The organism is Parabacteroides sp. ASF519 (assembly GCF_000364265.2).
GTDB lineage: Bacteria > Bacteroidota > Bacteroidia > Bacteroidales > Tannerellaceae > Parabacteroides > Parabacteroides goldsteinii.
In genome coordinates, this window is the sequence record NZ_AQFV02000006.1 from 4,786,734 (window position 1) to 4,844,252 (window position 57,519).

At 44.4% G+C, this 57,519-nt stretch carries 60 protein-coding genes and 1 pseudogene (2 of these 61 running past the window's edge); 25 read left to right on the forward strand and 36 right to left on the reverse strand.

Going from position 1 to position 57,519, the window contains the following annotated elements:
- The 6 genes from C825_RS19110 to C825_RS19135 form a co-directional block, all read right to left on the reverse strand.
- Nucleotides 1-727 carry the beginning of a GLUG motif-containing protein gene (locus C825_RS19110; RefSeq protein WP_010803706.1) on the reverse strand. 1,310 nt of this gene lie to the left of the window's left edge, so the window shows 727 of its 2,037 coding nt (coding positions 1-727); the start codon lies at nucleotides 725-727; its stop codon lies off the left edge, out of view.
- A gap of 109 nt (nucleotides 728-836) precedes the next feature.
- Entirely contained in the window at nucleotides 837-2,240 is a 1,404-nt protein-coding gene (locus tag C825_RS19115) for a metallophosphoesterase (protein WP_010803707.1), read from the reverse strand.
- A 100-nt stretch (nucleotides 2,241-2,340) separates the two neighbouring features.
- Nucleotides 2,341-4,896 carry an InlB B-repeat-containing protein gene (locus C825_RS19120; protein WP_010803708.1) on the reverse strand — a complete coding sequence of 852 codons (2,556 nt, stop codon included), beginning with the start codon at nucleotides 4,894-4,896 and terminating at the stop codon, nucleotides 2,341-2,343.
- Between the two features lie 102 nt (nucleotides 4,897-4,998).
- Complete coding sequence (locus tag C825_RS19125; protein WP_010803709.1) at nucleotides 4,999-6,948, reverse strand: hypothetical protein; 1,950 nt, start codon at nucleotides 6,946-6,948, stop codon at nucleotides 4,999-5,001.
- Nucleotides 6,949-7,131: 183 nt separating this feature from the next.
- Nucleotides 7,132-7,920, reverse strand: a complete 789-nt coding sequence (locus tag C825_RS19130) for a DUF4469 domain-containing protein (RefSeq protein ID WP_010803710.1) — start codon at nucleotides 7,918-7,920, stop codon at nucleotides 7,132-7,134.
- A gap of 45 nt (nucleotides 7,921-7,965) precedes the next feature.
- Nucleotides 7,966-8,163, reverse strand: coding sequence for a hypothetical protein (locus C825_RS19135; RefSeq protein WP_007653156.1), 198 nt, complete (start codon nucleotides 8,161-8,163; stop codon nucleotides 7,966-7,968).
- A 183-nt stretch (nucleotides 8,164-8,346) separates the two neighbouring features.
- On the opposite strand from C825_RS19135, the gene C825_RS19140 reads away from it, so the two are divergent.
- The gene (locus C825_RS19140; protein WP_010803711.1) at nucleotides 8,347-9,897 is read left to right on the forward strand and encodes a PD-(D/E)XK nuclease domain-containing ATP-binding protein; all 1,551 of its coding nucleotides are present in this window, start codon (nucleotides 8,347-8,349) and stop codon (nucleotides 9,895-9,897) included.
- A gap of 58 nt (nucleotides 9,898-9,955) precedes the next feature.
- A complete protein-coding gene (locus tag C825_RS19145; RefSeq protein WP_010803712.1) occupies nucleotides 9,956-10,270 on the forward strand; it encodes a nucleotidyltransferase domain-containing protein in 315 nt (104 codons plus the stop codon).
- A gap of 228 nt (nucleotides 10,271-10,498) precedes the next feature.
- Here C825_RS19145 and C825_RS19150 read toward each other — a convergent pair whose 3' ends face one another.
- The 5 genes from C825_RS19150 to C825_RS19170 form a co-directional block, all read right to left on the reverse strand.
- Entirely contained in the window at nucleotides 10,499-12,322 is a 1,824-nt protein-coding gene (locus C825_RS19150) for a helix-turn-helix domain-containing protein (RefSeq protein WP_010803713.1), read from the reverse strand.
- Nucleotides 12,323-12,414: 92 nt separating this feature from the next.
- A complete protein-coding gene (xylE, locus tag C825_RS19155; RefSeq protein WP_007653153.1) occupies nucleotides 12,415-13,962 on the reverse strand; it encodes a D-xylose transporter XylE in 1,548 nt (515 codons plus the stop codon).
- Nucleotides 13,963-14,088: 126 nt separating this feature from the next.
- On the reverse strand, nucleotides 14,089-15,417 hold the full coding sequence (xylA, locus tag C825_RS19160; protein ID WP_010803714.1) for a xylose isomerase: 1,329 nt from the start codon (nucleotides 15,415-15,417) through the stop codon (nucleotides 14,089-14,091).
- Nucleotides 15,418-15,443: 26 nt separating this feature from the next.
- Nucleotides 15,444-16,949, reverse strand: a complete 1,506-nt coding sequence (locus tag C825_RS19165) for a xylulokinase (RefSeq protein ID WP_010803715.1) — start codon at nucleotides 16,947-16,949, stop codon at nucleotides 15,444-15,446.
- Nucleotides 16,950-16,960: 11 nt separating this feature from the next.
- Complete coding sequence (locus C825_RS19170) at nucleotides 16,961-17,701, reverse strand: NUDIX hydrolase (RefSeq protein WP_007653150.1); 741 nt, start codon at nucleotides 17,699-17,701, stop codon at nucleotides 16,961-16,963.
- Between the two features lie 268 nt (nucleotides 17,702-17,969).
- Here C825_RS19170 and C825_RS19175 point away from each other — a divergent pair, with 268 nt between their 5' ends.
- Entirely contained in the window at nucleotides 17,970-19,793 is a 1,824-nt protein-coding gene (locus C825_RS19175) for a TrkH family potassium uptake protein (protein ID WP_007653148.1), read from the forward strand.
- Between the two features lie 13 nt (nucleotides 19,794-19,806).
- Nucleotides 19,807-20,493 carry a potassium channel family protein gene (locus C825_RS19180; protein ID WP_007653146.1) on the forward strand — a complete coding sequence of 229 codons (687 nt, stop codon included), beginning with the start codon at nucleotides 19,807-19,809 and terminating at the stop codon, nucleotides 20,491-20,493.
- 156 nt (nucleotides 20,494-20,649) lie between these two features.
- Here the strand turns inward: C825_RS19180 and C825_RS19185 are convergent, their stop codons facing one another.
- The 5 genes from C825_RS19185 to C825_RS19205 all read right to left on the reverse strand — a co-directional run bounded on the left by C825_RS19185 (nucleotide 20,650) and on the right by C825_RS19205 (nucleotide 23,837).
- Entirely contained in the window at nucleotides 20,650-21,492 is an 843-nt protein-coding gene (locus C825_RS19185) for a SecDF P1 head subdomain-containing protein (protein ID WP_010803717.1), read from the reverse strand.
- 7 nt (nucleotides 21,493-21,499) lie between these two features.
- Nucleotides 21,500-21,673 (reverse strand): PLDc N-terminal domain-containing protein, encoded by a 174-nt coding sequence (locus C825_RS19190; protein WP_007653142.1) that lies wholly within the window; start codon nucleotides 21,671-21,673, stop codon nucleotides 21,500-21,502.
- Nucleotides 21,673-21,888: a hypothetical protein gene (locus C825_RS19195; protein ID WP_007653141.1), complete on the reverse strand. Its 216-nt coding sequence runs from the start codon at nucleotides 21,886-21,888 to the stop codon at nucleotides 21,673-21,675. Before C825_RS19195 ends, C825_RS19190 begins: the two co-directional genes overlap by 1 nt.
- A gap of 77 nt (nucleotides 21,889-21,965) precedes the next feature.
- Nucleotides 21,966-22,544: a Crp/Fnr family transcriptional regulator gene (locus C825_RS19200; protein WP_010803718.1), complete on the reverse strand. Its 579-nt coding sequence runs from the start codon at nucleotides 22,542-22,544 to the stop codon at nucleotides 21,966-21,968.
- A 24-nt stretch (nucleotides 22,545-22,568) separates the two neighbouring features.
- Nucleotides 22,569-23,837: a hemolysin family protein gene (locus tag C825_RS19205; protein WP_007653132.1), complete on the reverse strand. Its 1,269-nt coding sequence runs from the start codon at nucleotides 23,835-23,837 to the stop codon at nucleotides 22,569-22,571.
- 96 nt (nucleotides 23,838-23,933) lie between these two features.
- Here C825_RS19205 and C825_RS19210 point away from each other — a divergent pair, with 96 nt between their 5' ends.
- Complete coding sequence (locus tag C825_RS19210) at nucleotides 23,934-25,055, forward strand: Card1-like endonuclease domain-containing protein (protein WP_010803719.1); 1,122 nt, start codon at nucleotides 23,934-23,936, stop codon at nucleotides 25,053-25,055.
- 378 nt (nucleotides 25,056-25,433) lie between these two features.
- Here C825_RS19210 and C825_RS19215 read toward each other — a convergent pair whose 3' ends face one another.
- Both C825_RS19215 and C825_RS19220 read right to left on the reverse strand, forming a co-directional pair.
- Nucleotides 25,434-25,628 carry a hypothetical protein gene (locus tag C825_RS19215; RefSeq protein ID WP_010803720.1) on the reverse strand — a complete coding sequence of 65 codons (195 nt, stop codon included), beginning with the start codon at nucleotides 25,626-25,628 and terminating at the stop codon, nucleotides 25,434-25,436.
- Nucleotides 25,629-25,657: 29 nt separating this feature from the next.
- Nucleotides 25,658-26,593 carry a sugar phosphate isomerase/epimerase family protein gene (locus C825_RS19220; RefSeq protein ID WP_007653129.1) on the reverse strand — a complete coding sequence of 312 codons (936 nt, stop codon included), beginning with the start codon at nucleotides 26,591-26,593 and terminating at the stop codon, nucleotides 25,658-25,660.
- Between the two features lie 99 nt (nucleotides 26,594-26,692).
- Here C825_RS19220 and C825_RS19225 point away from each other — a divergent pair, with 99 nt between their 5' ends.
- The 3 genes from C825_RS19225 (at nucleotide 26,693) to C825_RS19235 (ending at nucleotide 28,296) form a co-directional block, all read left to right on the forward strand.
- Entirely contained in the window at nucleotides 26,693-26,968 is a 276-nt protein-coding gene (locus C825_RS19225; RefSeq protein ID WP_010803721.1) for a zinc ribbon domain-containing protein, read from the forward strand.
- A 36-nt stretch (nucleotides 26,969-27,004) separates the two neighbouring features.
- Nucleotides 27,005-27,814: an AraC family transcriptional regulator gene (locus C825_RS19230; RefSeq protein ID WP_010803722.1), complete on the forward strand. Its 810-nt coding sequence runs from the start codon at nucleotides 27,005-27,007 to the stop codon at nucleotides 27,812-27,814.
- Between the two features lie 74 nt (nucleotides 27,815-27,888).
- Complete coding sequence (locus tag C825_RS19235) at nucleotides 27,889-28,296, forward strand: pyridoxamine 5'-phosphate oxidase family protein (RefSeq protein ID WP_010803723.1); 408 nt, start codon at nucleotides 27,889-27,891, stop codon at nucleotides 28,294-28,296.
- Nucleotides 28,297-28,402: 106 nt separating this feature from the next.
- Here C825_RS19235 and C825_RS19240 read toward each other — a convergent pair whose 3' ends face one another.
- Entirely contained in the window at nucleotides 28,403-29,092 is a 690-nt protein-coding gene (locus C825_RS19240) for a CDGSH iron-sulfur domain-containing protein (protein ID WP_007653120.1), read from the reverse strand.
- A 92-nt stretch (nucleotides 29,093-29,184) separates the two neighbouring features.
- Nucleotides 29,185-31,746: a hypothetical protein gene (locus tag C825_RS19245; RefSeq protein WP_228100140.1), complete on the reverse strand. Its 2,562-nt coding sequence runs from the start codon at nucleotides 31,744-31,746 to the stop codon at nucleotides 29,185-29,187.
- A 788-nt stretch (nucleotides 31,747-32,534) separates the two neighbouring features.
- Here C825_RS19245 and C825_RS19250 point away from each other — a divergent pair.
- Nucleotides 32,535-32,813, forward strand: a complete 279-nt coding sequence (locus C825_RS19250; protein WP_010803725.1) for a hypothetical protein — start codon at nucleotides 32,535-32,537, stop codon at nucleotides 32,811-32,813.
- A gap of 19 nt (nucleotides 32,814-32,832) precedes the next feature.
- Here the strand turns inward: C825_RS19250 and C825_RS19255 are convergent, their stop codons facing one another.
- The gene (locus tag C825_RS19255; protein ID WP_007653114.1) at nucleotides 32,833-33,306 is read right to left on the reverse strand and encodes an Lrp/AsnC family transcriptional regulator; all 474 of its coding nucleotides are present in this window, start codon (nucleotides 33,304-33,306) and stop codon (nucleotides 32,833-32,835) included.
- 174 nt (nucleotides 33,307-33,480) lie between these two features.
- Here C825_RS19255 and C825_RS19260 point away from each other — a divergent pair, with 174 nt between their 5' ends.
- The gene (locus C825_RS19260) at nucleotides 33,481-34,398 is read left to right on the forward strand and encodes a DMT family transporter (protein ID WP_007653112.1); all 918 of its coding nucleotides are present in this window, start codon (nucleotides 33,481-33,483) and stop codon (nucleotides 34,396-34,398) included.
- A gap of 21 nt (nucleotides 34,399-34,419) precedes the next feature.
- Here the strand turns inward: C825_RS19260 and C825_RS19265 are convergent, their stop codons facing one another.
- Nucleotides 34,420-34,947, reverse strand: coding sequence for a DJ-1/PfpI family protein (locus C825_RS19265; protein ID WP_010803726.1), 528 nt, complete (start codon nucleotides 34,945-34,947; stop codon nucleotides 34,420-34,422).
- A gap of 165 nt (nucleotides 34,948-35,112) precedes the next feature.
- Here C825_RS19265 and C825_RS19270 point away from each other — a divergent pair, with 165 nt between their 5' ends.
- A complete protein-coding gene (locus C825_RS19270; RefSeq protein ID WP_007653108.1) occupies nucleotides 35,113-35,466 on the forward strand; it encodes a winged helix-turn-helix transcriptional regulator in 354 nt (117 codons plus the stop codon).
- An 18-nt stretch (nucleotides 35,467-35,484) separates the two neighbouring features.
- On the opposite strand, the gene C825_RS19275 is transcribed toward C825_RS19270, so the two are convergent.
- From C825_RS19275 to C825_RS19290, 4 genes are all read right to left on the reverse strand, one after another.
- Complete coding sequence (locus C825_RS19275) at nucleotides 35,485-36,420, reverse strand: helix-turn-helix transcriptional regulator (RefSeq protein ID WP_010803727.1); 936 nt, start codon at nucleotides 36,418-36,420, stop codon at nucleotides 35,485-35,487.
- Nucleotides 36,421-36,484: 64 nt separating this feature from the next.
- Entirely contained in the window at nucleotides 36,485-36,913 is a 429-nt protein-coding gene (locus C825_RS19280) for a pyridoxamine 5'-phosphate oxidase family protein (protein WP_010803728.1), read from the reverse strand.
- A 130-nt stretch (nucleotides 36,914-37,043) separates the two neighbouring features.
- Nucleotides 37,044-37,409, reverse strand: a complete 366-nt coding sequence (locus C825_RS19285; protein ID WP_007653102.1) for a helix-turn-helix domain-containing protein — start codon at nucleotides 37,407-37,409, stop codon at nucleotides 37,044-37,046.
- A gap of 43 nt (nucleotides 37,410-37,452) precedes the next feature.
- On the reverse strand, nucleotides 37,453-37,746 hold the full coding sequence (locus C825_RS19290; RefSeq protein WP_010803729.1) for a type II toxin-antitoxin system HigB family toxin: 294 nt from the start codon (nucleotides 37,744-37,746) through the stop codon (nucleotides 37,453-37,455).
- 172 nt (nucleotides 37,747-37,918) lie between these two features.
- Between C825_RS19290 and C825_RS19295 the strand changes: the two genes are divergently transcribed.
- The 6 genes from C825_RS19295 to C825_RS19320 all read left to right on the forward strand — a co-directional run bounded on the left by C825_RS19295 (nucleotide 37,919) and on the right by C825_RS19320 (nucleotide 41,611).
- Nucleotides 37,919-38,257, forward strand: a complete 339-nt coding sequence (locus tag C825_RS19295) for a DsrE family protein (protein WP_010803730.1) — start codon at nucleotides 37,919-37,921, stop codon at nucleotides 38,255-38,257.
- 57 nt (nucleotides 38,258-38,314) lie between these two features.
- Entirely contained in the window at nucleotides 38,315-38,731 is a 417-nt protein-coding gene (locus C825_RS19300) for a DUF3788 family protein (protein WP_007653096.1), read from the forward strand.
- A gap of 6 nt (nucleotides 38,732-38,737) precedes the next feature.
- Nucleotides 38,738-39,193, forward strand: a complete 456-nt coding sequence (locus C825_RS19305; protein WP_007653094.1) for a DUF3795 domain-containing protein — start codon at nucleotides 38,738-38,740, stop codon at nucleotides 39,191-39,193.
- Between the two features lie 93 nt (nucleotides 39,194-39,286).
- Nucleotides 39,287-40,147 (forward strand): DUF3658 domain-containing protein, encoded by an 861-nt coding sequence (locus C825_RS19310; protein ID WP_010803731.1) that lies wholly within the window; start codon nucleotides 39,287-39,289, stop codon nucleotides 40,145-40,147.
- Between the two features lie 49 nt (nucleotides 40,148-40,196).
- On the forward strand, nucleotides 40,197-40,985 hold the full coding sequence (locus C825_RS19315) for an aspartate dehydrogenase domain-containing protein (protein ID WP_010803732.1): 789 nt from the start codon (nucleotides 40,197-40,199) through the stop codon (nucleotides 40,983-40,985).
- Between the two features lie 38 nt (nucleotides 40,986-41,023).
- The gene (locus tag C825_RS19320; protein ID WP_010803733.1) at nucleotides 41,024-41,611 is read left to right on the forward strand and encodes a sugar O-acetyltransferase; all 588 of its coding nucleotides are present in this window, start codon (nucleotides 41,024-41,026) and stop codon (nucleotides 41,609-41,611) included.
- Nucleotides 41,612-41,690: 79 nt separating this feature from the next.
- Here the strand turns inward: C825_RS19320 and C825_RS19325 are convergent, their stop codons facing one another.
- Nucleotides 41,691-42,575, reverse strand: a complete 885-nt coding sequence (locus C825_RS19325; RefSeq protein WP_010803734.1) for an NAD(P)-dependent oxidoreductase — start codon at nucleotides 42,573-42,575, stop codon at nucleotides 41,691-41,693.
- 108 nt (nucleotides 42,576-42,683) lie between these two features.
- Between C825_RS19325 and C825_RS19330 the strand changes: the two genes are divergently transcribed.
- The 7 genes from C825_RS19330 to C825_RS19360 all read left to right on the forward strand — a co-directional run bounded on the left by C825_RS19330 (nucleotide 42,684) and on the right by C825_RS19360 (nucleotide 48,821).
- Nucleotides 42,684-43,073: a VOC family protein gene (locus C825_RS19330; protein ID WP_010803735.1), complete on the forward strand. Its 390-nt coding sequence runs from the start codon at nucleotides 42,684-42,686 to the stop codon at nucleotides 43,071-43,073.
- 19 nt (nucleotides 43,074-43,092) lie between these two features.
- A complete protein-coding gene (locus tag C825_RS19335; RefSeq protein ID WP_010803736.1) occupies nucleotides 43,093-43,680 on the forward strand; it encodes a GrpB family protein in 588 nt (195 codons plus the stop codon).
- 111 nt (nucleotides 43,681-43,791) lie between these two features.
- Nucleotides 43,792-44,559 carry a GNAT family N-acetyltransferase gene (locus C825_RS19340; protein ID WP_010803737.1) on the forward strand — a complete coding sequence of 256 codons (768 nt, stop codon included), beginning with the start codon at nucleotides 43,792-43,794 and terminating at the stop codon, nucleotides 44,557-44,559.
- A 553-nt stretch (nucleotides 44,560-45,112) separates the two neighbouring features.
- Entirely contained in the window at nucleotides 45,113-45,685 is a 573-nt protein-coding gene (locus tag C825_RS19345; RefSeq protein ID WP_228100142.1) for a helix-turn-helix transcriptional regulator, read from the forward strand.
- Nucleotides 45,686-45,764: 79 nt separating this feature from the next.
- The gene (locus C825_RS19350) at nucleotides 45,765-47,978 is read left to right on the forward strand and encodes a heavy metal translocating P-type ATPase (RefSeq protein ID WP_010803739.1); all 2,214 of its coding nucleotides are present in this window, start codon (nucleotides 45,765-45,767) and stop codon (nucleotides 47,976-47,978) included.
- 20 nt (nucleotides 47,979-47,998) lie between these two features.
- Complete coding sequence (locus tag C825_RS19355; protein WP_010803740.1) at nucleotides 47,999-48,211, forward strand: hypothetical protein; 213 nt, start codon at nucleotides 47,999-48,001, stop codon at nucleotides 48,209-48,211.
- A 100-nt stretch (nucleotides 48,212-48,311) separates the two neighbouring features.
- The gene (locus C825_RS19360; RefSeq protein WP_010803741.1) at nucleotides 48,312-48,821 is read left to right on the forward strand and encodes a nitroreductase family protein; all 510 of its coding nucleotides are present in this window, start codon (nucleotides 48,312-48,314) and stop codon (nucleotides 48,819-48,821) included.
- Between the two features lie 56 nt (nucleotides 48,822-48,877).
- Here the strand turns inward: C825_RS19360 and C825_RS19365 are convergent, their stop codons facing one another.
- The gene (locus C825_RS19365; RefSeq protein ID WP_010803742.1) at nucleotides 48,878-49,771 is read right to left on the reverse strand and encodes a radical SAM protein; all 894 of its coding nucleotides are present in this window, start codon (nucleotides 49,769-49,771) and stop codon (nucleotides 48,878-48,880) included.
- 198 nt (nucleotides 49,772-49,969) lie between these two features.
- Between C825_RS19365 and C825_RS19370 the strand changes: the two genes are divergently transcribed.
- Entirely contained in the window at nucleotides 49,970-50,338 is a 369-nt protein-coding gene (locus C825_RS19370) for a winged helix-turn-helix transcriptional regulator (RefSeq protein ID WP_010803743.1), read from the forward strand.
- A gap of 30 nt (nucleotides 50,339-50,368) precedes the next feature.
- Here the strand turns inward: C825_RS19370 and C825_RS19375 are convergent, their stop codons facing one another.
- From C825_RS19375 to C825_RS19410, 8 genes and pseudogenes are all read right to left on the reverse strand, one after another.
- A complete protein-coding gene (locus tag C825_RS19375; RefSeq protein WP_044214695.1) occupies nucleotides 50,369-50,887 on the reverse strand; it encodes a dihydrofolate reductase family protein in 519 nt (172 codons plus the stop codon).
- Between the two features lie 411 nt (nucleotides 50,888-51,298).
- Nucleotides 51,299-51,576, reverse strand: a pseudogene (locus C825_RS19380) (helix-turn-helix domain-containing protein).
- Nucleotides 51,577-51,588: 12 nt separating this feature from the next.
- Entirely contained in the window at nucleotides 51,589-53,631 is a 2,043-nt protein-coding gene (locus C825_RS19385; RefSeq protein ID WP_010803746.1) for a bifunctional DNA primase/helicase, read from the reverse strand.
- Nucleotides 53,594-53,953 carry a helix-turn-helix domain-containing protein gene (locus tag C825_RS19390; RefSeq protein ID WP_008775017.1) on the reverse strand — a complete coding sequence of 120 codons (360 nt, stop codon included), beginning with the start codon at nucleotides 53,951-53,953 and terminating at the stop codon, nucleotides 53,594-53,596. Before C825_RS19390 ends, C825_RS19385 begins: the two co-directional genes overlap by 38 nt.
- A gap of 218 nt (nucleotides 53,954-54,171) precedes the next feature.
- Nucleotides 54,172-55,017: an RteC domain-containing protein gene (locus tag C825_RS19395; protein WP_004319747.1), complete on the reverse strand. Its 846-nt coding sequence runs from the start codon at nucleotides 55,015-55,017 to the stop codon at nucleotides 54,172-54,174.
- A gap of 18 nt (nucleotides 55,018-55,035) precedes the next feature.
- Nucleotides 55,036-56,379: an asparagine--tRNA ligase gene (gene asnS / locus C825_RS19400; protein WP_010803748.1), complete on the reverse strand. Its 1,344-nt coding sequence runs from the start codon at nucleotides 56,377-56,379 to the stop codon at nucleotides 55,036-55,038.
- Nucleotides 56,380-56,391: 12 nt separating this feature from the next.
- A complete protein-coding gene (locus tag C825_RS19405; RefSeq protein ID WP_010803749.1) occupies nucleotides 56,392-56,811 on the reverse strand; it encodes a YwiB family protein in 420 nt (139 codons plus the stop codon).
- A protein-coding gene (locus tag C825_RS19410) for a radical SAM protein (RefSeq protein ID WP_010803750.1) crosses the window boundary here: on the reverse strand, nucleotides 56,808-57,519 show its 3' portion. Its footprint extends 173 nt past the window's final position; 712 of the gene's 885 nt are visible here — the last part of the coding sequence; its start codon lies beyond the right edge, outside the window; its stop codon occupies nucleotides 56,808-56,810. Before C825_RS19410 ends, C825_RS19405 begins: the two co-directional genes overlap by 4 nt.

Here is a 57,519-nt window from a genome sequence, read left to right on the forward strand (position 1 = left end):
CCTTTACATTTACAGTAGCATAACAATTAGCAAGCGAACTATTAGTGCCAAGAGATCCTACGATCCCACCGGCATAGATATAATCACCCATTTCTGAAGAACTTACCCCAATAGCCCCCTCTCCCACTACATAGCAGTTAAAGATGTTATGAGCGTACCCGGCTATTCCACCGACATAAGCAGAACCACCCGTCGAATTTGCCTGTATCCCCGCATCCGCCAGACGGACACCAAGGTTACGGAGGATTCCGACAGACGTACAACCGAACAAGCCGGCATAGGCACTCCCACTAACGGTTTCGACCTTCAGCCCGTTCACACAATGCCCCCGGCCATCGAAATTACCATTGAAAGGATTAGTAGCGTTCCCTATCGGCGTCCAATCATAATCCGACAGGTCGATGTCGGCGGCGAGGACGAAGTAGTAGTCTTTAAAGCCTCCTGCTTGACCGTTATCGTCCGGACCGATCGAATTGCCGTTACCACAACTGATAGACGCCTTGTTATTCACCTGCTGCGCAAAGTAGGCAAGCTCTTCGGCGGTGGCTATCTCGATGGCGTTGTCCCAAGATGAGCCGTTGCCACCGTCTTTGTTTACTATCTGAGTCGCACAATGGTCTTTCCAGTTATTCTGCCCTGCCGCCATCGGGGCAAAGAGGCAGAGGAAGAACAGAGCCGCCAGAAGGCGGAAAACGGATTGCTGTTTTGTCTTTGTTGTTGTTTCCATACATGTAATTTTCTTTTTTGTTACGCCTTACAGGGCTATCGCTTTCATTATCGAACAGCCATTGTCGTTATTAGGCTTTCCCGCCCAATAACGACACGGCCGGAGCCAATCAAAAGTCTTTTGTTTCAAATTCTCTCAGTCCGCCGTCGTCGACGGTGAGATCGGCTGTTTTGCCATACGAGGTGGTCATTCTTAATTTGCATTCTCCGTTTTCTTCCACCAGCTCCAGGTCGATTACATTCAGATAGCGGTTGGTTTTGGACACCGCGCATCTATACCCTTCCAAACCGGAAGCATCCTGGGGAGAGAAATGTAATTCTTCTTTAACCATTCTACTTTCGTGAATATGACCGAAGAAAGCATGTGTAGGACACTTATATTTATTATTAATCAAATAGTTTAATTGATATCTCGCATCTTTAGGCCACCATCTGTAAAAGTTATTCGATGTTTCGAGCCTTTCACTCTCATAATTGATATGGAAGAACAACAAAACTATTCTGTCATTGCAGGAAGATTGCATTCCTAATGAAGCAAGATAAACACCCAGAAAACCCACCGAGTCATAGCAGTAAGTACCTTTTTTATGACTACCGCTAGTATCTACGGCATCTTTTACATTGTCACTTCCGGGCACATTGTTGAGCATAATACATTCAACAGACTTTTGCTTCAACTCTCCGTTCGACATTCTTTTCTGCAGGAATACTTTCCATGCATAGTGATATCCCTTATTCTCTGCTTTATCCGAGTTGTATTTATCACAGTATCCGAACGCATTCCATTCCTTTCTTCTCATGTCATTGCGCTTTTTGATCTCCTTCTTCACATCTTTCGCTCCGACACCCGTCCAAAGGTCATGGTTGCCAAATCCATCAGCCACCGGGATATTCTTCAACTCCAACGGGTCTATGAAGTTTTTCCATATATCCCTGTCTTCCAAATTTGTCGGGTTGTCAAGCAGGTCGCCCGTCATGACAAGAAATTCGGGACGGTTGCGCAGTCTGTTTATTTCATTTACCACATTAACCTGATTGCCGGTATTGCCATTTTCTTCGCATCCGTAGTGATAATCAGTCATAACGCCGATACGGCGTTTAGAGGTTCTGAACATTTCAAAGCGGTAGCAGCCTCTCTTATCTTTCATTTTCTCACCGCCAAGTGTATCCAAACCTCTTCCATAAGTTACCAGAATGACACAATCGTTTATACCTCCCGAATAATAATAGGACCAATTTCGTGTACCATTAGTAGCATCGTTCAAATCGAATTCCTTTGAACCAAAGTTTTCACTCTTGCCATCAATCGTGATAGTTACTCTGAAATATCCATGAACTTTTCCACTCGCCATTTCCAGTCGAGTACTACTCAAATAACACTTCTCGGTCAACACAGGATTTTCCCATTGAGGGTATTTCCCATGTTCCCAGTCTTTTTTATTACAAAAATCAACAGTTACATCAACTTTGTCGAATGCTCTGTTAGCAAATTCCAAATATGCTCCTTGACTCATGATTTCTAAAATTTAAGTTATTAATAAAACTATTCTATCCAATTGGCCCGTTTTCGTATATCCTCCTTTCTTGACGGGCAAGATTAATAAATATATTCTTTTAGAGTATTGCCACTTTTCGCACCGTCGCCCCCACCTGTACGATATAGATCCCCGTCGGCAATTGCCGACGGTTCAACCCCGGGGTTGAACGGAAGCTGTCGAGCAGGCGGCCTTCCGCCGTAAAGATGCGGACGGGCGACGTCGGCAGACCTTCGGGCAGGCGGATGCAGAGGCAGGCGTCTTCGCTCCATATCTCCGGCTCGGGGGCGGCGGTGCGGATCGGCTCGTTGGCTACCGGGTTGTTCTTCTCGATACCGTCGATATAGACTTCCACGTCGGTGCGCACGTATTTAACGAGGTAGGCTCCGTCGGAGGTGCGGGGCACGAGCGTTTCGCCGCGGTCGGTCGTTACGATGGGCTGCGACTCGCTATAGGCCGAATCGAGCGTGAGGTAGAAGCGGAAGGTGCTCCACGATTCTACGTCGTAATCGCCTGCCACAGGGTCGGTCGCGGCGCCCTCCACAAAGGGTAAGGTGACTGTGTAGTAGATCGTTGGGGCAGGTTCGGGGTCGGGTTCGGGCACTGGCACTGCTTTCCACCGGGCATAGAGCGTTTGCGGCTCGGTGACGGTTTCTACTTTTGTTCCGCCATCGGGAGCGTCGTACCAACCCTGGAAGGTGTAGCCCGAACGGGTAAAGATATCGCTAGGGAGTGCGTCGCCTTGAAGGAAATCTTTTTCAACAAGAACAGGGGATGCCGAATAGTTGGCATTAAAGGTGATGACATTATACAATTTACCCGTCCCCTCGACGGGCTTGCCTTTAAGGGTTCCTTTGTTACGGATAATGCCGTTGTTTTCGATAGTACCGTTATTCGTAAGAGTTACACCCGCGTCGATGGTAAAGGTTTGGCCTTCGTCAATAGTGACCGTTGCCCCATCGGGGATTTCGGCGTCGCCGCCCAGGGTAAAGTCGCTGCCTACCAGTTTGGAGTATTGCTCCGAGAAGCTGCCGTCATCCTCTTGCGTACCGTGGATAAAGAGGCCTCTATTGTGGTAGAACTTGTTACGTATCTCGATACCGCTTGCTGCATCTTTGCCACCGATGGCGACAACGAAGACATTGTTTTCAAGAAAAAAAGACAAAGAGGGAGCCTTTATACCGGCATGACCGTTTCCTCCTGTAACTGTCAGGGAGCCGGTGCCCCTAAAGTTCACTTCAATATATAAGTTCATCCCAGGCCCATTGATAGACGTTAGTCTATTTGTTCCTTGCAAGACAAGAGAATACCCCCTCGAAACCCCGGGACTTTCATCCCCATACACAAAAGCTTTATCAGCTTTAATATTCAAGTCTTCAAGAGTCAGACGGATGCTCGCACTCTGCTCAATTACAATCCCGCATCCGACAGCTTTATCCTTATTTCTGCCTCTGATTAAGACGTAGCCACTTCTGCTAATGGTAAGCACTTCCTCCGTGCCATTATAGCTAAAAGTTGCACCACCATCGGTATTAAATACATCGAACCCCTCTTTCCCCCCTATATTAAGGGAACCTACACCAGCAACGGTGCCGCTTAACGTGCCGTTGTTCGTGAAGGCGCCATTGTTGGTGAGAGTGCCGTTGTTGACGAGGGTGATGCCATCGGCGATGGTAAAGGTTTGGCCGTCGGCAATAGTGACCTCTGCCCAATCGGGGATTTCGGCGTTGCTCTCCAATGTGACGTCGCCTACCAGGGCGGAAGAGTCCCACACGATGGAGTTATCGGGCTGTTGCTGCCCCAGGATAAACAGGCCGTTCGTATGATTATTTATCTGGGTAGTCGCAGGGTTTTCGCCCTTGTCATCCGTCCCGTCGATGGCTATGACAAAGGCGTTTCCTGCGATGGAAGGATAATTGGAGGAGGCACCGCCATCTATGCCGGGAGCCGTATTTTTGCCGATGGCGGTTACCGTGCCTCCAAAGATCTGAATCGTCATGTCCTTTTTAGGATCGCTTACACCGATACCGGGTGCACCTGCCCCGCCTTTGGCATGGATGATGCCACCTTGTATGATCAGGGATGTTCCATCACTACCGATACCGGGCGCACCTGCCCCGCCTTCGGCATGGATGATGCCACCCTCTATGATCAGGGATCCTCCATCACCACCGATCCCTGCTCCTCCGGGAGTTTTGCCATCTCCATTTGCCCCTATGGCAGTCAGGGAACCGCCCCCTCGTAAGGAGATAGAGGATTCGACCTCTATCCCGGCAGTTCCCGACGAGCCTTTCGAAACAAACCGGTTCGTTCCTTCTATTATGATAGAAAAGTTAACCCTCCTCTTTATTTTCAGAGGCACCCCTTCTCTTTCGATATTCAGGTCTTCTATTGTCACCACCAGACGGCCTCGAGATTCTATTTCAATTCCCCAGTCGGTAAGACTTCCATCTCCCGTAATGGTTACCTTATCACTACTTCTAATGGAAAGTACTTTATTATCGTAGGAAATATCAGTATTATCCCCTACAACGGCAACCTTAAAAGGACAGTCTTTTTCTTGTGCCGCCGCCCCGTTTACTCCAAGCAGCAGGAAGGCTATAATCAGAAATATATAAGATGTAAGATGTTTCATAAATGATATTATTTTAGATTGTTTGTAAATACCGGAAGAGCAGTTTGCCTGCCGGGTGAAATGTGAATCATTCTTTATTGCGACCGATGGTAACCGATTCCCCTACCTCACTATCACCTTACGCACGGTTTTACCCACTTGCACGATATAGAAGCCCGTCGGCAATTGCCGACGATTCAGTCCCGGGACTGAACAGAATGTCAGGGCCAGGCTGCCGGAGGCGGTTACGACGCGGACGTCTTCGGCGGTGGCGGTCTGCACGCAGAGCAGGGAGCGTTCCGTCCAGATCTGCGGCAGGTCGTCGGCGGCACGGATCGGCTCGTTGGCTACCGGGTTGTTCTTCTCGATGCCGTCGATGTAGATTTCCACGTCGGTGCGCACGTATTTAACGAGGTAGGCTCCGTCGGAGGTGCGGGGCACGAGCGTTTCGCCGCGGTCGGTCGTTACGATGGGCTGCGACTGGCTGTAGGCCGTGTCGAGCGTGAGGTAGAAGCGGAAGGTGCTCCACGATTCTACGTCGTACTCGCCGGGGCCGGGGTCGGTCGCGGCGCCTTCTACCTGCGGGAGGTAGACGGAGTAGTAGATGGGGACGTAGGGAGGATCAGGCTCTACCGGCTCGGGATCTACCGGCTCGGGGGGAGTGTCGGATTCCCAGCGGCCGTAGATTATTTGCCCATCTAAATCATTCTCTGTGTTTTCCCAATCGGCATCGGTCATTGGAATTGAATACTGTTCATCTTTATACCATTTGAGGGTATGTCCGGGTTTGGTGATTTCCGGTTCGTATGGAGGGACAGGCTGATCCGGAACTCTAAATACTTTAACAAGTTTAGCATCCTCGATCTTAAAATACAGTTTGATAATCTGTACAGTCACTATACCTCCGAGAGGAATCGTAATCTTTTGGCCGACCGGATAGTTTCCTATACGTAACTCATAATCGTCGGAAGTGACTGGAAGGGAAGATAAATTATAAAGCCCAAGTCTTTCTTCGTTCAAATCATACTTTTCTTCTTGCGTATTATTATAAAGATTTAAGCCTTGAATATCCGCTAAAGGCAAACCAGAACGATTTATTATTACCTCAACATCACAAACCATCTCCCCTCCCCCGTTATTATTAATCTGTTCCAGCGAACCGTTCAATTTTCCGTACTCGCCGAAGCTAAGGGTGCCGTTGTTGGTAATTGTTCCGTTGTTGGTAAGGGTTCCGTTGTTGGTAAGGGTTCCGTTGTTGGTAAGGGTAAAGCCGTCGGGAACAGTCAATGACTGGTTGTCGGCAATAGTGACCTCCGCCCAATCGGGGATTTCGGCGTTGCTCTCCAATGCGACGTTGCCTACCAGGGCGGAAGAGGCCCACACGATGGAGCCATCGGACTCTTTCTCGCCCCGGATAAACAGGCCTTTCGTATGATTCTCTATCTGGGTAGTCGTCGCAATGACCTCATCATCATCCGTCCCGTCGATGGCTATGACAAAGGCGTTTCCTCCGATGGAAGTATTACCGGAGGAGATACCGGCCGCACCTGCCCCGCCTTTGGCATGGATGATGCCACCATATATGTTCAGATATGCTCCACCACCGATCCCTGCTCCTCCGGGAGTACCGTCGGTTCCTTCTGCCCCTATGGCAGTCAGGGAGCCGCTTCCTCGTAAGGAGAGAGAGCCTTTGACCTCTATCCCGGCAGTTCCCGACGAGCCTGTCGAAACAAACCGGTTCGTTCCTTCTATTGTGATAGAACAGTTAGACTCCCCCTTTATTTTCAGAGGCACCCCTTTTCTTTCGATACTCAGGTTTTTTATTGTCACTTGGAAATGGATGCTTTGAGGTTCTATTTCAATCCCCCAGCCGGTAGAAGTTCCATCCCCCTCAATGGTTACGTTACCACTACCTTCAATGGAAAGTACTTTATTTTCTTTATCGTAGGAAATATTAGCATCAATCTTATCGGTAACCGTGAAAGGACACTCCTCCTTTTGTGCCGCCGCCCCGTTTACTCCGAGAAGCAGGAAGGCTATAATCAGAAATAAATAAGATGTAACATGTTTCATAAGTGATATTATTTTAGATTGTTTGTGAATGCCGGAAGAGCCGTTTGCCTGTCGGGTGAAATCGAAGCGGCTTGTTCGATGCCATCGAAGCGGTCGGTTCGACGCCATCGAAAGGGACGCTTCGACAGCATCGAAAGGGACGGTTCGACGGCATCGAACAGATCCTTGCCCTGCGAAAGAGGTTTACTCGATCTCCGGACGGTCGTCACCGCCGCCGCCGCTCGTGCCGCCCACCACCAGCGGAATGGCATACGTAAGGGTACGCGATTGCTTGAGCTGGGTGCTGTTGGTGCTGAACCAGGTTTCGAGCGTAAGCTGGTAGCTGCCCTTGGCCAGGTCGGCAGGGATGTTGAACATCAGTCGTTTGGGATCGTTGATAGCCAGCAGCGTGATGGTGGCGGCCACGCTCAGGTCGGCGGTGTTGACCAGCGTGAGCAAGCCCAGCCCCGTGCCGTCGGCATTGACACTGCGTATCTTCGAGCCTGTGACGTCGAGGATGCCGCCGGGGGTGACGGTTCCGTCGGTCTTGCCCGTGGTCACGTCTTTCACCAGGCTGATGTTGGCGCCGCCCATGTCGCGCACGACACCCGAAAATTCGAGCGCCACCTGATCCGTTTCGGCACGCAGGGCGGCAGTGGCGATCATGTTGATAACTGCCTTATTCTTCGCCGGGTCTACCACGCCTGTCTTTCCGAGGAAGAGGCCGAGGATGCCGGGTGAATACTGCACGTTGTCGGTTACTACAATGTTGTTGCCACAGGCAAGCTGGCGGATTTTCGCTTCCACGAGCTTGGTGATGTTCACGATCGTGTCGATGCGGTATTCGGTGCGTTCTTCAGCGATCAAACGCGCCACATCGGCCATGTAGAAAGTTTGGATGGGTTTCACCTTAGCGGCGAAGTCTTCCTTCACGTCTTTTGTCATCAGGTACTCTTCGAGGTCGAATTTCCACACGTACTTTTTTGTTGCCATGGTAATCTGTTTTTAAATATTATTACTAGCGATCATTCTGTTTGTTTATTCCTTTTCGTGTTCGTCGAGGATGCGTTGCGCTTCTTTCATCTCGTAATAGAGCCGGCACGCCAGCACGATCAGCACGACCGTCAGCAGGCTCAGCACCGCCACACCTACCCAAAAATACCCTGAATCGTAATAACCGACGAACCAGTCGGGCACGGCGGTATTCCTCTCATCGATGTGTTGCATTCCTATCATGTGCTTTATTTTTATGCCGCAAGGTGAAGAAAAAGGGGGAGAATGTTGTAACATTTTGCAAAATGCGACAAAATAGTGGGGGAAAAAACGTGCCGGGGGAAGAATATGCGGGAAGACTGAAGGGGATTACGAGGGGAAAATGTATCTTTGTAACTGTGAAATCCTAAAAACCCGTCAAAGATCATGAGCGTAAAATATCCTATTGGAATACAGAACTTCGAGAAACTCCGCAAAGACGGATATATCTATGTCGACAAAACGGCTTTAATGTATCAGTTGGTAGATCGTGGCAGTTACTACTTCCTCAGCCGCCCGCGCCGTTTCGGCAAAAGCCTGCTGATCTCCACCCTCGAAGCCTACTTCGAAGGCAAGCGCGAACTGTTCGAAGGGCTGGCGGTAGAAAAGCTGGAAAAAGACTGGGTGAAACGGCCGGTGTTGCATCTGGATCTGAACACCGAAAAGTATGAAGACCCGGAAAGCCTCGAAAATATACTGAATGACACGCTCTGCTACTGGGAAAGAATCTACGGAACGGAACCTTCGGAAACGTCCCTGCCGCTTCGCTTCAAAGGTATCATCCGACGTGCCCATGAACAAACAGGACATCGCGTGGCTATCCTGGTCGACGAATACGACAAACCGATGTTGCAGGCTATCGGCAATGAAGAATTGCAAAAGTCGTTCCGCAGCATCTTGCAGGCTTTTTATTCCGTGATCAAAACGATGGACGGGAGCATCAAATTCGCTTTCTTAACGGGCGTCACCAAGTTCGGTAAGATAAGCGTGTTCAGCGCACTCAATAACCTGAACGACCTGTCGATGTGGGATGAATACGTTGCGCTCTGCGGCATCACCGAACAGGAGTTGCACGACAACTTTGAAGAGGGTATCAACAAGTTGGCACAGGCACAAGGCATGACTTACGATGAAGTATGCTCCGAACTGAAAGAGTGCTACGACGGCTATCATTTTGTGGAAAACTCCATTGGCATCTACAATCCTTTCAGCCTGCTGAACACTTTTGCCAAACGCAAATTCGGCAACTACTGGTTTGAAACCGGCACGCCGACCTATCTGGTGGAGCTGCTGAAAATGCATAATTACGACCTCCACAACATGGAGAATGTGGAAACCGACGAAGATACGCTCAACAGCATCGACTCTTCCTCGACCAACCCGATACCGGTGATTTACCAGAGCGGCTACCTGACGATCAAGGACTACGACCGCGAGTTCGGCACGTACTACCTGGGTTTCCCCAACCGCGAAGTGGATGAAGGGTTTATGAAGTTCCTATTGCCTTTCTACACCGATACCGACAAGGTGAACGTTGCTTTCCATATCACCAAATTCGTTCGCGAAGTGCGTAGCGGCGATTACGACGCTTTCTTCCTCCGCCTGCAATCCTTCTTTGCCGACACGCCTTACGAGTTGGTGCGCGACCTGGAACTGCATTACCAGAACGTGCTGTTCATCGTCTACAAGCTGATCGGTTTCTATGTAAAGGCGGAATACCATACTTCGCAAGGGCGTATCGACCTGCTGCTGCAAACGGACAAGTTCATCTATGTAATGGAGTTCAAATTCGAGGGAACCGCCGAGGAAGCTCTCCGGCAGATCAACGAAAAGAATTATGCCCTCCCCTTCGCCTCCGACCCGCGCAAGCTGTTCAAGATCGGTATCAACTTCAGCAATGAGATGCGGAATATCGAGCGGTGGGTGGTGGTAGAATAAGAGAAACGCGAGCAGAAAGAGAAATATTAAGAATCAAAATTAAAGAAAGGAGTTACAGATGAAACGACCTGAAGTAGTAAAAACGTTGAAAGAGATTATACATCGTATTGCCCCGACTGCGACTGCCATCCTATACGGAAGCGAAGCGCGTGGCGATGCACGTTCCGACAGTGATATCGATCTGTTAATCCTGGTCGATAAAGAGAGTCTGACACTAAAAGAGGAACGGGAAATTACTTATCCTCTTTATGATGTAGAATTCAATACCGGGGTAATGATCAACCCGATGGTTGTCACCCGTAAAAAATGGGAAGAACTCAAAGCACGGTCTATGTTTTATTATAATGTAATGAAAGAAGGGATCGTATTATGAAGCACATACACACAATGGCGTTCGTCATATACTGAGTAAGGAATTTGTACTTCCAGGCCTGTTACCACGTGAATTAAGCAAGTTTTATACTGATATTTTCAATAAACGGCAGAACAGCGACTACGAAGATTTTGTTAACTACACTTCAGAAGATATTGATTTTCTGTATCCTCAGGCAGTGTCTTTCATAGATGCTATTGAAAAACTTATCAAACAATAATTTCCTCCCTACCCCCTATTCTTCCTGAAAGAAGCCGGGCTAAGTCCTGTTTGTGCCTTGAAGGCGCGGTAGAAGGTTTGGCGGGTGGAGAAGCCGGAGTCGAAGGCGATGGTTTCGAGCGAAAGGTTGTCGTTGGCCGGATCGGAAAGCAGCAGGATGGCCTGACGAACGCGGCATTCGTTGATATATGCGGAGAATGGTTTGCCGTGGACGGTATTTACAGCTTTCGAGATCATGTTACGGTGAACACCCATGCGTTGCGACAGGGTTTCGAGATCGAGATCCGGGTCGAGGTAGATATGCTCTTCGTCGGTCAGGCGGCCGAGATTTTCCATCAGGGTCCTGTCGGTAGCATCTGCCTCTGCCGGAGGCACGACAGCCGGGACCTGCTCCGCCCATTCGCGGCTACGGGCAACCAGCCTGCGGTAAGCCTGATGCTTTTTCCGGTAAAGAACGGAGATGATAAGCAGGGCGATAAAGATAATACCCGCCGTCACACCCATACTGACCGAAACGTGCCGGAAGGTAACGAGCTGCGCCTCCTTACGGGCACGCTCCGACTCGAACAACTCCTGTTTGGCACGGAGAACCAGAAGTCCACTGTATTTTTCGTCCTGCCGACGGTTTGCCACCGTAGTCGAGTCCATATAAGCGATCGAACGCTCCCGGTCGCCGATGCGGGCATAATAGCGAGCCATCACCGGATAAAGGTCGCACGAACGGTACGACATCACCCAGTGCCATTGTTCGATATGGTAAAGGGCACTGTCGATCATGGCCTTGCAACTATCGGGCTTGCCTGTTTCCAGATAACAATCCGCCAGCCCGACATAGATACCCGAGGTAAAGCTATGATCGCCCTCCGCCTGCGAAAAGGGTAAGGCGCCTTTGTGCAGTTCCAACGCTTCGCGGTACAAACCACGTTTGCGATAGTTGGAGGCCAGGTTGCTCAAGGCGATGCAGTCGAACATGGGACGCAGCTTGACACGGTCTTTACATTCGAGCATGGAGCGAAAATAGTAGTCGGAAGTATCCGGTTCGCCGATACTACGGTAATAAAGCCCCAGTGCGTTGCGTGCCTGAAGATTATAGAGATTGTAATAACGGGGAACAGGGGTATCCTGCAAAGCCGCTTTCAAGTAAGGGATAGCGTTCTCGTAATCGCGAAAGTCGAAATAAAGACGACCCAGGTCGTACCAGATGTTTTTCTCTTCCGCGGGATCGATATCACCGCCGACCACTTCCAGGCGTTTGGCGATACGTTCGGCACAGAGGAAAGCGGCGTAATATTGTTCATGTAAATACAGTTTACGGAAAATATAGATAAGCGCTCTCATTTCCATAGAGGGATCGTTGCGGGCAACACATTTATCGACAAGGGCGTAGAAAGTGGCTACTTTCTTATTACGCTTCTCAGGTGTGTTGTCAGGAAGGGCAATGGCTTCGCCGTATTCCAGTTCGCGCCGGAGAATGCTCCCTCCGATCCGTTCGACTGTTTCGCGCATCCGAAGAAATTCAGCATGGCGGTCGGCATCTTCGGGGATGCCGTCGATGGCTTCTTCGTAATAGCGTTGCATCTGATCCGCTATCGCTTCGTAGCCGACTTTTGCACAAAGAGCCAGGAGGCTATCGCGATCGGGGATTTTCGTTTCGTTGTTTTCCGGAAGATAGATGCTGTCGGCTGCACGGGACTGCATTTCAGGGATATAACGCAGATCGGAAGCGAAATGATCCTGAAAAAGAGTATCGGCCTTACTCTCTGCTGCTCCGAGGGCAACAGAAAGTAAAAGGCCGATACCAATTAGTATATGTATTGCTTTACTTGTATGCATTCCGTTCTCTTTTAAGATTAACTGGAAATGCAAATATAAGGTTTTTTAGTTAGGCACAAACATGGAAGGCCGGAAAATCAATCATTCTATTATTACCTTTTCCAGTATTGTTCCATCTGTTCCAATGTCTTACCTTTCGTTTCGGGAACGAATTTCCAGATAAAGGCAGCGGCCAAGATACCCATCAGGCCGTAAATCCAGTAAGCGACACCGTGATTAAACGTTTCCGTCAGGTACTGGTTCTTGTCAAGCATCGGGAAAGTCCACGATACGAGGAAGTTGGCAATCCACTGTCCGGCAACGGCAATACTCATCACCGTCGAACGGATCGAGTTCGGGAATATCTCAGCCAGCAACACCCAGCAGACAGGTCCCCATGACATAGCGAAACCGGCTGTATACACCAGCATACAAACCAACGAGCCTATGCCGACAGAGTGTGTATAGAATGTTGTTCCCAGGATAATCATGGAAACAGCCATCACCAACGCACCGATAATCATCAACGGACGGCGGCCGAACTTATCGACCGTAAAGATTGCCAGCACAGTGAACGACAGGTTCACGGCCCCTACCACAATCTGCTGCAACAAAGCGGCATCGGTAGCAGCTCCCATCGTCTTAAATATCTCCGGTGCATAATAAAGCACTACGTTGATACCGACAAACTGCTGGAATCCGGACAACAGGATACCTACCATAATAATAAGTACACCGTAGGAACGAATCGGGAACGCCAGCGAAACGAAGAAACTGCCGATCAAGGCAATCTCCAGGGCACTTGTATTTCCCGCCAACTCCAAAGCTCCGTAGGCCAACAGGAATAAAACGAGCCATGCTCCCATAAAACGGAAGTAAGGACGCATGGAGGGCGCCTTTTCCTTGAAACTTTCTTTTATGTCGACCAGTTCTTTCGCCGCTTCGTCTTTTCCCATCAGGCGGTCGAGAATGGTCAATGCCTTTTCCGTCTTTCCGCGCATCACCAGGTAACGGGGCGTTTCAGGAACAAACATCAGCAGGGTAAAGAAGAATACGGCAGGAATAATTTCAGAAGCGAACATCCATCTCCATCCAACCGTGTGCAACCAGGAAGCATCGCCCTGCAACGCAATCGTGTAATTCACAAAATAAACGACCAGCATACCGAAGATGATTGCAAACTGGTTCCACGAAACCAGGTTACCACGACGGTCTGCCGGGGCAACCTCGGCAATGTACATCGGCGAAACCATCGAAGCCAGACCGACCCCGATACCGCCAAGAATACGGTAAGCCACAAATAAATACATGTAAGTATGATCTCCGCTTCCAGGTAATCCCAGACCGAATTCGGGCCAGGCCGAACCGATAGCCGAAAGCAAGAAAAGAATAGACGCCACGATCAACGTCGGCTTACGTCCGTAACGCTGGCTGACCCACCCGGCAAAAGAGGCACCCAGGATACAACCGATCAGCGCACTGCTGACAACAAACCCTTCCAGCGAATTGGCCTGGTCGAGCGGTAACCCGTAAGGTTCAATAAAAAATTTCCGTAGTGATTCTACTGTTCCGGAGATAACTGCCGTGTCATATCCGAATAATAACCCTCCGAGGGTAGCAACGAGGGTAATACCAAAAATATAACTGTTGTTGTTTTTCATGTTTACCAGATTAAGAGTAACTTTTCCCCTCTGGAGAGGGGGTGTGTTAATGCCAGTTATAAGACTAAATTTAACACACCCCTTAATCCCCTCTCCAGAGGGGAAAGAGTTACTCCTTGTAACTAATTATATATATAAATTGAGAATCATCTCATATAACTCCTGCTTACCGCTGATCTGTTTCGGTTCTCCGTCGCGGAGAGCGATCGTACGCAGGTCTTCCAGGGTAAGTTTACCGTCTTCAAAGGCTTTACCGTCGCCACCATCGAAGCTGGCATAACGTTCGGCACGCATCTTGGTGTAATCAGACTGTTCTATAATAGCGGCTGCACACATCAGAGCACGGGCAAACGCATCCATACCACCGATATGAGCCAGGAAGATATCATCCAGGTCTGTCGAGTTACGACGGGTCTTTGCGTCGAAGTTTGTTCCTCCGGTTGTCAGACCGCCACCCTGAAGGATGACCAGCCATGCCTGAGTCAGTTCGTAAATATCCATCGGGAACTGGTCGGTATCCCAGCCATTCTGATAGTCGCCGCGGTTTGCATCGATACTGCACAACATGCCGGCATCCACAGCAGCCTGCAATTCGTGTTCGAATGTATGTCCGGCCAGCGTAGCGTGGTTCACCTCGATATTCAAAGCGAAATCTTTATCCAGGCCATAGTGGCGCAGGAAGCCGATCACTGTTTCCGAGTCTACGTCGTACTGATGTTTTGTCGGTTCCATCGGTTTCGGTTCGATCAGGAACGTGCCTTTGAAACCATTCTTGCGGCCATAGTCACGTGCCATGGTAAGCATCATAGCCAGATGGTCTTTTTCACGTTTCATATCTGTATTCAGCAAAGTCATATAACCTTCACGACCACCCCAGAATACATAGTTCTCGCCACCTAAAGCGATACAAGCGTCGATAGCATTCTTAATCTGTGTTCCGGCACAAGCCAGTGCAGGGAAGTAAGGATTGGTTGCAGCACCGTTCATATAACGTTTGTTACTGAATACGTTGGCGGTAGACCATAACAGTTTCTTTCCGGTTGCCTGTTGCAAGCCTTTGGCATGTTCCACCATTGTCTGCAAGTCTTTCTCAAACTGAACCAGTGTAGGAGCTTCGTCCACCACATCCACATCGTGGAAACAGTAATAAGGAATGCTACATTTAGTCATGAATTCGAAAGCTGCATCCATCTTATATTTGGCACGGCTGATCGGGTCGGAAGCTGCATTCCAGGGGAATGATTTTGTTCCTCCGCCAAACTGGTCACCGCCTTCGGCACATAATGTATGCCAGTAAGCCATCGCAAAACGAAGATGGTCTTTCAATGTTTTACCCATTACCACCTTGTTTTCATCATAATAATGAAATGCCATCGGATTCTTTGAATCGCGTCCTTCAAACTGAATCTTTCCTATTCCCGGGAAGAATTCTTTTTCACCTTTATAAAAGTCCATGAAATTAATTGTTTTAATGATTTATATTACATTGGTATGTTATTCTCACACATCAGCTTATCCAGCCGTTCTTTCCATATGCTGTAAGCTGCACAATATTTATCCGCCTTCAGGCCGTCGGGTTCAATCACATCTATCTTCTTCAAGGAGGCAAATGCTTCCTCGGCCGACTGATAGATACTGGCACCGATACCGGCTCCCTTGGCAGCACCTACGGCACCGTTTGTATCGAACAGCTCGATCACCGTTCCGGTCACACCCGACAAAGTATCACGGAAGACCGGGCTCAGGAACATATTGGCACTACCGGCACGGATTACATCTATATCGATTCCCATCTCGTTCATAATATCCATTCCGTATTTGAAAGAGAACACGATGCCCTCCTGTGCGGCACGGGTAATATGGGCTTTGCTATGAATATTAAAATTCAGGCCGTGTATCGAACAATCGATCTGCTTATTCTGCAACATACGTTCAGCACCATTACCAAACGGCAGAATGGACAGTCCTTCCGATCCGACAGGGATACCGGCGGCCAGTTCGTTCAACTCCGGATAACTGATTCCTTCGGGCGCCACATTCTTCTTCACCCAGGAATTCAGAATGCCTACCCCGTTAATACAAAGTAATACGCCCAACCTTGTCTGATCCGCAGAATGGTTTACATGGGCAAAGGTATTTACCCGCGACAAGGTATCGAAATTCACTTTTCCGTTTACACCATACACCACACCGGAAGTACCACCAGTTGCAGCAATCTCACCCGGATTCAATACGTTCAGCGACAAAGCATTGTTTGGCTGGTCACCGGCACGGTAAGTCACAGGTGTCCCCTTCTTCAACCCCAGTTCTGTTGCAACGGAACCGAGCAGTTCCCCCTGCAAACCGAATGTCGGACGTATCTCAGGTATCAGGTCGTTGCTGAATCCGAAATAGTTCATCAGGTCTTCAGAAACCTGTTCGTTCTTAAAGTCCCAGAAGATACCTTCCGACAAACCGGATACGGTTGTTACGATATCCCCTGTCATCCGCATGGCGATAAAATCACCCGGCAGCATGAACTTATGAACGGAACGGAATAACTCCGGTTCAAACTCTTTTACCCAGGCAAGTTTGGAGGCGGTAAAGTTACCCGGCGAATTCAACAGGTGGGACAAGCATTGCTTCTCCCCTATATTTTTAAACGCACGGTCTCCATAAGGTACGGCACGGCTGTCACACCAGATGATAGAAGGACGCAGCACTTCCATCTTCTTATCGACCAGCACAAGTCCGTGCATCTGGTAAGAGATACCGATCGCTTTGATATCGGTTCCCTGAATACCGGCTTTCGCAATCGCTCCTTTAATGGCTACTTTCAGATACTTCCACCAATCATCCGGTTCCTGTTCCGCCCAACCGGGTTTTATAGCTTTAATAGGCGCTTCCTCTTTCGGATAGAAATCCGCCCCGATAGTTAATCCCGAACTGGCATCTACAATCGAGGCCTTCACAGAAGAACTACCTATGTCACAACCTAACAAATACATATCTTTACTGATTAATTCTTATTAAATTTCGAATGCAACTTATTATACTTCACTTTGTCGAAACGATAATAGCGGGCGGCACGGTGGGCAACTCCTGTTTCGATCTCGTCGGTCTGTACGATATATTCCAGCGACCCCATTTTCTTATGGAAGTTACGGACATCCATTTCCTTATTATATATGATCTCGTACGTACGACGCAACTGATAGGCTGTAAATTTCAAAGGCAGGTAATCGAAAATGATGGATGGTTCCTTTTCAACCCACTCACGTATTTCCTCCACAGCGGCCTCGATGATTTCTTTATGGTCGAACGGCAAAGAAGGCAGTGCATCGACAGGAAACCAGGCCAGTGAATTATATTTATTGGTCGGGTTCGACTTCCGTCCGATCTTACTCAATGCCAGATAAGCTACGGTTACGATCCGTTCGATCTTCAGCTTCATGGCGTTTTCCAGCCACTGCATATCATCTTTGTTTTTTGTACGCGAGGGAGAGCCAAAACTGCGGAATTGTTTTAAAGGAACGCGTTTCAAACCTGTAGCCTCATTAAATACACGATGAGCTGCCGTATCCAGATCTTCATTTTCAAAAATCAGACTTCCGGGAAGCTTGTAACGTTTCTCATCGCTATTGTCCATTTGCCGTTCTATAAGCAGCACGCATAGTTTATCTTCGTTTACGCCCAGCAGCACGCAATCAACAGACACATGCGAGTAAAGCATCTTGTTATTTTCCATATGTGTTTCCATAATATTACGTTAAACAGTTGCAAATATAAACATTTATCCAATATACAAAACACACAGAATAATTTTTTCAATATTTATAACAGCTTATTTATCTGACAATTTACTATCTTACCTCATACAATAACATTTATTCCCCATAATGTAAACAAAACAATATTGAGATAAACCGTTGATCTTTCTCTTTTTAACATGCTTTATCTAAACTTTCTGAACTATTCTGTCCTCCAACTACTTTTATTAATACTTTTGCCACAGATTATACTTGAAAATGGACATAAAACATATACAGTTCACATGCCGGATGTACTGGGCGAACATGAAAGGCATCCTGAATATATTCGCGGAAGGCCTCATTCTTCTGGCATCTATCGCTTCCTTATTCGTACTGATCTACCAGTTCGGGTTCCAGCAGACAAGCGAAACCATACACCATTTATATCTGAGCCGTATTTATATTTTACTGGCATTTTTTATCGGTATCACGCTACGCTACATCGTCCGGTTCGGTGAGATCATACAGGAAAAGCTCTTATATCTGGATATCGGCATTTACTTCCTGCTGTTTGCCGTTTTGTCGGCAAAGGTATTTTTCAGAGAGGTGATTCAGCAGTCACTGCCATACCTCGATTTCCTGTCGAAGCCGTTGTTTGTCTATACGCTGATGCTATTGCTCAGTATGATCCATCTGTCACGGCAGACTTTCACGCTTATGCAAACACGTATCAAGCCGTCACTGCTGTTCCTGCTGAGTTTCATATTTGTGATCCTGATCGGAGCCGGATTGCTGATGCTGCCGAACGCGACAACCCGCCCGATTCATTTTGTCGATGCGTTGTTCACGGCAACGACCTCTGTCTGTGTAACGGGACTGACTACGGTTGACGTAGCGACTACTTTTACACATATCGGGCACGTTATCATTATGATCCTGATACAAATCGGCGGAATCGGAGTAATGACTTTTACCAGTTTCTTTGCCCTTTCTTTCATGGGGCATTCTTCTTTCACCAGCAAACTGGTTCTGAAAGATATGCTGAACGAAGACCGTATCGGTGGGTTGTTCCGCGTTATCCTGAATATTCTGTTCGTTACTTTCTTTATCGAAGGAATCGGGGCCTACTTTATATATATGGATATCAGAGGAGTGTTGCCGGGAGCCACTACGCAGGATAACATCTTCTTCGCTATCTTCCATGCGGTTTCCGCCTTCTGTAATGCCGGTATTTCCACACTGAGCGGCAATATGTGTGATCCGATAGTGGCCCACAACTACAATCTGCATGTATGGATTTCCCTATTAATTATCTTCGGTGGCCTGGGATTCCCGATCGTTTTCAATTATCTGAAATTGCTAAGGCATTTCATCGTTAACACTTTTATGATAGCTATCGGACAACAGAAACATTATATCCATACACCCCGTATCATCAATATCCATACATATATAGTAGTAATAAGTACGCTGGTCCTGATCGTCGGAGGCATGTTCTTTTATTTCCTCTTTGAGATGAATAATACGTTGGCCGACCTGCCTCTGAAAGGGAAGCTGGCTGATTCGCTGCTCGGTGCCGTGACACCCCGAACGGCCGGTTTCACCGTGGCAAATATGGATGCGCTTCGTCCGGTAACACTGATGCTGACCCTTATCCTGATGGTTATCGGGGCGGCTCCGATGTCGACCGGTGGCGGTTTAAAAGTAACGACCGTTTTTGTAGCTATTGCCACAGCATTGAATGTTTCCCGTGAAAAGGAAAAGGTTGAAGTTCGTAAACGCGAGATATCTCCCGCCACTATCCGCCGGGCTTTCGCAACGATTGTCTTCTATTTTATCTTTGCCTCGCTGGCTGTCTGGATATTGTCTTATACGGAAGAAGGGACACCGGTGTTTACACTTACATTCGAAGTTGTTTCGGCTTTGAGTACGGTGGGATCGAGCCTGAACTTCACCCCTATGCTTTCCATGGCCGGGAAGTTGATTATCATCTGTACGATGTTAATCGGACGTATCGGGGTACTGACATTCATGGTCAGCTTTATGAGAGAGTACAAAAAGAGGGATTACACATATCCCCAGGAAAATATATTAATGTAATATGTAATGCCTTATGAAATTTCTGGTTATAGGATTAGGAAATCTGGGACGCGCCATCGCGGAAAATCTCACCCGTATCGGCGACGAAGTGATAGGTGTCGATCTGAACCTGCATAAAGTGGAGGCCGTAAAACAAACGATCTCCGGCTCCGTCAGCCTCGATACGACTGACAGGGATGCACTAAATACACTGCCGTTGAGCGAAATGGATGCCATCTTCGTTACTTATGGCAAGAATTTCGGAACGTCGGTACAGACTGTCGCCTTATTGAAGAGCCTGGATGCAAGCAGGTTGATCGTCCGTTCGATCTCTCCCATTCATGAAACGGTGATCCGCTCGATCGGTGTATCGGAAATCATTCGTCCGGAACAGGATTATGCAGCAACCTATGCCTCCCAGAGTTTACTGGGCGACCTGTTCCAGCGTTGGTATCAGGTAACGGAAACACATCATTTGTATAAAATAAAGACACCGGGAGCTTTAGTCGGACAGACGCTAAAGACGATCGACTTCCAAACGAACTTCGGTATCCGCCTGGTCGGAGTAGAACGAGCCAAAGAAGTACGAAACCTGATCGGATTGAAACAAACAGAATACTATGTGGTCGACCCACTGACCGATGATCTGGTGCTGGAAGCCAATGACAAGCTGATCCTCTTCGGAAAAATGGAGGTGCTCCATAAGATCAAAGAATTGTAAGGGGAAAAAAACTATACTGAAGGCTTTTTCAAAGCATATATGTTTCGTCATTAAAACATATATGTTTTGAATACAAAAGTCCCTTATTTTGATTACAAAAGAAGGGAGCTTTTCAAACCAGCTTCGCATAAGAGTTTTGCCGGTCCGGCTGAAGCCCTAACGGGATAGCTCGCTTTTGTTCTTGCTTCTCTCAATATCCATTAATTTCCTGATTGTTTTTTGATAATCTTCTAAGGTCAGTATATCATAATCTTTGCTGCCTGTCCCTTCTCTAAAATTCCCTCTGATACTTGGAGCATCGGGATATTTCTCTTTTATTATGTCGTCTATCAAATAACCATACAATCCTTGAGGACTACTTTTGAACAGAAAACTTTGAAACAGCCTCTCAATATAGTCCGGATTTTTACCAATGAAAGTCTTATAATTCAGATATGCTTCAGATTTCATATAATCTTCGGCACAACTACTAAAGTTTGGCTTTTGTAATTCCTCAAATAAAGCTCTTTCCAGTTTCTTATATCCAAAGATATCGGTTAAGTCGCCTTTTTCCAAACAGTGAATTCTTTCCTCTTCTACATCCATTTCTTCCCTGATTCGCCGAAACATAGTTTTCAGATCATACCCTTTATAAGTAGAAATAGAGAAAGTACCACTTTCTATCCGTGCATTTACCTGCGGATCTGTGATAACTTTATTGTCAAAAACAAAACAAATTCGTTTGCCGATAGATCTTTCCGTAGCGTCTGCCCATCGACTCACTAGGGATTGGTTTATAGTCCCTACAATCATATACATCATTCTATTATCCGAGTATGAGAAAGAATCCAATCTTAGAAAGGCAAAATCTTTGACTGTTATAATTGATTCTTTCGAGATACTGTCTTTCCTCCCTTCCATTATATAATACCAGCCATTTTCTCTTTCTATCGTTTGTGCGTTACAATATGATATACAATGCAAGGCAAGGAGCAACATAATAAGTTTAGATGCTTTCATATTAATACTACTTTTTAATTAAATAATAAATTGCAACTCCCAATATAGGAATAAGAAGGATAATCAGGATATACAGCAATTTATACTTCTGCTGCCGGACAGAATGAATTACACTCCAGATCACAGCTATATCCAAGAGCAGCACTAACAATATTACAGTCAACCCATTAACCATATTCATCAAATTGCATAACCTGCATGCATAGAACTCGCAGCTAATAACATTAAGGCCACTATCAAGAAGGGAATACGATATATTCCTCTATCGAATAAAGCAGCTATACAAACGGAAGCTGTCGATAAAGCTATCAGTTTGTTATCAGTTTCAATAACGATAAAACTAACAGCAATAGCAGCTATCGCTATAAGTATCAACAGGTAATTTAAAGTCTTCATCTCCACAGATCATTTGATTTCCTCATCCTCGAAGATGCAATATTAGGCATTATAAACAAGAAAAGCCTTGAATTGCTTCAAGACTTTTCCGGGTATGACAGTTTTTTTCGTATATGGCTTACGGTTTCAGGGGTTACACCCAGAAAAGAAGCAATTTCTTTTAGCGGAACCTTCTCTTTCAGGTTGGGACAACGCTGCATTAATTTGACATAACGCTGTTCGGGAGTGTCGCAATAACTTTCTAACAACCTCATATATACCATTTCAAACAAAGCCTCAGCTGCTTTATGCCTAAAACGTTGTTCCTCTGGTCCTGTATTTAAATATTCCAAATAATCAGATAACGAAACGACATATACAACACTCTCTGTTGTAGCCTGAATATTAACGACAGAGGTTGTCCTTTTAAGAAAAGAGGAATAGTCGCAAATAAATTCTTTCTCAAACGAATATCCAACCACCGCCTCTTTACCATTGTCGCCAATACGAGTGAGGCGGAAGGCCCCTTTTTCAACATAGCCTGCATAAAGTGAACTATCATTCTGACGAAGAAAAAACTCTTTTCTTTTGAGAATACGTTTTTCACCCTTCTTATAGAAGAAGCCTGTTAGCCCGGAACAATCCAGCAGATCTATATAGGTATTGAATCCTTCCACTATTTAATCTTCGTACAAAGATTATCAATCGATCTTCTTCACCAGCACCTTATCAATACGTGCACCGTCCATATCTACGATCTCAAATTCAAAGGTCAGCCAGGTCAGCGTCTCACCGGTCTTCGGAACGCGTTCAAGAATTTCCAGGATCAGACCACTCAATGTATTATAATCGTGTTCGGCATACAGATCTTCCATATCGAAATACTCCAGAAAGTCATAGAAGTTATACTGTCCGTCGACCAACCAGGAACCATCGGCACGCTGCACGATCTCGGCCTCCTCTCCCACTTCCGGAACCTGTCCGATCAACCCTTCCATAATATCTTTCAATGTTACAATACCCTGGATTCCTCCAAATTCATCCGTAACAATACCATATTTAACACGTGCTTCCTTAAACTGTTCCAAAGCATTATACACACTCTGGTTCTCGGGAAGGTATTGGGCGGGGCGTATCACCTCTTCCAACGAAAAGTCAGGTTCGTCAATCCGGCCGAACAGGTCTTTCAGATAAACAACACCTTTGATATTATCAAACTTCTCGGATGCTACCGGATATATATTAAACAGATTTTCCTGTACCTTTTCACGGATCTTCTCGATACTGTCGGTGACATCCAGCCATACCAGATCGCTCCGGTGTGTCATGATCGAACCGACATTTCGGTCTCCCAGGTTGAACACACGTTCTACGATATCCTGTTCCACTTCCTGCACTTCACCGCCGTCAAAGCCTTCTTTGACGATTGCCTTGATCTCCTCTTCCGTTACTTTATTTTCTTCGTTTGCTTTAATTCCGGTAATTTTTATAACAAGGGAAGTGCTCTTCGACAATAACCAGACAAAAGGCAAAGCCAGCTTCGATAAAAAGTACATCGGTTTAGCAACCAACATAGAAACCCGTTCGGCATACCCCATACCGATACGCTTCGGAACAAGTTCACCCATAATCAAAGTCAGGTAAGTCACAATTATAACGATTATTGTTTTAGATACTCCCAATGCATAAGGCTCCAGCACAGGCACATGACGCACCACTTCTGCCAGGTTATAGGCAAACGCCTCTCCTGAATACAAACCGGTCAGGATGCCGATTAGCGTAATTCCGATCTGGATAGTTGATAAAAACCGGTCGGGTTCTCCAGCCAGCTTCAAGGCTGTTTGCGCTGATTTATTACCTCTTTTTGCATCCAGTTCCAGCCGGGCCTTGCGGGCAGACACCAGAGCAATTTCAGACATAGACAAAATTCCGTTCAACAAGATAAGGCCGATAATAATAAAAATTTCCATTTGCTATATATACAGCGATTGATTAGGCAACGAAGATATGAATTATATCGAAATTAATACTACATTTAGAACCTTAATTAATACATGATTTAAAACATGAAACATCAGATCATATTACTTGGCAAAGATATAACCTCCGTTTATCACGGAATCAAAGAATTCGGCCCCGACCATGTGCATTTGCTTTGCACGAATGAAACAAAAGAGGTGGCAGCTCCCCTATTTCCGCTCCTTCCTGACGGCATTCGCCGGACATTATACCGGACCGAACCATACGACGGAGAACATGTCCGTAACGTTTGCCGCAAAATACACCAAACGTATCCTTCCGCCGAATTTGCCTACAACCTGTCGGAAGGTACCAAAGTAATGGCATTCGCAGCTTTCACCATCGCAAAAGAATACAGCGTCCCAGCTTTTTATCTGTCACAATTAGGCGAACTGATCCGACTGGACAGCTTTGAGAAATACCCGATGCAAAGCCAACTGGATAACAAGGAGATACTGGGACTGAGCGGAAATATCCTGACAGAATATCAGGACGCCAAACACTTGAGTGATACTGACGTGCAGGCTTCCGGCCTGATCAAACAGTTCATCGAACAATATCCGAAAGAGCACACCATGATACAGAAGTTCTTCAACATCTTCTGTAACAGGGAGCTGTCACGCCTTCCGGCATCACGTGTTTTTAAAAACGGACTACGTTTCAAACAGAGGCAAGGTACTTTTCTTGTTGCCCAACAGAACCGTGTGTTGCTCAGGCTAACGACACCGAACGCCTGCATGCTGTTTTTCAAAGGACGCTGGTGGGAAACACTGGTAGCACATACAGTCAGATCATGGAGCCAAAAACGTCCCAACAGCCCAGAGGTATGGCAAAGCGTCCTGTTTCAGACAGAGGGAAACAATCCAAGGACAAAGAATGAAGTAGATGTACTGCTGAACAACCAACAGAAACTAATCTTTATCGAATGTAAATCAGGACAGGTCACCCAAAATGATATTTATAAGATTGATGCGGTGCGCGAAACATATGGCGGAGATATTTCTTTAGCCGTTTTAGCCAGTTATTACCCGGTAGAAGACAACCTGCGGGAGAAATGCAAGGATTTACAAATAAACCTGTTCGCCCCTTCTTATATAGAAGAGCGCATCAACCACCTGAACATGCTGCCTGCATGGCTTGAAAAGTTATCCAACTCCCTGCAACTATAAAATAAAAGAAGCCGTTCTACCTTCTCAGGCGGAACGGCTTTTATCAATCGATAAGTTTTTGCTAATCTAATACATATTAGAAAACAATATCGGGAGATAGATACTTACACTTATTCTAAATTCTAAACTTCATCATCATATTCATAGAAGGAAACTTGTTTGTTTCCCTAACACCTACTTACACTGCAAATGACGTGCCAAAAACAGCGAGGAATAGAAAAACAATCACTAACAAACTAGTTGTCAGATAATAAAAGATCATTTTACGACATTTCCAATTTTACTCTACCGCAGAAGTGTGGTGGGGAATCAATGGGGAAATGGGGAATTTTTCCACACCACACTCCTATTGCATATCACAACTGTGTTCCTTTTGTTTCACAGATGGATTCCGTTTGTATCACAGTTGGATTTCCTCTGTTTCACAGCTGTGATACGAATAAGGAATATGATAAAAAGAGAAGCATCTAAAGGGTTTACGGCACTGACTGCCGGGTAGTCCTTAACAAACGGGCAGATGACCGAAGTTATATCCCGACAAAAAAGCCAGTCCTGTAACAGACTGGCTTTCATGCGTACCTTATATATAATTAAGACTTTACTTACTTTACAAACTTTGCTTTCAACAGATAATCAGCACAGCCTTTCACCCCAGCAAACTGGGTACGACCATCCGGCATACCTTCCAGTTCCACGTAATATTCTTTCACTCCAATCTGATACGCCTGTTTGAAAATCATTTCAAAGTTCATGAAGCCGGATTGTCCCAAAATGGCGCGATCTTTAATATGCAACAGTTTAATACGATCCGGATATTTCTTCATATATTCCACCGGATCATTCTGCCCGATCACCGTCCAGTACACATCCATTTCAAAAAATACCAGATCAGGATCCGTGTCTTTCAAAAAAAGATCATAGATTTTTTCGCCTTTATTATGGCGACCAAAGACAGCTCCCGTACCTCCCGGAACAACTTTGGCAAACTCAAAATCATGATTATGATAACCGAACGGAATACCAGCTGCTTTGACAATCTTTCCAGCTTCATTGAATACATCGCAAACATAAGCAACCTCTTCCACACTACGGGTGCGTGGTTGTCCGGGCTGAACCAGATATTTCACACCTAACTTGGCATGATCGTCTGCCGTCTTTTTCCAATATTCCATAATTGTATTGCGGGTATCCGGCGTGTACTCGCCTGTCGGAGGATTCACATGGGAACTGGTGATCTTCAATCCGGCATCTTCTGCCATCTTCTTGAATTCCATCATATCGACACCATTGATCTTGCCATTATTGTAACCTGCCAGTTCAAGGGTAGAATAACCCATCTGTTTAAGTTGTTTCATTCCGGCAGGAACATCTTTGGTTAACTCGCCTCCTAAAGAATAAATCTGCAAACCGATACTTTTTTTGGCTGTCGTTTCCGTACGAACGGGAGTGGCTGCCTGTAACGCTTCTGCCTTTCCGGCTACTAACCCTCCAAGAGTTAGAAAAGAAGCACTTTTCAGGAAATTTCTTCTATTTACCATGGTCTATAAAATTTAAAGTCTCCAAAGGTATTATTTTAAATCTGAAAAATAATTCTATATTTGTCCTAATTTAAGAATCTTATAAATAAATTTAAGAGTATGGACCCTATTTATTGCCAAAGTTGCGGTATGCCGCTAGTTTCTGATACGGATTATGGAACCAACCAGGACGGAAGTAAGAACAACGAATATTGTGCTTTCTGTTTCAAAGACGGTAAATTCACTCAGGATGTAACGATGGAAGAAATGATCCAGATTTGCCTCCAATATTCAGACTCCTTCAAACATGAAAACGGTGAAAGCTACACCAAAGAGGAAGCCCTGGCGGGAATGCAGTATTATTTCCCCCAACTGAAACGCTGGAAAAAGGATTGAGTATCCGGCGAAACCTATAAAACCGTGTAGACCGTTATGTATCAGGAATATCCTCCATGCCAACTGCTTGCCCCCTATATTGACAAATACTGGGAGTTCAAGGGTGAAACCGAATACGATATGCACTATAAGATACTACCCGACGGCTGCACAGACTTTATCTTTTCTATCGGGGAACCGTCGCAACCCCTGAACGGAGAGATGCTGATGCAGCCTTACCGTTTCTATTTTGTCGGTCCGATGCGGGTTTACTCGGAGCTGGTGACCCGCTCTACCCGCCTTCATATGATGGGTGTCCGCTTCTCCCCCTGCGGACTGGCGGCTTTTGCCCGGATGCCTTTAGGCGAGTTTACCGACACGAGGGTCAATGCATCCGAGTTGAATGTCCTGTTCGACGATCATTTTGCAGAAATGTTGTGCGAAAAGGAGTCTTTACAGGAACGCATACATATAATAGATAGACATCTTATCGCCCGTCTGCCGGGACTCCAGCCGGTAGACCCGCAGATCATCCGGGCTACCGATCTGATCGTCCGGGCAAACGGGATGCTGCCCATACAGCAATTGACGGACAAATTGTACATCGGCCAACGGCATTTCGAGCGCAAGTTCAAACACATCACCGGCTATACTCCCAAAGAGTTCAGCAGAATCACCAAGTTCCGGTATGCAACCCGCGTATTAAGACAGATGAAGGGGGAAGATATGCAGCAATTGGCTATCGACTGCGGCTATTACGATCCGTCCCATTTCATCAAGGAATTCAGGAAGTTATCGGGGAGTAACCCCTCCGCTTTCATGGCTTTGCCGATACCGGAAGACGATCCGCTTACTTACATAGAATAAAGAAAGTCGATTTTTTACAACAGGAAGCGGGAAGTTTCCTTTATGTTTGCCGAACGAAATTAATACATCAGAACATGGAAAAAATCAAACAACAAGCAATCGATTTGCTAAATAAATGCGAAGTCTTAACCCTTGCCTCCATCAACGAACGGGGTTGTCCGCGTCCGGTCGTCCTGTCGAAGATTAAAACGGAAGGGATCGATACGATCTGGTTCTCAACGGGAACAAGCTCGGAGAAGACAAAAGATTTTATCAAAAACCCGAAAGCCGGAGTCGCTTTCTACGAAGGACACGACAGTGTTACGCTGACCGGCACAATCGAAGTGGTAAGCGATGTGGAAGAAAAGAAAGCCCTCTGGGTGGATTGGTTCTATGAACACTTTCCCAAAGGGGTGGACGATCCGGAGTATTGCATTCTGAAGTTCACGGCTGAACAGGCAACGTACTGGATCGGCAATCAGTTTATCAAAGGAAAAATTTAACCGGTAGGTATCGGTCGAAAGATTGCTGCCGACGTTTTTCCGAAAAGCATGCACCCTCTTGGTAAAAAGCATGTATCCTTTTCGGAAAAACGTCGGCAGCTATTTTTTAATCGTCCAGTTCTCCCTGGTTACGCATGTGTTTTCCGTCGCAGAACGGTTTATTCTGCGATAAACCGCAACGGCACAAAGTGACACGGTTGCGGACAGGATAAACCCGTCCGTGTTCATCTTCTATCGGGATGCCGCCTTTCACCCAGATAGGGCCGTGAACGCTGAGAGCCACGTCTTCGAGGATACTGATGCCTTCGGGCAGTTCCGGTTCGATACGTTTTCCGTCTTTCGTGACGGCAGTGAGACGTCCGCTGGGACAGTTGGCACATTGCTGTTTCACGATTTCAATCGTTTCGGCCGAGTCGCCCTCTTCCACTTGTTCCCAGGACGTACCGTGGGTATCACAGAAACGGGCCACGGCGCAAAGGCTTTCGGCGTCCAGCATATCGATCACCTTCCCTTCGTAGAGGACAGACATTTCATCGTATGTGTCATGGCTGGCGGTCGTATCTCCTTTAAAGCCGTTTTTCTTATGCGTCCCGTCGCAGAACGGTTTGTTATGCGAACCGCCACAACGGCACAGATGATATACGCCTTCCGGAGCATACTTCTGTATTTCCTTATAACCGGTGGAAGCGCCTTTACGGTCGTTTACATAACGCAATTGGTTCAGGGGAATATCCCCGATCACTTCATAAGGTCCATTGGGAAGAACCTTGATTTTCTTTTCACTATTAGCATCCATTACCTAAGTTGTTTTAATTTTATGTACTATTTAATAAACAACCGGCAAATGGGTTTGTTTAGGCATATCTCCGGAAAAACAATCCGGGAAGATCAGAAACCCAACCCCAACTCAAACATAAAACGGAAACTATCGGTCGAACCGAAGCAGGAATATTTCGTCGTAATCTTATTAATCAACGTCAGCCAGATACCTCCACCATAGGACGTATGCCATCTTTTGGATTGCTCGCCGGGAAACCAGACACGCCCGTAATCGAACCCGGCAAAGACACCATACTTCAGGGGGGTAAACGGATTCTTCAACTTCCCCATATCCAGCCGGATGTCCGAATACTGGTAAAAAGATTGCTTTCCGATGAAACGGTTGTCCCTGTAACCGCGCAATTCGGTGGATGCTGCTTGGTAAAACTCATACTTATTATTGAAAAGCTGCTGGGTTTTCGCCATCGTAGCCCAGGTAAGGCGGTCGGTTATTTTTACATCCAGTTCCACCGATGCTTCGGCGTAAGGGAAATTACGGCTTGCATCTTTCAGGTTCATCTTCCAACCTCCGGTAAGCGTCCCTCCCAGTTTTGGGATGAAGGAACAGATCTCTTTTTCCGTATGGAAGGAAAGTCCGAGGTCGATAAACAGGTTGGTTTTGAAGATACGATGATCCTCGGGGTAAAACTGGTTAATGAAACGGTCGTTGGTCTCCTTGGCTTTAAACATTTCCCAGGAGGCTTGCACGACCAACCTCTTCTTTTCGCTGAAATCCAGGTGGAAGGAAGGCGATAATTTGAACTGGCGGATATGCACGCGGTTATAGTTCTTCTTCGCATCCTTATAGCCCTCCGTATTGTTTCCGAAGCCGAAGAAATTGTAAAAGTTCCTCCGCGAGCTGATCGTTGCATCTATATTAAACGATTTCTTCCCGTCATAAGACGGAAAAATTCCCTGATAGACAAAGCCTTGTATATAGTTGTACCCGATACGGTGCTGGTAGGTAAAGGGTGAACGCTTGAAACCATACATCGTATAGGTAAAGAAGGTTCCGAGACTGAATCCCTTGTCCGAGTCGTAAATTCCCCAGGGAGTGAAAGACATCTTATGATGCTTTATCTTATTATAATCGTACTGATGAATCTCAGGGATATCCGAAAATACCTTTTTGACATGGGGCACGGTATCGAGGGCTGCCTTCCCCGACTCATATTCATAAACACGTATGTGGTGACCCGGTTCCATCCGGTAGGTATTCTTTCCTTTCCCGGCAATCAGGAAAACAGGCACCTCCTTGTTTGCCCTGCCACTTACTTCGAAACGGTCGTCACCCTCCAGGCCGTAGAGCCAGATCTCTTTTGTCTTTTTCCGGCTGTATTTCCGGTCGAACACCCGTTGTCCGGTCTGTTGGTCGTACATCTGTATGAACAGACTGTCCGGGTTATGGCGGTCGATCACGAAACGATCCGAACGGTTGGTTCCCGTCAGCACCGGAGTTTGTTGCAACGAAGCAAAATAAGTTTTTGCTATCTCTTCCAAATTTTCCCGCCTTTCCTTTATTATCTGGGTAATCCGTTTAATTTCTTTGTCTTCTATTCCTTTTGGAAGCCTTGAAAAAGCCCCGTCGATGATAGAGTCGGTAAGCGTCTGCCGGATAAATCGCGCCTGTCCGGTCCATACGGAAACGTCGCTTTGAGAAGCCAGCGCCATATCCAAAGCAAAGCCCAACGTATTCTCTTTCCGGACGCTTTTCGGGGAAGCGTCGTAATTGACAATGAAACCCAATCCCAGCACACGAAGCATTTGTTTGAACAAAACGCCGTCTACCTTCGTAAAAGCGTGGTTACGGTCTATGACTATCGGGGCATAGAGGATGCTGTCTCCTTCGGAGCGGCCCAGCCAGTTCCAGTTTTCGGGTATTTTATTCCAGTCGCCTATCAGCATATCCAGCAGGCGTTCGCGGATATAAAGTTCCTGATCCACCTGAAAATTCTTGTTAGCCTGTATGGTATCCAGCAATTCTTCCGTCAGGAGAATATTCGGACGGGTATTGAAATCCGGTACATCGATAACGCTAACCAGCTTATTTTCGATAGACGTCCCGTTGGCAACCGTATCACGGGTCGAATGTTCCGGCAGGTAAAATATCCGCGAATTGTTTGAACTCAACCCCGACGAGCGTGCCAGATAATCGGCGGAAATAAAGGTATAGGGATTGATTATCGTATAGGCATCCCCGATAAACTGATCCAGGTAAGTATTTTTAAATACCTTCTTGTTATAGACTTCCTGGAAGAATTTCGACTCGATAAATGTGGTATATCCGCCTAACGGCTTCAAAAGACAGAGTTGTTGCTGGTTGTTTTCAAGCAATAATCCTTGAAAATCGGCAGCCTGTTCAACCACCTTCACCCCTCCCCACAGCGATTGCAAGGTAACGGCGGGAACGGTAATAGGGAGAGAATAAAGTGTGCGGTAATGCTCGCCCCACAGCTTATTATACAAATCGCTTTTGCGCGTGGCAGAAGGAGGGTAAATGGATTTTCGGACAAGAGAATCACCTTCGCCCACCCGTGGTAAGACAGAGGCCGTCATATCCGCAGAAAAGACAAACAGCATAACAAGAAAGACTATATAAGAAGCAGAACTAAGCCGCATTTTCATCATCATCAGATAATTAAACAGTAATTACATCCTACAGATAAACACCTGTATATATAAGTAACACATCAGGCGTTTAACTTGTTTTATTCATACTGCCCGGCGACCTGTGCCAGTATCTTTGCCATCTCTTAACAGCCTTCCCGTATTTAGCAAACTGTCAATTCACCCCATTCTTAAAGGGGCTGTACGTAGACTAATCAATACCTATCTTTTTTCATGCAACTGTCCGCGACTTAACAAATAACACTTCATTCAGATAAAGCCCAATAAAGTGACATTATAAGACTAAAAAAGAATAGAACGAATCACTCAAGCAATAAGATCTCCCATACGAAGCAAATTTGTCAATCTATTTGCAATGCTTATTTACTATGCTACAGAAAATAAAAATGTTATTCAACATACGATTTTAGCACAAAACTACTTCCAGGAAGACTCAATTAAACACTTATTAACCATTATCCTATTTAAAACAAACCTCCATTTCGTTTTAAACAAGTTTTTTGTTCGTTTTAAACGAAGTTCAAATTCCTTTAAAACGAAATGAAAAAGCATTTATCGGGAAGCAACTGTTAATTTTTGTATCCACAAGCATTCTGTAAGATAGATTTAAACCAGCACACTCGTCACAAATAATCGAATAATAAAATCCTTATGCTTAATAAGCAATATATTTTATTACATTTTGTCAATTACAAATAAATACACAATAATTTGCATAACATTTATGGTCTTGACCTATTTTTTTCCGTTCTTTGTTATGCAGTTGAATATTCATCCTTAATTATAAGCTTATGAGTTTTGCCGGCCATGTTTTCGATATGATACGAAGAAATAAGGAAGATCGCGAAAAGCTCAGCCAGCTTCGCGGGAAGGGAAAAGATATGCGTACCAAATATTCTTCCCATATCCCAGACATCAGTGTCGAAGAATATGAAAAGATCAACCAACAATTGAAAGAACGTGAAAAAAACGAACAAACCTACATTTCACGAATAAAACTATTTGCTTTAGCTGCTATCATAGCCATAGTTATGCTATCATGGATTCTATTCAAACTCTTTTCTTGGTAAAAACAGCAAATTATCAATGTCACTCCCCCGGCACAACCTTCAGGGCGGTCGTATGCTTAATCTCGTTCAACACGAAGGAACTCTGCATCTTTACGATGCCATTTACTTTGGTTAGTTTGTTAAAGACAAACTGGTCGTATGCGGCCAGGTCTTTAACAACTACCTTTAGAAAAAAATCGTAGATGCCGCCGATCGAATAACATTCCATCACCTCATCAATCTCCTGTATCTCTGCTTTGAAACGTTGGATATGCTCATCGTTGTGCACCGCCAGCGAAACATTGCAGAAGACCACCAGCGGAAGTCCTACCTTCTTATTATCCACCAGCGCAACATAATTCCTGATATACCCCTCTTCCTCCAGCCGCTTCACCCGTTCGTAAACAGGAGTTTTCGAGATATTCAGTTCCGCCGACAACTCTTTCATGTTCACTTTTGCATTATTCTGCAACGCTTGTAAAATCTTAATATCAATCTGATCCAGTAAAGCCATAGTATTTTTTCCTATTTTCGTTATCAAAGTTATTCCTAAAACATACAACGTCCTGTATTCACTCCAAATATAGGAATAATTCCTTATTTTCAACAAATCATCAGAACTGATTTACTAAATACATATATTTGCAGTACGATTTTCCTGAATTATTAATAGAAATTTACCGACAACATGGCAAAAACAAATCTGACTTACTGGTATCACCTGATCGCGATCATAACGGTTATTATCTGGGGTACTACATTCGTATCGACAAAAGTACTGATCCACCACGGGCTTTCGCCGGTCGACATCCTCTTTTACCGTTTCGCGCTGGCTTATATATGTATCTGGTTTATCTCGCCGAAGGTGTTGTTTGCCCGGAGTAAGAAAGACGAGCTTATGTTCGTTGCCGCCGGACTTTGTGGGGGATCAATCTATTTTATTACTGAAAACACGGCTTTAGGCATCACGCTGGCCTCGAATGTGTCGCTGATTATCTGTACAGCTCCTATCCTGACGGCATTTCTTTCGTTGCTTTTCTATCGGCAGGAAAAGATAAAGCCAAACCTGATATATGGCTCGGTCATGGCCTTGATCGGCGTAGCGTTTGTGGTGTTCAATGGTAGTTTCCTGCTGAAAATCAATCCGCTGGGAGATATGCTTACGCTAATTGCCGCATTGATGTGGGCGTTTTACTGCCTGATACTGAAACAGATGGGGAACCGTTATCCGACATTGCTGATTACGCGGAAAGTGTTTTTCTACGGGCTTGTCACGCTGACACCGATGTTTCTGATTCATCCGTTGAATACAAATACCACTATTCTCCTCAACCCGGTAGTGGCAGCTAACCTGCTGTTTCTGGGAGTGATAGCATCGATGCTTTGCTACATCATGTGGAACACGGCGGTAAAAGAGCTGGGGCCGTTCCGTACGGCAAATTATATCTATATCGTTCCGCTGGTGACGCTGATCACTTCGGCCATCGTGATTGATGAAATTATCACGGTCGTTGCCCTGATCGGTTCAGTGTTTATCCTGAGCGGGGTGTATATTGCGGAAAGAGGGTTTCGGTTCGGAAAGAAACAGAATTGTCCCCCAAATTGAGGGACAATATAAAAACTATTCTTATTTCAGTGCCTCAACCACCTTCGGCAGCATCGTCCAGATGGCATTTTCGCACTGGGCGGTGTAGAAGTTTCCGTCTATTTCAGATTTTTCGTCGGTGGCCAGTCCGGATTGGATGGCGGGTTTTGCCAGCGGATGTACGGCTACTTTCTTGCCTTTCGCAACACCTGCAATTTCAAACATCAACGCAGCTGCACAATGGCCTATCATCATCTTTCCTTTATCACCAAAGGCTTTGATGACAGCCAGCATATCCTGGTTGTACTGCTTTCCGGCGTTTTCGCTGAACACAGGAACGGCATCCCCACAACCGAACACTAAAGCGTCAAACTCGTCCTCATGCCCTTTCAGGTTGGCTACCACATCGTCCACCGTCAGCTTAATACCCGAATTAGTCTTAATCTCTGTCGTTTCGGCAACAGCAAATACCTTATAAGAAATTCTATTTTCAAAAAATGCTTCCAGATACTGGAACAAACCTGATCCGTTTACCGGATTTACTGCTAAAACTGCTACTCTTTTTGACATAATTGTAATTATTAAGTGAAACAATAGTTACCTTTCGTAAGTTTATTACCTTTGTGCAGCAAATGTAGACGTTCCGTGCGAAACAAACAAGAACGCACTCCGGGATAAGCTACTTACACAGAGGTAACTATTATTGAATTTCAGTTTGATAGAAAAAGGAAAAAAATGAAAAATTTTCACCCCACAGGAAATTGTCCGGTAAGGGACGTACTCAGCCGGCTGGGCGACAAATGGTCGATGCTTGTCCTGACTACTTTGAGCGTGAACGGCACGATGCGTTTCAGCGACATTCACAAGACCATCGACGATATTTCACAGCGGATGCTGACCGTCACGCTCCGGACTTTGGAGGCCGACGGCCTGGTGCACCGCAAAGTATACCCCGAAGTGCCGCCCCGCGTGGAATACTGCCTCACGGAACTGGGCACAACTCTGATGCCACATATCGAGGCCCTTGTAAACTGGGCGGTCGGAAACATGGACGAGATACTGACGAACCGGCAGACTGCCGGGCAGTAAATCGCCGGAAGGACGGCGTTACAGCTTGATTTTCGCAATCAACTCCCTGACGACCGTTTTGAGTTCGGGCGGCCCGATAATCTCGGAGCGGTCGGCAATGGAGAGATACCAGCGACCGAATGCTTCGAGCGAATAGGTCTGGTATTTCTGGAGGTAATACTCTCCGTCGGGTTGCTCGTCGTAAAGTCCGTAAGTGTACTTGGAGACTTCCGTATCGCGTGCGACATCGCGGTGGACACGAAGTTTCACCTCGATATCGACTTCGGAATAATAGACTTGTTCTATCAGTTCGTTCAGCGGAGGATGTGCTTCCTCAAAATCGTTTTCGGTCAAAGATAGATGGACAATCCTTCCCAGGTGGAAAGTACGGTAATCCCTCCTCAACTTGCACCAGGAGAGGACATACCAGATGCCTCTCGAGAAAAACATGCCCTGAGGCTCGACCGTCCGTTCGGTGACCTGGTGGTTATAGCCGGCACGGTAGGTCATCAGTAATTGCTTCTTATTCAACAAGCCTTTCAGAAGCGGCTGAAGGACATTTCCGGGGATGGCAGGCGGTGCGCTGTAACTCCCCGAAATCCGGATGTACTGGTCGAAATGGTGAAGGATATCTTTTTCGGCTGTTTTCAGTACTGCACGTATCTTATCCATGCCACTGCGGAACAGTCCGTAGGTATCGCCATCGGTCTGATGGCTGACAAGTTTCTCCGCCACCAGGAAAGAGAGAGCCTCCTCGGTATTGAACATCAGGGGCGGCAACTTGAAACCGTCCACCAGCGAATACCCTACCCCGGCCTCGCCACCGACAGGGATGCCGGACTCTTCAAGCGCACGTATGTCGCGATAGACCGTCCGGAGACTTACTCCGAACTGCTCCGCAATCTCGCTTGCCGTGACAACAGGGCGGGATTGCAGCTTGACCAGGATAGCGGATATTCGTTCCAGACGGTTCATTGTACGTGTTTCTTCAGTTGATTTTTTTACAAAGATATCAACTTTCCGGGTATCTGTCGAACGATTAGCAAATCATCGCCCGGATTGATTGGGGGATCAGGCGGATGATGCAAATGCCGTCGCCGGTAGGGCCTTCGGGGGAGTATTCGTTCATCCAGTCTTGCCAAAGTTCGCGCTTCAATTCCACGTCGGTGACAATCTCGGCCTTACCCGCAATCTGCATCTGGCCGCCTTCCAACGTAGCGTACATCACTTCGCAGCGCGGATCCTGACGGAGGTTCGCTAATTTCTGCGTGGTGGCTTCTGTCGCGAAATGGAGTTGCTGCAATGTTTGTCCAGCCAGGTTGTTCAAGGCCGAAAGACGCGGGCCTGTCTCGGCATTGCAGGTGGCGATGATGCCGTATTCAAATCCCTTGATAAACTTTTCGGCTTCTTCCACCTGCTCTTTCGTCATCCCGGAAACCTCTCCTAAATAATACAATTTTAATTCCATCTTCGTAGCTTTTTAATGTTTATACTCGAACTATGGGGCAAAGGTATGGGGCGGGGGTGACAACAGTATGTCAGGAGGAGGAGGATAATTAACTACAATACAGATTTTATTTCCACACTTATAATAAAAGCTATACCCCCAAAACAATATTAGCGTCAATATTCAGCTTCCGGCTTATGTCTCTGGCTACTTTCAACGTAGGTTCGCATTTACCGGAAAGATACTCACTAACCCGGGAAGGACTCACGCTCAACAGTTCCGAGAGCTTAGTTTGAGTAAGATTCATTTCATACATACGAAGTTTAAGAACGTCCACCAGCAACGGAGTTTCCACAGGAAAATGTTCTTCTTCATAATCAGCGACTAAATCAGACAGCAAATCCAACTCAAGGTAATTCTTGTCATCCGTAGGAGTGTTATTACTTACAACTTTCAGCAATTCTTCAATTCTTGCACAGGCCGCATCATACTGTTTTTTATCTTTTATCTTTGCCATAATTTACTTACAGTTTATACGTGTGTCTCACGAATACAAAATCCTAAATTTTGGAACAATCTATTTTATCGTATTCTTTATGTGTGCCGATAAAGCGGATGAAAACCTTCCTGGCGGCAAACAAGATTATCGCAACCAATCTATACTCATTGCCCTTAATATTGAAAACAAACCAGTCATTACCCACATAATCAACACTATTGAACGTTTGCTTTATATCTGCCAGGCATGACCAGTCACTCTTTTCCGTCTTTTTGTACCAATCTCTCAAAGGAACATCTGCGTCAGCATGCTTCTTAGAATATTCCCTCAGAGTAGCAAATGTGATTATTCTCATGATTACTTCTTTGCAACAAAGCTACCCACTATTTTCCAAATATCAAAACATTTTTCCAATATTCAGAAATAACTCTAATAAAAAACAGAGATTATCCATCAAGTAATATTTAGTTCTATTTCTTTTATATACATTTGCGAACAGGCATAAGTCTATAGTAAATCATCTTACCATGAACGACAAATTAAATATTCTCTGGACAACCGACAATAAAGACACCATTTTCAATATGTTAGCCATGTACACCCTCAACTCCAAAAAGAGAGGCTGGTGGCAGGAAGTGAATGTGATTCTTTGGGGAGCTTCCGTAAAGTTAGCCGCCCAAGACACACAGGTTCAAACGGAAATTCTGGAAATGCTTCAAACGGGTGTCACCGTCGAAGCCTGCCAGGACTGCTGCGAAAGGTTCGGAGTGAAACCTGTAATTGAGAAACTGGGAGTTACCGTCAGATATATGGGAGCTCCGCTAACCGAATATCTCAAAAACGGAGATAAGATATTGACTCTTTGATTTGCAAGATATACCTACAAAATAAACTTTATTTTTCACACTGAAATACACAACATTATGGAACTTCCTATTTTAAAAGACAAAAACATCTTCCCCACTAATGAAGTACTTGCCGACGTTCTGGAGGCTAGTTTCCCTGCATTCGAAGCGTTCAGCGCATCGGCTGAAGCCGCCGGCCTGACACTCGAATGGAACTATTACAACGACGGGAAAGCTTGGTTGTGCAAAGTCCTGTCGAAGAAGAAAAACCTCGCGTGGCTGGTTGTCTACCAGAACTACTTCAGGACCACCTCCTACTTTACCGAAAAGCATCTGGACCGTATCGCCGACATGGAAATTACGGAAAGCATCAAAGAGGAATTCTACCGGGCGAAACCCAGTGGTAAACTCATCCCTATGAGCGTTGTCATCACCGAAAAAGAACAGGTGAAGGATGCCTTGTCGATGATACTTTTCAAGAAAGGATTAAAATAAACGCATATGCAACCTAACGAGATCATAAAGAAACACATCGCCCCTTGCGGACTTCACTGTGGGGGCTGCTTTGCCTTCAACGGTGGCAACATACAGAAACACAGCACCGAACTCATCAAAAGCCTGGGTAACTTCGATGTTTATGCCCAACGCTTCGTCACCATGCTCGACGAACCAGTCTTCGAAAACTACCAGAGTTTCAAAATGATGCTGCATTATTTCTCGGAAGCCAAATGCAACGGTTGCCGCGAACAGGCATGTGCCCTGTTCAAAAGTTGCCATGTCAGGGATTGTTTCCGTGAGAAGGGTGTCGATTTTTGTTTTCAATGTACCTCTTTCCCCTGCGAACAAACCGGGTTCGACGAACATTTGCAAAAACGTTTCATCTCCATCAACGAAAAAATACGGAAAATCGGCATCGAAAACTATTACGAGGAGATAAAAGATGTTCCTCGATATTAGTTTTACTGCTTGACAAACAAGAGAATGACCAGCAAAGCATGCCTACCGGACAACTACAATATGTAAATATTAATATATAACTTATCTGATTTCATGGACAAAACATTACATATAGCTTCAGAACCATCAGGAATAGGTACAATAAAGTTATTTTTTAAAAGATCAGGCATCAATGACAAAGTCTTAGTTTTTGAAAATACACTTAAACATGCTTCCCTTTCCCCCATTAAAGATTTAAATAATGAAGGACTGAAAAAACGATCACAATCTCTTGAAAAACTGATTGGGAAACATCATTTTCCTGATAGTCATCTGATAACTTTACAGGACTTCATAAAATATGATTTCGATAAATACGATAATATCGTTGTTTGGCATGGAAATGATGTTGATGGACGACTCTTTTTTTACATGGCTTGCTCACTAATCAAAGGTCAGTTATATGAAGCTGACACCACTGAAATAAAGGTTTTATTTCCTCATCTTGAACAAAATCCGTTTATATTGCCGCTAGCATGTTGTTCTATCGATAATATAGCTGTTTTATATGATAAGATTAAGCACATATCAGATGATCAAAAAAAAGAGTACGCTTTACTTTGGGAAAAATGGTTGCAATCGGATGCTCCAATAAGAATTATCAATAAAGAGAATGCAATCCAGGAAGTGGAAGAAGATTATTTTGACGAATCTATTCTCTCCAATTGTACTAACGAATTCCGAAATGTAGCACGAGTTATAGGAGAAACTTTATACGACAGCAACTTTCTCATAGGTGACTCATTTCTCCACATAAGAGTCATTGACTTAATCGCTCGCAAGAAGTTATCTGCACAAGAAAACGAAAAATTCACACAAGAAATAGCAACATCTAATCTGTCGGATAAAAACAAAATCGTTATAAATGGAGTAAATGTAACCGAGTTAAGGTTTTTCTCTATCAAGAAACTATAACCGGTGTCAGATATCGGATGATACTATAAAAAATGTACCTTTGTCCATCATGAAGAAATTAGTAATTGTCGGATGCGGACGGCTGGGCGGTATCGTCGCCGAAGCCGTTATCAAAGGCATTTTGCCTGAATATGATTTAGTAGGTGTCTATTCCCGTACGGTATCGAAGGCCGAAAGCATGGCCGCCCGGATGCAGGAACAGGGAAAACCTTGCCTAGCGTGTACAACCATAGCAGATTTGCTGGCGCTGAAACCCGATTACCTGGTGGAAGCTGCCTCCCCTGCCGCCATGAGGGAATTGGCTATCCCCACCCTGAAAAACGGTACTTCAATCGTAACCCTTTCTATCGGAGCGCTTGCCGACGACGACTTCTACCTCGAAGTCTCGGAAACAGCCAAGGCACACGGCACGCGCGTCTACCTGGCCTCCGGAGCAACCGGCGGTTTCGATGTGTTGCGAACGGCTTCCCTGATGGGAAACGCCACCGCGAAGTTTTTCAACGAGAAAGGCCCCAACGCCCTGAAAGGCACGCCCGTCTACGACGAGTCGTTGCAAACGGAACAACGTACCGTCTTCTCCGGAAGTGCAACAGAAGCCATCAAACTCTTCCCAACCAAGGTCAATGTCACCGTTGCCGCCTCACGGGCTTCGGTAGGCCCCGGGAACATGCAGGTCACAATGCAGTCCACCCCCGGATTTACAGGCGATACACAACGGGTAGAGATCAGAAACGACCAGGTACATGCTGTAATCGACGTCTACAGCGCGACAGCGGAGATAGCCGGTTGGTCGGTAGTGAATACGCTGCTGAACATCACCTCACCCATCGTCTTTTAAAAGGTTCATAAACAATCCTTACCGAAAAAACAGTCATTATGGAAACCAACTATCAAAAATTCCTGTCGGGAGAATATTGCAACCGCCTGGATAAAGAAGTGTTTGATATGATCGTCCGTAACAAACGGTTGCTTGCGGAATTCAATTCGACCGACATTTCGGACAGCGAAGCAAGGACAACTTTGCTGCATGAGCTATTCGGTCGCGTCGGAAAACACTCGAAAGTCAATATAAACTTCCACTGCGAATGCGGCAAACATATCTTTATCGGGGATAAAGTGATTATCAACATGAACTGTACCTTCCTCGATAACAATTATATAACGATAGGAAATAACGTCCTGATAGCTCCCAACGTGCAACTCTACACTGCAACCCACCCGGTAAGTGCGTCCGAGAGATTTGTGGAAGACTGGGATGAAAACTCGGGAGAACTGTTCTTTCGTACAAGAGCGCTGCCTATTGCGATAGGAAACGATGTCTGGATTGGTGGCGGAGTAATCGTACTGCCCGGCGTTACCATCGGCGATAACTGCGTAATCGGTGCCGGAAGCGTTGTCACCCGGTCAATACCTTCCAACAGCCTGGCGGTCGGAAATCCCTGCCAGGTTGTCAAAACGATATAAAAACATAGAGCACGCGAATAAAACACTGATAATTAATACTTTTCAGTGATTATCCGCGTGCTACCTATTCCAACTCTGTTTATTTGCAATTGGCTGAAAGGTTTGCCAACACTTTCTCGCTCAGACGGTCAAAAGCCTGGCGCGTACGTCCTGTCGAGACTTGCATGCAACGTACATGCGGATGGTTCAGCAGGTGGCTGTCTCCCAATGCTCCGGCGGTATCGCAGAAGCAGAGATTGTCGCCTTCGAGCCATTTCATGAAGGGAGCCTCGTCCCAGGCCGGAGACAAACCGGTGTTAAACAGTATCTTTTTATTGCCCAACTGCCCGAATTCGGCTTCATGCAACAGGACGGTGTTCTTATTCAGGCAACAGAAAACGGCTTCGCTCTGCGACAACAGTTCGCCAAGCGGCAGGAAACGATAGCCCTTCCCGCGTGCCGCCTCTTTCTCGCTCCGGGCGAAATAGGCAACATCAGCCCCGAAAAACTTCAAGGCATCCGCTATCATGCCGCCGGACTTCCCCAGTCCTACGATACCGACTTTTATCCCGGTAATCTCACGGGGAATATCGTCCCACGCCTCCTGCTCAAAACCATGCAGGCAACGCACCAGTTCGCTGATGACATACTCCACCACCCCTTCATCGCCATAATCGCGGATACCGGTGACAACGATACCCCGTTCGTTCGCATAGCGAATATCGACATTCGCGCTTTCCGGCGAGTAAAGCGAGCAACACATCCCGATATACCGGACGTTCGGACACTTTTCCAGTGCCGCCCTCCCAATCCGCGAGGTGTAACTCAACAAAACAGCGTCCGCATCCCCGATACGGCTTGCCACCTCCTCATCGCCGGATGGTATATCGTCGTACATAATAACTTCTTTCGCAAAATCTTGCAATTTCTTTTCTGCTGATGGAATCAGGCTTACAGGCTCTATCGCCACAAGTTTCTTAAACATCGGAATTTCTGCTTATTTTTATCGCACAAAGATAGCCCTTTCTTCCCACAAAGCGGAATTATCCCTCTCCATTCTTACAAATCAAAAACTTATTCTATCTTTGGGAACATGGAAACAAAGAAAGCTACAATCAGCAAAATCAATGTCGTCGTCGATTGCAAGGATGCAGGTATCATGGCACGTTTTTACAGCCAGCTTCTGAATTGGGAGTGGACACACCCGCAGGCAAACGGTTGGTCAGCCATCACTTCGCCCACCGGTATGGTCATCGCCTTCCAGGAAATTGAGGAATACGAACCACCCATCTGGCCCTGGCAGGCAGGGAAACAAGGGCAGATGCTGCACCTCGACTTCTATGTGGACAACCTCGAAGAAGCCGTCCGCCACGCCCTCAGCCTGGGAGCACGCCTTGCCGGTGAGCAATATTTCAAAACTTCCCGCACATTGATCGACCCCGCCGGCCATCCTTTTTGCCTGGATACGGACGAACCGGAGTAACCTGTCAAAAACGAACATCATGAAAAAAAAGGACTTGAACGAAATGAGCAATGAGGAACTTTGGCAACTGTTCCCTATTATACTGTCGCCCCATAACCCGGAGTGGCCCGGACGTTACAAAACAGAAAAAGAGCTGCTCATAAAAACCATCGGAGCGGAAAACATCGTCCGTATCAATCATATCGGAAGCACTGCCGTCCCCGGTCTGACAGCCAAACCGACGATCGACATTTTGCTGGAGATACAGCAGAAAACCGATCCCGTCCGCCTCATCCCGACTATCGAGTCAGCAGGTTACATCTATTGCCACAAACCCGACAACCCGCCTCCCCACATGATGTTTATGAAAGGATATACGCCCGAAGGATTTAAAGCTCAAGCCTTCCATCTCCACATAAGATACTCCGGTGATTGGGACGAACCTTATTTCCGCGACTATCTCCTCGCCCATCCCGATACGGCCAATGCCTACGGCGAGTTAAAGGTCAAACTACAAAAGCTATACGAACACGATCGCGACGGCTACACCGATGCAAAAACCGATTTCATCCGGGAGATAACAAACCGGGCAAAAGAACAGATTACCTATCCCACAAACATGGAATAAATTATGAAAAACAAAGAGGACACACGGGATGGCTAAGAGTACATCCATTACACCTAAAAAACAATGACACAGCAACAAGCTAAATTTATATACCTATAAAATAATAGTATGATGAAAACAAAATACATCACCCTGACAAAAGAAAACATCGGAACGGAACATATTTGTTGCGCCTTCTCCGACAAAAAATGCAAGGAAGGCTACGAGCTGAAAAAAGAATGGCTCAGGAAAGAATTCGACAACGGATACGTATTCCGCCGCCTCGACGAACGTGCCAAGGTATTCATCGAATACGTCCCCGCCGAAAAGGCCTGGGTTCCCGTCAACGCCCCCGGCTATCTGATGATCAACTGTTTCTGGGTATCCGGACAATACAAGGGATGCGGACACGGCAAGGCGCTGTTGCAATCCGCCATCGACGATGCCCGGTCGCAGGGAAAAGCAGGACTGGTCACCGTAGCGGGTACATCCAAATTCCATTTCATGAGCGACACCAAATGGCTTCTGCGCCAGGGTTTCCAGACGGTGGAAAAACTCCCCAACGGTTTCAGCCTGCTGGTTCTGAAACTGATGTCCGATGCGCCCGAGCCCTCTTTCAAGGCCTGCACGAAAAGTGGGGAATGCGAGGAGAAAAACGGACTGGTCGTTTACTTCACCAACCGCTGCCCGTACACAGAATACCACGTCCTCGGTTCACTGGCAGATGTAGCCCAAAGCAAAGGTATCCCGCTGAAAATAATCAAACTGGAGACACTGGAGCAGGCACAGGCTGCCCCCACCCCGGCCACCATATTCACGCTTTTCCACAACGGGCAGTTTGTCACCACCGACCTCAGCGTATGTCTTGAGAAACGGTTCGAGAAAGCGGTGAAGATATAAGACGGAGGAGATAAACACTTCCCCTCCTGTATTCCCGGATTGCCCGAAACAATCCGGGGACACAATGTCTTAAACGCAAAAAATCCCTGCAAGCAACTTGCAAGGACTTCCGTTTTTCAGCGGAGAGATAGGGTAATGAACCTACCTCTGTATGTCGCTCTAATTCAACTCTTTATCAATACGTCAATGCCTTAGGGGGTACAATTTAGGTTTCAAAAAAGACGTTTCTCTGTCGTCCTTTGGCTGTTCATTGTCTGCCTAAAACTTCGGTTCAAAGATACTGCTTCTTTTTGAATTACGCAAATGTCTGAATATAAATGTTTCAGCTTAGGTGTAAGGTGCAAGCTATATATAGATATATACTTGCACCTTACACCTAATTCAGGTTACTCAACTTTGCAATTAGGTTGCACTACCCGATTCGTAAATTTGCAAAAAATGAAGAAACAATAAACGCTATCAATAAATTGCAAGCCTTAAATATTGAGAATATTCAGAGCTTGCCAAACGATAAGCAGTGTATTGTTATTAACTTTGCGGAAACGATGGATATATGATGAAAAACAATACTATTCACATTAAAAATATGGTTTGTAACCGTTGCATTATGGTTGTTACAGAAGCACTGAAAAGAATGGGGTTTACTCCACTTAGTGTTGAACTGGGGACAGCTATTTTGCAAGAACCGATAAATGCAGAGGAACATGCTACCATAAAGCTTGTTCTTGAAGCATACGGATTTGAGTTGATAGATGATAAACGGATGCGGATTATCGAACAAATAAAAGTTGGGGTGATTGAATTAGTGCATTATAACGATAATTCGTCCAAGACAAACCTGTCTGATTATCTCATGGATAAGTGCCATCACGATTACAGTTTCCTTAGCAAGTTGTTTTCCGAAGTGAATGGCATAAGTATAGAAAGATACTACATCATTCAGAAAATAGAACGTATAAAGGAACTGTTGGTGTATGATGAATTATCCATTAGCGAAATTGCCGATAAGCTTAATTACTCAAGCGCAGCACATTTAAGTACACAGTTCCGTAATATGACTGGCATTTCTCCAAGCCAGTTCAAGCGTTTAAAAGAACACAAACTGAAACCTTTAGATGAAGTCTGAATGATATAAGTCATATCCATAATTATGTAAGAGCCGGAAGATAAAAGCATCCTACCTTTGCAGCATAAAAATCATCAATATGGAAAAAGGTAAGAATATCAAAAATACATATCCGGTTTTGGGTATGAGTTGCGCTTCATGTGCGGCTCGTGTGGATAAAACATTAAATGGTTTGCCGGGAGTATATCAAGCAACAGTGAATTATGCGACTGCGGTAGCACAGGTAGAATATAATCCGGAAATATGTTCCGATGCAACACTGCAATCTGCCGTACAAGATGCAGGATATGATTTACTGGTTGATACCGGTGAAGACGCAGCCGATAAAGCGGAAGAAATTCGCTTGACAAGATACCGGAAGATAAAAAGGCGTACAGTGGCAGCCCTGCTGTTATCTCTCCCAGTTATGGTTATCAGTATGTTTTTTGAAGATATATCCTCTTTAAAATATGTACTTTGGATTCTCGCCACGCCTGTGGTTTTCGGTTTGGGACGTGAATTTTATATCAATGCGTGGCGGCAATTAAAGCATGGCACTTCCAATATGGACACCCTTGTAGCTGTTAGTACCGGAATAGCCTATACATTCAGTGTTTTTAATCTGTTGTTTCCTGATTTTTGGTTTTCAAGAGGGATTGAACCGCATATTTATTTTGAAGCGGCAAGTGTTATCATTGCATTTATCTTATTGGGACGGTTACTCGAAGAGCGTGCTAAACAAAATACTTCATCTGCCATAAAAAAGTTAATCGGGCTGCAACCTAAGACGGTAATTATTATCGTAGATTCTGATGAACGTACCGTTCCGATAACAGCCGTACAAAAAGGTGATACAATTCTTGTTAAACCCGGAGAACGCATTGCAGTAGATGGCGTGGTTGTTACAGGAGAATCATACGTGGATGAAAGTATGTTGAATGGCGAGCCTGTTCCCATGCACAAGCAATCCGGCGAAAAGGTATTTGCCGGAACCATCAATCAAAAGGGGACATTCCGGTTTATTGCCGATAAAATAGGTTCTGACACGATGCTGGCACAAATCATCCGCATGGTGCAGGATGCGCAAGGCAGCAAAGCTCCCGTTCAAAAGTTAGTGGATAGAATAGCCCGATTCTTTGTCCCGGCTATTATTAGTATTTCAATTATAGCTTTTGTTGCATGGATATTTTTAGCACCAACGAACGGCTTCACCAATGGATTGTTGGCAATGGTCACTGTATTGATAATTGCCTGCCCTTGTGCATTAGGCTTGGCTACTCCCACTGCCATTATGGTAGGCATTGGAAAAGGTGCTGAAAAAGGGATTTTAATTAAAGATGCCCAAAGCTTGGAGATTGCCCCAAAGATAGATACGATAATTCTTGATAAAACAGGGACTATCACAGCAGGGCATCCCATAGTCATCGAAAGCCTATGGGAAAACGGCTTTGAACATAGCCGAAAAATACTGTACAGTTTAGAGAAGCTATCGGAACATCCTCTTTCGGATGCCGTAGTCAATACTTTGCAGAATGAAAAAGAGATTTCCATTGATAAGTTTGAAAACGTTCCGGGGAAAGGTGTAAAAGGTGTAGTAGGCAGTCAGACTTATTACGCAGGCAGCCTGTCATTATTGAATGATAACCATATTACGATAGCCAGTCATTTGCAGGAATTGGCAAACAAATGGACACAGGAAGCTAAAACATTGGTATGGTTTGCTGATTCCACACAAGCTATTGCAGCTATAGCCCTTACTGATGAAATTAAACAAACTTCGGCACAAGCCATATCACAACTACAGGAAATGGGTGTTGAAGTGCATATGCTGACAGGAGATAATGCAATTTCAGCACAAGCCATATCTCGAAAGGTAGGAATAAACCATTATAAAGCCGGAGTGTTGCCGAACGAGAAAGCTCAATTCATAAAAGAATTGCAAGCCAATGGGAAAAAAGTAGGCATGGTGGGTGACGGAATTAATGATAGTGCGGCTTTAGCACAAGCGAATTTAAGCATAGCGATGGGGCAAGGCAGTGATATTGCTGTAGATACGGCAATGGCGACCATACTCTCATCCGATTTGCTGAAAATACCGGAAACCATCCGGCTATCGCAATTGACGATAAAAACAATTTATCAGAATTTGTTTTGGGCGTTTATTTATAACTTGATTGGTATTCCTATTGCGGCTGGCATATTTTATTCAGTAAACGGATTCCTTTTAAATCCGATGTGGGCAAGTGCGGCTATGGCATTCAGCTCTGTGTCTGTCGTATTAAATAGCTTACGTTTAAAAAGGAAAAGGATATAACAACTTAATAATCAATTCAAATGAATACAATGATTTTTAAAACGAATGCAAAGTGTGAGGACTGTCTTGCCAAGATAGAAGAAATATTGCAAGGCAAAATAAGTAGAGAAGAATGGAATTTAGATTTATCTGATTCCAACCGTCCACTGACTGTAGCTTCCGATAAGCTGGCAGCAGATGATGTAGTAGAACTGATAAGTAAAGCAGGTTTCAAAATTGAGCAAATGGAATGAAAGCAATTGCTGACGAAAAATAAATTATATCAGTACAGGACAAATAATACAGTTATAAGACATAGCGATTTATTTTTTAACTCAATTAATATTATACATCATGGATTTTTTAGAATTAACAAAAAAGCGTTATTCCGTAAGAAGCTATACTTCCCAAGAAGTAGAGAAAGAAAAGTCGGATTATATTCTTGAATGCGCCCGGTATGCACCGTCTGCCGTAAACAAACAGCCGTGGCAATTTATAGTGATACAAAGTGAATTGCAGAAAAAAAAGCTGCAAAAGGTTTACCCTGCCAAATGGTTTGTGGAAGCCCCCTTATATATCATTGTATGTGCTAATGATTCGGTTGCATGGACACGTCAGTATGATAATAAAAATCATGCAGATATTGATGCTGCTATCACTACGGAACATATCTGTTTGGCAGCAACGGAACAAGGGTTAGGAACTTGTTGGGTTTGCAATTTCGATATAGATGAATGCAAACATAGCTTGGGATTATCTGCTAATATTCATCCGGTTGCAATAATTCCTATAGGTTATCCAGCGGATTCAAAGCACAATCCAACAGCCCGCAAGAGCATTGATGAGATAGTAACTATATTATAACGTCATCATGCCATAGAAAGAGAGAAACAGGGAAATTGCCCCGTTTCTCTCTGCTTTTATAATGACCTTATACCGTTTCTATACTGCTTTAATTCTATTTCACTGCTTTGACGGATTGCAGCATCCAGTTCATTCAATATTCGGACTTTATCATCGGGAATCATACCTACAAAAGGTATTGTATTTGAAACTGTATTTCCCAATAAAGTTGTCCTTATGCTAAGGGCAGAAATAAAGGTTCTCAACTCCAACAGACGTTCCTGCTCCGATGCCTCAATAAATTTGCCCTCTTGTATTTCCTGAAAAAGTTCCGATTCAGGAAATACAGTCAAAGAAACAAAGTTTATAGTAAAAGGATGTAGCTGATTAAATATTTCAGCCGTATGGATTGCATTCTGCTGTCCTTTCCCCTTTCCCGCAAGCCCTGTCAGATAAACCAAATTATAACGAATATTGGCTTCTTCCAGCTTTCTGCACTGTTCCAATATATCTGCTGCCGTATTACCCTTATTCATTCTTGACAAGGTTTCATCATCTCCCGATTCCGTGCCAATACTAATACTGTCAAACTTTAAATGACGCAAGTTCTTCAGTTCTTCTACACTCTTCGATTTAATGTCTGCTATGCGGGAAAATGTTCCTATTGTTTCGCAATAAGGGAGATACTTCCGAATCAATAACCCCAAATCCAACAATCTGTTATAGCTCAAAGCAAAAGGATTGGCACCAGTCAGAAAGACACGCCTTGCCTTAGGCTGGTATTCCTGAATTATTTTCAAGTCTGATTCAACTTCCGAAACAGGAGATAATCTAAACTTAGTTCCATGATACAGGCTACAAAATTTGCATTTATGATATGTACATCCTGCTGTTACCTGTAACAGTTGCGAACTTGCTTCATAGGGTGGTCGCCAAATTTGACCGTCAAAATGCATTTTCTCTATTTCCATACTCTTAATTTTTATAAGTTTCAGTCTTTGCTAAATATTTAGAAAGACCGAAAACTTTGTATATTCAATATATTTAGTTACTTTTGTGCGAACAAAGTTACTAAGATACTTAGTATAAAAAAAGAACTTACCATTAAGTAAGATAGTAACGTAGAGGTAACTATTATTGATTGATAATGAATTAAATAAGAAAAAAAGATGGATGATACTCATTATAGAGAAGCTATTTGTCCTGCCTGTGGAATAATTGACCGTTTCGGAGATAAATGGTCGTTACGCATATTGTTTCTTTTGCATCAGAAGGGAACCTTGCGTTTCAATGAGCTATTAAGAAACACTCCGAATGTGTCACAAAAGATGTTGGCTACAGCATTAAAGAAATTAGAAGCCGATAAGTTAGTGAATCGTAAACTGTACCCGGAAATACCACCAAAAGTGGAATACAGTCTTACATCGCTTGGAAAAAGTTTAATGTCGCCCTTAGATGGTATTATTCAATGGGCTTTGGAACATTCCGATGAAATTTTAGAACACCGTCAAAAAACGGAAAAACAGAAGAGAGTATAGAACTTCAATGTTCTATACTCTCCCTTTTTATCATCTTGCATTCACATATTTATATGAGGATAACAAAATATTGTTATCTATAATTTTAGAACTCTCCAATTGCCAATTTGAGCCAAAAGTTTCACCTATGAAACAGATACCTTTACCAAGCATAACAGGAATAGTGTAAAGGGTCAGACTATCCAACAATTCCGCTTGGATAAGCGAGGTAAGAAGTTTACCTCCACCGACTAACAACATATCATTATCATTTTTCATTTCATGTACTTTCCGAAGTGGAGCATCTATAAGAAATTCCACTCCACAATCCGGCGTAACATTTGCATCGTGGTGGGAAACTACAAAAGTACGTTTACTTTTATATAACCATCCACCCCAATGCTCAAATAAATAGGTATAAGTATTAGCTCCCATCAGCAAGCAAGTAGCCGCTTCGTATTCTTTTCCAATAAGCGATTTTACATTTGAAGTAATCCAGTCCAGTTCATTGTCCGATGTTGCGATAAAACCATCGAGAGACACAGCGATATGCGCTTTAATTTGTTTCATATTGTTAGGCATTAAACAGTTTATATTTTTACGGGTAACCCCGTTCATAATCTTTATTCAAACTGTCCGCCAGTATCTCAAAAAAGAAGCGTGAACTCACACTGCTCCACTACGAGGTACTGGCATACCTAAATGACGAAACAGGCAAGCCCACGCTATGTTAAAACATAGCATAGACATTGCGCTGAAAATCTCGTCATTTTGAAAAGTGCCAGTTTTCGTAGTGAGATATTCGGCGAACGAATATGATTATATATAAAGGCAACATCACAGGTTACTGTTCAATCGCCATTATCTTCTATGTAACTTTTGCAAAGTTAGCCAAATCCCTGAAAACTCCTATATACAAAACAAGAAATCCTGCCTTATCTTACGACAAAACAGGATTGAAAACCATTAGAAAAGAAAAAATTAATCGGTTTTCTCCCGAATTAACTTGTGTACGTCCGTTGCACGGTAATAACACCTGCCATCCAGCATAAGGAAAGGGAGTATTCCCTTTTTCCGGTAACGGGTCAGTGTTCGGGGGCTACTTTTAACAGCAGGCACAAGTCCTGATTATCCAGCAGTTCTTCCCCATCCAAACAGTTACGACCTTTTATAACTTTGTCTATCTTCTTGTCCTGCATATCGAACCTATCCATGATACGTTCCATCCATGCGGTAAAATCTTCTCTGTCTATATACATAAGGCTGTCTGATTAAATTAAACCAATCATAAAATAACTTTGGTTGGACGGGTCTTTGATGATAATGTCTCGTTCCCGCATAAAGCGGATATAACTTTTAGCTGTCCGTTCCTTAACATCCAAAATCTGTTGTATCTGCTCGCACAAATCTATATAGGTTATATGTTCCTGTCTGCCAAACACGTCACGGGCAACCCCGACCAGTTCCTTTTCTTTGCGTTTCTCTTTTTCCTCTCGTGGCTTTTCTCCTTTGTAAAGGTGCATTCCGGCTGTTTTATCCCACGAAAAGAGCATTAAAGGGACATCCAGCGGGCTACCATCCCTTACTTTCAGGGCTTTTACCACAGATTGTGTGGGTTCTTCGTCCTTTTCGATGGAAAGGATAGTTGCCGCCTTACGTTGTAATTCCGAACCTAAATGCCCCCGCAGCTTCAATCCATTGGGTACAAAATGCAGCACGCAGAGAATACAGGTATTATAAATTCCTGCTAGTCGGTATAGTTCATCTATCACTGCCACACTTTCCACTTCATCATTGGCACTCTTTACAAGGTCGGCGATGCCGTCAATAACTACCAACTGGATGCCGCCATACTGGTAATAGAATTTATCCATACTTTGTACGATAGCGTGCAGGCGTTCTTTACGGGACATACCCGTCAGGCAGAATGCTTTCAGTTCTTCCGGTTTGTTCGGTTGCTTAGCACGTGTCAGCAGGTTACTTACATTTTTGAACAGTTGTACTTCGGACTGTTCCGTATCATAGAGTAATACCGCTTTGTGTTTACTGTTGGCGGCTATCTGTATGCCGAGCGTATCTATTTCCTTATCCGGTTGGCAGATACAGCCCGCTAACATGGCAGCTATATAATTACTCTTTCCTGTTCCCTCGCCGCCTGTAATACCAAACAGGTTTCCTTGTGTTCCCAATGGAACATCCCCGGCAGAAATTATTACTTGCGCTTTTGCCGGGGGATTATTGAAGTCTATTTCGCACGATTTAAGCATAATCAATGTATCACTATATAGGTTATCTAAAAATTCGATAAACAATTTCAGGAAATCTTCACGGGTATTTCCTGCCTTAAAATAATCGGAAATATCTTTTTCCTCTTTTGTTCCAGGAAGCGGTAGAAGTAACCGTCTTATTCCAAATTCTTCCAACTGCTTTTCCTGTTTGCGTGCGCTTTCCTTTCCCGTCTTGTCAGTATCATATAATAAGATGATATGCTTAAAACGGAACGTCAATTTATAAATCAGCGTAGGCGGGATAGTCACCGTTTCACTGTTGAAGCAGATAGCATGAAAACCATGTGCCGCCAATGACATGACATCTTTTTCACCACCTGTGATAAACAGTGTATCACCCTTTGCGGGTAGTTGCTCCAATCCAAAACAATAGTTTTCCCCGAAATTGCCACCATAGAGGAAACGGGCTTTCGAGAACGGACGGTACAGTTTTATATACCGTTTGTTCTTATACCCGTACATCGGTTCTGTTACGGATGAAGTATAAGTGAACGGTGTTCCATCCGCCGTTACGCTCTGAAAGTCCCGTAAGGAACACACCTTATAAAGTTCCAATACTTCCGGTGTAATACCATACTGCTGCCAATACATCAATTCGGCAAGCGGAAATTTCTGTTCCCTGAACTGGTAGGGTTTGCTTTCCTTTTCAGGTGTTTCTTCCGACATATCATTTATTATATGGGAAGAAGTACGGGTAACTGGTATCGGATTACCTGTTACCAGTCCCAATCCCAAATCCCGGTCTATGGTTTCCAGTATTTCCACAAAATCCATTGAGTTGTTGCAGTCCAGCCCTTTAAGTTGCCCCACGAAAAAGAAACAATCACCGCTATAACTGTCGTTGCCGAAATCTTTCATCTTATAGATACCACTTCGGCGGTCGAAATAGATGTTACAGGACGCTTTGTTATCCTCATAAAGCGGGTTTAAGAAATTGCGTCCTATCCGCCAATTACCGGATATGTAATGCTTGAACACGGATAACCCATTATTTGTCCTTTCTAATATTTCTTCTTTCCTTAACATATAGCTGGTGGTTGGTTATCAGGTCGTTAATACTGTCCTTATCTCGTTTAATCAGGCGTTCTTCCAATAATCGTTTTATTTCTCCAATCTTGTAGAAATAATGTCCCTTGATATTGGAATAAGTGACTGTCCCGGCTGCCCGCAAGCGTTGTAATGTCCGGTCACTGATTTTTAGAAATGTGCAGACCTCGTAACTATCCACCCAAATTTCATCCTCATTGGTACTTTCCGCTTCTGTGTGATTAAATATATAATCGGCAATAGCAGTAATCTTGTTGTCTAATTCCTTATAGGCTTTTGACTCAAATGTTATTATCTCCATTTCGCTAACTAATTGATTTGCTGCAAAGATGGCGGGTTTCAAAAGATAAAAATTACAAGGTATAACCAAGTTGGTGAATATTTATTTTTCTCTTTTTCAGTAGCAAAAGCAGGGTGTTATTACCCGAAAATGCCACATTTCATATCTAAATCGTATAAAAACAAAAACTACCAAGTTGGTAATTACTTGGTAGTTTTTATGTGGACTAAATATCTTTATTACAGTTCGTCCGATTCCATTCGCTTTAACAGTTGTTCGATTACTGATGTAAAAAAGGCAGTTCGATTTTTCTTTCTGCTTTTGAGAGTTAGATATGTTCGATAATAATCTCCTAAATCTATATCAAAAGCTGCTTCAATGAAAGCCATGATTTCTTTTATTGTCACATTTCCATTATTGAGTGTTGCAATTGCAACAAGTCCATATCCAAACTCTACTGCATCTGATTTAGAGCCAGTCCATTTCAGATTAAAGTCAGAAAGTGCCGCTCGTATTTTAGATATTTGCATTTTCCTGTCTAACAATTGTAATTGTCTATTAAGATATATTCGTAGCATTTCATTCGACAAAATTTTAGCTACTTTGTAATCATATCCAGTAGAAAAGGCTGGGTCTTTATCTAAAAATGCGCTATCAACACACAATCTGAAATTCGCTTTATATCGAACAAAGTAATAAGAATCTAAGTGGGTTGCTTTCGAACGATAGTATTGGTAGAAATCAAGATTTTGGTCAAAGAAATATTTCAAATTATCCAATTGGCAATGAAGATACTCTCGTTGTACATCATCACTGCCAATCGGACGTTTCATCTCAATTCTTGTTATTTTGTAAAAGTATAAATACCGACTAAGAATGTCTGGCTTTATATCTTTAAAGAAATGAATTTCTTCTTCTTCGTTCTGAAATTCATATTTTACAGTCATGCTCCGCAAGTTATCGAATAAAGGTCGTATGACATCTATCATATGCAAAGCATCTTCAACGCAGACATTTTCATCAATGCCAAGCAACTCCATTTCTTCATTTATTCGATGCAATATTTCATTGATATAATCTTGCATGATTGAATTTCGTTATAATCAGAAATTTGCATTTCGGGGTGTACGGGGAAACGAAATAACATCCCGAATGTTTGTCATGCCTGTAATAAACAGCATCAACCGTTCAAAACCCAATCCAAAGCCTGAATGGGGAACAGTGCCAAATTTGCGTGATTCAAGATACCACCACAGTTTTTCGGTATTCATATTCAATTCTTTCATTCGCTGCAACAATTTTGTATAGTCGGCTTCCCGTTCAGAACCTCCTATGATTTCCCCAATTTTCGGAAATAATACATCCATTGCACGAACTGTTTTCCCATCTTCATTCTGTTTCATATAGAATGCTTTTATCTCTTTAGGATAATCTGTAACAATCACAGGGCGGCGAAAATATTCTTCCACCAAATGACGTTCATGTTCAGCACATAAATCAATTCCCGGTTTTACAGGGTAGTCAAACTGATGCCCGGATTCTTGTAAAATCTCTATAGCTTTAGAATAAGGCAAACGCATAAATTCATTATTTGCAACGAAATGTAATTTATCCATTAAACCATTATCTACGTTGTCATTTAAAAAAGCTAAATCACTTTCGCAATTTTCAAGCGCATAACGGATTAGATATTTCAAAAAGTCCTCTGCCAAATCCATATTGTCGTTAATATCATTAAAGGCAACTTCCGGTTCAATCATCCAAAATTCGGAAAGATGACGGAATGTATTTGAATTTTCTGCCCTAAAGGTCGGGCTAAAGGTGTAAATTGCCCCCAATGCTAACGCACCAAGCTCGCCCTCTAATTGTCCCGAAACTGTTAAATTGGCTGGGGAACCGAAAAAATCATCTTTTAATTCCGTTTTGATTTCAAAGAGTTCTCCTGCTCCCTCACTATCCGATGTTGTTATTATAGGAGTATTGAAATAGAAGAATCCTCTTTCATTGAAATAACGATGTATGGCAAAAGCCATATTATGGCGCATACGAAATATTGCACCAAAAGTATTTGTACGTAAGCGTAAATGAGCTATTTCCCGTAAGTATTCTAAAGAATGTTCCTTTTTCTGTAAGGGGTATTCCTGTGGGTCTGCTATTCCATATACTTCAATATCTCCGGCTATTACTTCTACTTGTTGTTTACCTCCGGCAGACCGGATAAATTTGCCCTTTATACCGATTGAACTTCCTGTAGTAATAGTCTTTAGCATCTTCTTTTCAAACTTTACATGTTCAATCACAATTTGAAGATTGTGTACAGTAGAGCCATCATTTAAAGCAATAAAGCTTATATTTTTACTCTGCCGATGTGTACGAACCCAACCTCTCACATAGACATCAATTCCATAAATATCTGATTTTAATAAATCTACGATTCTTATTTTCATAACATTATTCTTTTATGCAATATCTCTAATACTTATAATAAGAGCATTATTAGACGTAAACTTGTCATTAAGAAATAAATCATAATTCAATTCAACACGAATGCGGTCATCATATATTTTAAGCTGATAAAGCAATGTCCTTACTTTTATATTAATATCTCCATCAGCAGTGATATAATCCGATTCCGTTAATTCCCCATTTAGGAAAGACATTTCAGTAAAAATCGACCCTGTACGATATAAATTAGCTTTTTCCGGGTTGATTATCAGTCGGTTTTCAACAACATGTCCTCCTGCACATAATTCTCGGTATAAAACAGAATGACTACTACCGGAACGTGAATAGTTTCCAATGGCATTAGTTACTATTTTATCCGTATAGTCGTCATACCGTTGAATATTTTGAACGATTATCCTAACATCCTTTTTCATAAATGAGGCAAGTTTTCACGGTATTGTCGCAAATAAGCTTCATCTTGATTATGGATTTGTTGTTCCAAAAAATGAACCATCTTTTGCTTATCTGTTTTTAAGTTACCACGGACTTGGATTAAGTTAGAAGCTCCATCAGTAGCAAACCTTGCATTTACCGTCAAGCTCTGAATCAGTGTTTTTAGCTCCTGCAATTTTTCAATCTCTGTTTCCTCTTTCCAATTTCCTGCTTGAATTTCTTGAAATAGCTGAGAGGTTGGATAGATGGTTAGCATGGAAGCATCTATGATTTGCGGGTGAAGCTGGTTGAAGATTTCCGCAGTTGCCTTTGCGCCAATTTCTCCTCTCCCTGAACCGGAAATACCAGTCAAGTAAAAGAAATTATAGCTCATATCCACTTCTTCTAACTTTTTGCATTGTTCGATAATATCTTTAGACAAATATCCCTTTTTCATAAAAACAAGTGCTTCATCATCTCCCGTTTCAATTCCAAACGTAATTCCATCATAACCGAGGTCTTTCAACTCTTGCAAATCTTTGACGGATTTTTGGCTAACATCAGTTATTCTTGCAAAACAACCGATGCTCTGACAGTTTGGAAAATATTCATGTACCATCTTCGCCAATGTTTTGAGCTTATCCACACTAAGTACAAAAGGATTAGCTCCTGTAAAGAATACTCTGTCTGCATCTTTATAGTAGTGATTA

Coding starts and splice junctions, on each gene's coding strand:
- C825_RS19115 (WP_010803707.1), bottom strand. CDS start 2,240: ATGAGTCAAGGAGCATATTTGGAATTTGCTAACAGAGCATTCGACAAA.
- C825_RS19120 (WP_010803708.1), bottom strand. CDS start 4,896: ATGAAACATCTTACATCTTATATATTTCTGATTATAGCCTTCCTGCTG.
- C825_RS19125 (WP_010803709.1), bottom strand. CDS start 6,948: ATGAAACATGTTACATCTTATTTATTTCTGATTATAGCCTTCCTGCTT.
- C825_RS19130 (WP_010803710.1), bottom strand. CDS start 7,920: ATGGCAACAAAAAAGTACGTGTGGAAATTCGACCTCGAAGAGTACCTG.
- C825_RS19135 (WP_007653156.1), bottom strand. CDS start 8,163: ATGATAGGAATGCAACACATCGATGAGAGGAATACCGCCGTGCCCGAC.
- C825_RS19140 (WP_010803711.1), top strand. CDS start 8,347: ATGAGCGTAAAATATCCTATTGGAATACAGAACTTCGAGAAACTCCGC.
- C825_RS19145 (WP_010803712.1), top strand. CDS start 9,956: ATGAAACGACCTGAAGTAGTAAAAACGTTGAAAGAGATTATACATCGT.
- C825_RS19150 (WP_010803713.1), bottom strand. CDS start 12,322: ATGCATACAAGTAAAGCAATACATATACTAATTGGTATCGGCCTTTTA.
- xylE (WP_007653153.1), bottom strand. CDS start 13,962: ATGAAAAACAACAACAGTTATATTTTTGGTATTACCCTCGTTGCTACC.
- xylA (WP_010803714.1), bottom strand. CDS start 15,417: ATGGACTTTTATAAAGGTGAAAAAGAATTCTTCCCGGGAATAGGAAAG.
- C825_RS19165 (WP_010803715.1), bottom strand. CDS start 16,949: ATGTATTTGTTAGGTTGTGACATAGGTAGTTCTTCTGTGAAGGCCTCG.
- C825_RS19170 (WP_007653150.1), bottom strand. CDS start 17,701: ATGGAAACACATATGGAAAATAACAAGATGCTTTACTCGCATGTGTCT.
- C825_RS19175 (WP_007653148.1), top strand. CDS start 17,970: ATGGACATAAAACATATACAGTTCACATGCCGGATGTACTGGGCGAAC.
- C825_RS19180 (WP_007653146.1), top strand. CDS start 19,807: ATGAAATTTCTGGTTATAGGATTAGGAAATCTGGGACGCGCCATCGCG.
- C825_RS19185 (WP_010803717.1), bottom strand. CDS start 21,492: ATGAAAGCATCTAAACTTATTATGTTGCTCCTTGCCTTGCATTGTATA.
- C825_RS19190 (WP_007653142.1), bottom strand. CDS start 21,673: ATGAATATGGTTAATGGGTTGACTGTAATATTGTTAGTGCTGCTCTTG.
- C825_RS19195 (WP_007653141.1), bottom strand. CDS start 21,888: ATGAAGACTTTAAATTACCTGTTGATACTTATAGCGATAGCTGCTATT.
- C825_RS19205 (WP_007653132.1), bottom strand. CDS start 23,837: ATGGAAATTTTTATTATTATCGGCCTTATCTTGTTGAACGGAATTTTG.
- C825_RS19210 (WP_010803719.1), top strand. CDS start 23,934: ATGAAACATCAGATCATATTACTTGGCAAAGATATAACCTCCGTTTAT.
- C825_RS19215 (WP_010803720.1), bottom strand. CDS start 25,628: ATGAAAGCCAGTCTGTTACAGGACTGGCTTTTTTGTCGGGATATAACT.
- C825_RS19220 (WP_007653129.1), bottom strand. CDS start 26,593: ATGGTAAATAGAAGAAATTTCCTGAAAAGTGCTTCTTTTCTAACTCTT.
- C825_RS19225 (WP_010803721.1), top strand. CDS start 26,693: ATGGACCCTATTTATTGCCAAAGTTGCGGTATGCCGCTAGTTTCTGAT.
- C825_RS19230 (WP_010803722.1), top strand. CDS start 27,005: ATGTATCAGGAATATCCTCCATGCCAACTGCTTGCCCCCTATATTGAC.
- C825_RS19235 (WP_010803723.1), top strand. CDS start 27,889: ATGGAAAAAATCAAACAACAAGCAATCGATTTGCTAAATAAATGCGAA.
- C825_RS19240 (WP_007653120.1), bottom strand. CDS start 29,092: ATGGATGCTAATAGTGAAAAGAAAATCAAGGTTCTTCCCAATGGACCT.
- C825_RS19245 (WP_228100140.1), bottom strand. CDS start 31,746: ATGATGATGAAAATGCGGCTTAGTTCTGCTTCTTATATAGTCTTTCTT.
- C825_RS19250 (WP_010803725.1), top strand. CDS start 32,535: ATGAGTTTTGCCGGCCATGTTTTCGATATGATACGAAGAAATAAGGAA.
- C825_RS19255 (WP_007653114.1), bottom strand. CDS start 33,306: ATGGCTTTACTGGATCAGATTGATATTAAGATTTTACAAGCGTTGCAG.
- C825_RS19260 (WP_007653112.1), top strand. CDS start 33,481: ATGGCAAAAACAAATCTGACTTACTGGTATCACCTGATCGCGATCATA.
- C825_RS19265 (WP_010803726.1), bottom strand. CDS start 34,947: ATGTCAAAAAGAGTAGCAGTTTTAGCAGTAAATCCGGTAAACGGATCA.
- C825_RS19270 (WP_007653108.1), top strand. CDS start 35,113: ATGAAAAATTTTCACCCCACAGGAAATTGTCCGGTAAGGGACGTACTC.
- C825_RS19275 (WP_010803727.1), bottom strand. CDS start 36,420: ATGAACCGTCTGGAACGAATATCCGCTATCCTGGTCAAGCTGCAATCC.
- C825_RS19280 (WP_010803728.1), bottom strand. CDS start 36,913: ATGGAATTAAAATTGTATTATTTAGGAGAGGTTTCCGGGATGACGAAA.
- C825_RS19285 (WP_007653102.1), bottom strand. CDS start 37,409: ATGGCAAAGATAAAAGATAAAAAACAGTATGATGCGGCCTGTGCAAGA.
- C825_RS19290 (WP_010803729.1), bottom strand. CDS start 37,746: ATGAGAATAATCACATTTGCTACTCTGAGGGAATATTCTAAGAAGCAT.
- C825_RS19295 (WP_010803730.1), top strand. CDS start 37,919: ATGAACGACAAATTAAATATTCTCTGGACAACCGACAATAAAGACACC.
- C825_RS19300 (WP_007653096.1), top strand. CDS start 38,315: ATGGAACTTCCTATTTTAAAAGACAAAAACATCTTCCCCACTAATGAA.
- C825_RS19305 (WP_007653094.1), top strand. CDS start 38,738: ATGCAACCTAACGAGATCATAAAGAAACACATCGCCCCTTGCGGACTT.
- C825_RS19310 (WP_010803731.1), top strand. CDS start 39,287: ATGGACAAAACATTACATATAGCTTCAGAACCATCAGGAATAGGTACA.
- C825_RS19315 (WP_010803732.1), top strand. CDS start 40,197: ATGAAGAAATTAGTAATTGTCGGATGCGGACGGCTGGGCGGTATCGTC.
- C825_RS19320 (WP_010803733.1), top strand. CDS start 41,024: ATGGAAACCAACTATCAAAAATTCCTGTCGGGAGAATATTGCAACCGC.
- C825_RS19325 (WP_010803734.1), bottom strand. CDS start 42,575: ATGTTTAAGAAACTTGTGGCGATAGAGCCTGTAAGCCTGATTCCATCA.
- C825_RS19330 (WP_010803735.1), top strand. CDS start 42,684: ATGGAAACAAAGAAAGCTACAATCAGCAAAATCAATGTCGTCGTCGAT.
- C825_RS19335 (WP_010803736.1), top strand. CDS start 43,093: ATGAAAAAAAAGGACTTGAACGAAATGAGCAATGAGGAACTTTGGCAA.
- C825_RS19340 (WP_010803737.1), top strand. CDS start 43,792: ATGAAAACAAAATACATCACCCTGACAAAAGAAAACATCGGAACGGAA.
- C825_RS19345 (WP_228100142.1), top strand. CDS start 45,113: ATGATGAAAAACAATACTATTCACATTAAAAATATGGTTTGTAACCGT.
- C825_RS19350 (WP_010803739.1), top strand. CDS start 45,765: ATGGAAAAAGGTAAGAATATCAAAAATACATATCCGGTTTTGGGTATG.
- C825_RS19355 (WP_010803740.1), top strand. CDS start 47,999: ATGAATACAATGATTTTTAAAACGAATGCAAAGTGTGAGGACTGTCTT.
- C825_RS19360 (WP_010803741.1), top strand. CDS start 48,312: ATGGATTTTTTAGAATTAACAAAAAAGCGTTATTCCGTAAGAAGCTAT.
- C825_RS19365 (WP_010803742.1), bottom strand. CDS start 49,771: ATGGAAATAGAGAAAATGCATTTTGACGGTCAAATTTGGCGACCACCC.
- C825_RS19370 (WP_010803743.1), top strand. CDS start 49,970: ATGGATGATACTCATTATAGAGAAGCTATTTGTCCTGCCTGTGGAATA.
- C825_RS19375 (WP_044214695.1), bottom strand. CDS start 50,887: ATGAAACAAATTAAAGCGCATATCGCTGTGTCTCTCGATGGTTTTATC.
- C825_RS19385 (WP_010803746.1), bottom strand. CDS start 53,631: ATGTTAAGGAAAGAAGAAATATTAGAAAGGACAAATAATGGGTTATCC.
- C825_RS19390 (WP_008775017.1), bottom strand. CDS start 53,953: ATGGAGATAATAACATTTGAGTCAAAAGCCTATAAGGAATTAGACAAC.
- C825_RS19395 (WP_004319747.1), bottom strand. CDS start 55,017: ATGCAAGATTATATCAATGAAATATTGCATCGAATAAATGAAGAAATG.
- asnS (WP_010803748.1), bottom strand. CDS start 56,379: ATGAAAATAAGAATCGTAGATTTATTAAAATCAGATATTTATGGAATT.
- C825_RS19405 (WP_010803749.1), bottom strand. CDS start 56,811: ATGAAAAAGGATGTTAGGATAATCGTTCAAAATATTCAACGGTATGAC.